This window comes from Acinetobacter sp. HA, assembly GCF_000264725.1.
Classification (GTDB): Bacteria; Pseudomonadota; Gammaproteobacteria; order Pseudomonadales; family Moraxellaceae; genus Acinetobacter; species Acinetobacter schindleri.
In genome coordinates this window covers 57,672-115,342 of record NZ_AJXD01000096.1, presented here as the reverse complement: position 1 = coordinate 115,342, position 57,671 = coordinate 57,672, and the positions used below count along the sequence as shown (strand labels likewise).

Sequence of the window (57,671 nt, the reverse complement as noted above, 5' to 3'; positions counted from 1 at the left end):
AATCGTTACTGCTACACTTTATGCTTATATCAATCAAAAGAGCGTTGTGACATGCTTGATCTCCAGTCCAAACTGCCCGACTTGGGCGTGACGATTTTCAGTACCATGTCTGCCCTTGCTCAGCAACTCGGGGCACTGAATCTTTCACAGGGTTTTCCCGATTTCCCTGCACCACCCGATTTGATTGAAGCTTTAGGACGAGCAAGCACATCCGGTTTTAACCAGTATGCACCTGGAGATGGTTTACCGTTATTACGCTCTTTGGTCGCTGATTTATATTTACAGCGTGATCAATTATCACTAGATCCCGCTCAGGAAATTACCATTACACCTGGCGCAACGATTGCAATCTTCTGCGCAATTCAGGCTGTAGTGCGTGCAGATGAAGAAGTCATTATTTTTGACCCGAGTTATGACAGTTATGCGCCGACGGTACAGGTTTTAGGGGCTAAACCGATTCATATCGCACTCGGGCATCCGGATTTTTCAGTGGACTGGAGCCAGGTTAAGGATGCGATTAATGATCGCACCCGCATGATTATTGTAAATACCCCGCATAATCCTACTGGAAGTGTCTGGTCTAAAGCGGATTGGCAACAGCTGATTGAACTGATCCGTGACCGCAATATTGTGGTGCTCTCTGATGAAGTTTATGAACATCTGGTCTTTGATGATGTAAAACATTATTCAGCACTTTCCTTCCCAGAACTGCGTGAACGCAGTTTTGTCATTGGCTCTTTTGGCAAGACCTTCCATGTCACCGGCTGGAAAACCGGCTTCTGTGTAGCTACCCCCGCCTTAATGAAATTGTTCCGTCAGGTATACCAATTTGCCAGCTTTTGTGGTGTAACACCTGTACAAGTGGCACTGGCCGAATATTTACAACAGCATCCTGAGCATATTCTCCAGCTGTCAGCCTTCTATCAGGCCAAACGGGATTTGTTTAATTCATCCATTCAGAATTCACGTTTTCAGTGGAGACCATCACAGGGGACTTACTTCCAGAATCTGGATTACAGCGAAATTCGACCAGATTTAGAGGATGTTGCTATGTGTCAGTATCTGGCCCATCAACATGGGATCGTGGCGATCCCGGTATCAGTATTTTATAAACAGCCACCAAAAGATTTACGTTTGCTGCGTTTCTGTTTTGCCAAAAAAGAACAAACCTTGCTGCAAGCGGGCGAAATTCTTTCCAAAGTTTGATTTAAATATTTAAAGACTTACATAGCTTCAGCCTTAGTTACCTAAAAGCTAAGGCTATTTTTCTGCAAATTTCCGATAATTATTTTTTCTCCCTTTCTAATAATCAAGAACAGGATGTCTTATGGCACAGCAAGCATTGGTTCAGCAGCAAAATCTATGGAAAACATTTTTTATTTTCCTGTTGCCGCTGGTTGTGACCAATATCCTGCAAAGTTTGTCCGGTACGATTAATACGATTTTTGTGGGGCAAATGCTGGGCGTACATGCCATTGCTGCAGTTGCGGTTTTTTTTCCAATTCTGTTCTGCTTGATGGCTTTTGTAATTGGCTTGTCCGCAGGTTCAACCGTTTTAGTAGGACAGGCTTGGGGAGCAAAAAATCTGGAAAAAGTCCGCTGTGTTATTGGTTCTACCCTGTTTATGACCCTAATTGGCGGTAGCCTGATTGCATTTTTTGGGGTGATTTTTGCAGAGAAGATCCTGCTGCTGCTTGGAACCGATCCCGATGTGATGCATCTGTCTCTACCTTATGTGCAATGGATGCTTGCTGGTAGCCCGCTGATTTTTATTTATATTATTTATACTTCAATTCTGCGTGGGGTGGGTGACAGCACTACGGCATTATTTGCCTCTGCCCTGACGATTGGAGTCGGTCTGGTGGTGACACCTGTTCTGATTGCCGGTTATTTCGGTTTCCCGAAAATGGGGATTATCTCGCCTGCTATTGCAACTATTCTTGGTAACATAGCAGTCCTGTTATTTTTAGCCCTATATTTAAATTATAAACAACATCCACTTAAACTAGATTGGGCTTTACTGAAGCATATCCGTCATCATCCTGGCTTAAGCAAAATTATTCTGCGCTTGGGCATTCCTACCGGTGTTCAGATGATTACTACTTCAGCTGCAGGTTTGGTGATTGTCGGTCTGGTCAACCGTTATGGTGCGGAAGCTACAGCAGCTTATGGTGCAGTAAATCAGGTACTGAATTATATCCAGTTCCCAGCACTTTCCATCGCGATTGCTGCTTCCGTTTTTGGTGCCCAAGCGATTGGTGCTGGTAAAAATGACTTACTCAATAAAGTGACGCGCACCGCCCTGAGTATGAATATCCTGTTTACCGGTAGTCTGGTGGTGTTGGCCTATCTGTTCTCGAAATATCTGATGGCTCTGTTTATTACTGATTCGCAAGTGGTGGTGTTGGGTCAACAGCTGCTATTTATCGTGCTTTGGTCAATTCTGTTCTTTGGCGCCAGTGCGATTTTTGCTTCGATTATGCGAGCCAGCGGTACAGTGACCGTACCGATGATTATCAATATTATCGCCATCATCGCAATTGAAGTTCCGGCAGCTTATCTATTCAGCCATTGGTGGGGGCTGCAAGGCATCTGGTATGGCTATGCCTTGGCTTTTGTCTGCCTGTGCATCATGCAAGGCTTGTATTACCAGTTTGTCTGGAAAAAGAAAACCATTGAAGCGCTAATTTAACAGTAGCTTAAGTATGTATAAATTTAAAACTTATCTATTTTTAAAGTAAATACATCTCGTCCTTATGCCTATTCCATATTCATTATAAGGATTTAATTTTATCGTATTTTTAAACTCGATTATTCCTTGTTATAAACCTGGTGAAATACAGGATAACAACAGGATTTCAGCATGTCTCAACGACAAATTAAACTGGGTGCCTTCATTCCAACGACGTCGCGACATGCAGCTGGTTGGCGGCATCCAGCGTCCCGGCCCCAAGATCATTTAAGCCTTGATTATGCAATTGAACTAGCAAAGACTGCTGAACGTGGCCTGTTTGATGCTTATTTTCTTGCCGATGGTTTGGCTGTTAATTGGAGTCATGGCGCTTCTAAGCATAATAAAAATGTAGGTTATAGTGACAAAGTTGTTGGGTTTGAACCCTTGACCTTATTTGCGGCTATTTCAGCAGTCACCAAAAATATTGGCTTTATTGCCACTGCATCGACCACCTATGAAGAACCCTATCTATTAGCACGTAAATATGCCTCTTTAGACCATATTAGTAGGGGTCGTGCTGCATGGAATGTGGTGACGACTATCTCTGCTGAAACTGCGCGTAACTTTGGTTTTAGTACACATCCAGATTCCAAAGAAAAATATGCTTTACTCAATAGTCTGATCCACCCGGATGTCGGCCTGGCTTACTTTCAGGTTTAGCCGGCGATATTGATCTTTCACACTATGATCTGGATGCCCCCTTCCCCATAGAAGATATTAAGATCAAGTCCAGTCGTCAGCAAATGATGCTTGAGATTACAGCGAAGCATCACTTTAGTATTCGTCAGTTATACGAATATATTGCTTCTGCCTGTGGTCACTGGACATTGATTGGTACACCTGAACAGGTGGTCGATCAGTTACAGGAATGGTTCGAAAATGAAGCTGCAGACCGCTTCAATGTGTTACCACCAACAACGCCTGCCGGCCTGGATGACTTCGTCAATTTCATTATACCGGAGCTGCAACGCCGTGGCCTGTTCCTGACTGAATATGAAGGCAGCACTATGCGTGAAAATCTGGGTCTGAAACGTCCAGTAAACCAGTATCTAGTGACTCAACCCAATACGGCTATAGCCTCTTAGATCAGCCTTTATAAAAAAGATTAGTTTGAATTACTATTTTATTTTCTGTGGAGGAGAGAAAGAAAAATTATTGCTAGTCTTTCATTTCTTAAATTTAAATATAAAAAGTCCGCAGAAGCGGACTTTAATTTAATAACTTTTAATAATTTAAGCTGATTTCTTAGATTTACCTAACTTAGTGGCAAAAGCTGTGACCTTCTGATACCCCGTTGGTAAAATACGTTGGATTAAATCGATCGCTTTGGCATCGTTACCAATCAATAAACGGCGTTTGTCTTTTTGAACGGCCTCCAAAATCTGACGCGCTGCTTCTTCAGGCGGACAACGCAATAATTTATTGAAGCTACGCGCAGACTTTTCAGGGCTCATCCCTAAAGCCCTGAGGCTGTCATTCATTTTTGCGGCATTGGCAATATTGGTACGAATTCCCCCCGGATGCACGCAGAGTGCGCTTACACCACAATTTTCAATATCCAGTTCTTGACGTAAAGACTCAGTAAAACCACGCACTGCAAACTTGGTGGCATTGTAGGCAGACTGGGTTGGCTGCGCAGTCAGTCCAAATAAACTCGAAATATTCACCACATGACCATCGCCGGTCTTTTTAATGCGTGGCAAGAATTCTTTAGTGCCATACACCACGCCCCAGAAGTTGATCCCCACGATCCACTCGAGTTCGTCATAAGATGCGCCTTCCACTGTTGACCCCAAAGCGACCCCAGCATTATTGAAGATCATGTTGATACTGCCATGATCCTGCTCGACTTTTTCCGCCCATGCACGGACTTCTTCCAAATCGGCAACGTTGACCTTGTCGAGGGTGGCACGCACGCCAGTGTCTTTAATCAGCTCAAGTGTTTTAAGTAAACCTTGTTCATTCACATCACTTAATGCCAGATGACAGCCCTGTTTCGCCAAAAGTACAGCTAACTGCTGACCAATGCCCGAACCTGCACCGGTAATCGCTGCAACTTTATTATTAAAATTTTTCATAAGTTTCCCTTATTGATGAAACTGCCTGCCCAGACAGCATTTCTTGTTCTGTCGTGCTTCATGCAGCAATTCTCTTCAATATAGTTTTGACAATACTCATTGTCAATCATGATGACTTATCTGTTCAGGACAATCTAGGTTGGTGATCAACAACATAGGTCTAAATGCAATTTATTGGTAAGATATTCAAAATTTCGGTGCTTATGAGCTTAATCATTCTATGACCAATTCGGCAATTCCTGTGGAAAAACAACAAAAAACGATGACAAAGGAACGTCAGTTTAAGGGACTGTCTATGGCTGAACGCCAGCAGGCACGCCGGGAAAAGCTGATTGAAGCGGGTATTCAAGCGTATGGCACGCATGGCTTTTTTTCTGTAACCGTCAAAGATATCTGTACTGAAGCCAAACTGACCGAACGCTATTTCTATGAATCATTTAAGAAAAGTGAGCATCTGTTTCAAACTATTTTTCTAAAACTGATCGATGAATTGCAGCAAAATGTCATGCAAGCCATGATGCAGGCTTCCTCTGATCCTAAAAAGATGATCGAAGCTGGTCTGACTGCCCTGCTCACTACATTGCGTGATAATCCACGTATGGCCCGGATTATTTATATCGATGCCATGCTGGTACAGGAACTGCATAATCAGGCTACCATTCACGAAACCATGGGCCGTTTTGACCGCATGATTCAGGCCTTTGTCATGCTGATGATGCCGAACCTGAGCCGTTCTGAACAGGAAATTTCTCTGGTATCCACGGGCTTAAATGGTTATGTCACCCAGATTGCCATTCGCTGGGTCATGAGCGGTTTTAAACAGTCCATGGAGGAGGTTCTGTCCTCATGCAGTATTGTATTTTTGGCACTTTTTGAATCTTTTTCAGATAAGAAATAATATTTAGCGCAATTATTTCTTAATTTATTTTCTATTTTTCAATCAATTGTTATTACAGATATTTTTCCTCTATCAAGTAACTTAAATTGTCACAAATCTTTGCGAAAGCAGGGCAAATATCCCTTTCTGCAATGATACTGTCATAATTAATCTTTGTAATAGGCTCGTCATAAATATAAAACGGTCCACCGTTGACTTATAGGAAATGCGCTGTGAAAGATGACTACATTTTAATCGTCGATGATGAGCTTCCAATTCGGGAAATGATCCATACGGCACTGGATATGGCTGGCTTCAATTGTTTAGAAGCAGAAGATGCCAAACAGGCCCATCAAATGATTGTGGATCAGCGTCCAGCCTTGATCCTGCTGGACTGGATGATGCCCGGTGGAGTGAACGGTGTAGACTTATGCCGTCGCCTGAAACGCGATGAAACCCTGTTAGAAATTCCAGTCATTATGCTCACTGCACGAGGCGAAGAAGATCATAAGGTTCAAGGTCTGGATGCCGGTGCAGATGACTACATGACCAAGCCATTTTCTACCCGTGAACTGGTATCCCGTATCAAAGCCGTACTGCGCCGTACCAATAGCCTGAATGGTGAAAAAAGTATTGAAGCCAATGGCCTGTTACTCGATCCTGCAAGCCAGCGTGTCAGCTTTAATGATACTATTCTGGATATGGGGCCGACTGAATACCGCCTGCTGGCCTTCTTCATGACCCATCCAGAACGTGCCTATACCCGTGCCCAGCTCCTGGATCAGGTGTGGGGTGGCAATGTGTATATTGAAGACCGAACCATTGACGTGCATATCCGACGCCTGCGCAAAGTGCTGGAGCCATATGGCGCCGACCGTTTTGTACAGACTGTACGCGGAACCGGCTATCGCTTTTCGACCCGTATTGATGTCGCACTCGGCTAATTTGACTTAGGTAAATCCTGCTTTATGTATAAACCCTACCCTGTTCCTGAAATGGCCCGTGGGCATAAACTGCCAAGCTCCAATAGCTTATGGGACTTTGCCAAGCAGGATTTACGCCTTCTGGCCTTCTTCCTGTTGATCGGCAGCCTGATTGGTTTCGGGATCGGGTATTTCTGGGTCTGTATCGTACTGGCTTTTGTAGCATTCTTTGTCACACAAATCCGTTCCCTATATTTGGTCAATGACTGGATTTCCAATCGTCCTTATGACGTACCACCCAAGATCAATGGCATCTGGGGTGCCCTGCTCTTTAATGTCTATCAGGCCCAGCGTCAGGAACGCATTGTACAGGCAGAAATGGTCGAGCTGATTGATCGTGCCCAGTCTTCTCTAGGCGCGCTACAGGAAGCCGTGGTACTGATCGATGAAAATCAGCAGATTGAATGGTGGAATCCCGCAGCTGAACGTCTGCTCGGCATCAGTGCTGAAGATAAAAGCCGTAATATTCTGAGTTTACTCTCTCAGCCAAATTTCGTTGATTATTATCATCATATTGATGATGCACCTGACGGTCTCAAGATGCAATCTTCGATCTTTGAAGACCATTATGTACAGATCAAGATGACCCGCTTTGGGGGTGAAAGCCGTCTCTTGGTCGCTTATGATGTGACCCGGATGCATAATCTGGAGCAGATGCGCAAAGACTTTGTCGATAACATCTCGCATGAGTTACGTACGCCTTTAACGGTGCTCAGCGGCTATATCGAAACCTTTACCGATCAGGAAGATATCAGTCCACGCTGGAAACGCGCCTTTGACCAGATGCAATCCCAGACCCGGCGTATGAATGCCTTGGTCAATGACTTGTTACTATTGTCTCGTCTGGAAAATGACGAAAATATTGCCAAGAATCAGATTATCGACATGCCCAATCTGATGAACCAGCTATTTGATGATGCTCAGGCCTATAACGTGGATTATGGTCATACGCTGAACCTGGATATTGACAGTCATTGTGATCTGATTGGTTCCGATATGGAAATTGCCAGTGCTTTCAGCAACCTGATCACCAATGCGATTAAATACACGCCAAAAGGCGGTACGGTCACCATGGGCTGGCATGATGATAGTGAATCGGCTTACTTTGTGGTAGAAGATACCGGGATCGGGATTGACCCGAAACACGTACCGCGTCTGACTGAACGGTTCTATCGCGTCGATTCTGACCGTAGCCGACGTACTGGCGGTACAGGTCTTGGACTTGCGATTGTAAAACATGTACTGATGCAGCATCAGGCACAGCTAAAAATTGATTCTCGTGAAAATCAGGGCTCTACTTTTAAAGTGATTTTCCCGAAGGAACGCTTGAGCTTCCCGGACTGATTGAAACCTTATCCCAATAAAAAGGTGCCTTTTGGCACCTTTATTTTTAATGGCTTGTTAACTCAATACTTCTTCTTTGGACATGGCCCGGAAATAGGCAGGACGATGAGATAAGCGTTCCAGATAGGCTTCAATCGCCGGATAACGTTTACCCGTACGGGTCTGAATGGCATCTAATGGGAAACTCATCTGAATATCAGCAAAACTAAATCGACCGGCAAAATATTCATGCTCGCTCAGGTAGTCTTCCAGATATTGAATATGATCTTTAAGACGCGGCTGTACAAATTTACTTTTAATTCCACTGGTAATCTGTCGCGCCATAGGACGCAGCAAAAATGGTGTGTGCTTCTCAACGGAATTAATGACCAGATGCATAACCAGTAACGGCATCAGTGAGCCTTCGGCATAATGCATCCAGTACCGGTACTGCTGTTTGGTAGTAGAATTGAGCGGCTGAAACTCCATACCCACATCATAAGTTTCCTGCAAATATTGTAAGATTACCGCAGATTCTACCAGCACCTGATCACCATCAATCAGGATCGGCGCCTTCCCCAATGGATGGATCATCTTCAACTCTGAAGGGGCAGAAAAGTTAGGCAGCCGTTTATGGAACTTGATTTCATAATCTAGCCCCAATTCTTCCAATGCCCATAAAATACGGAACGATCGGGACTGCTCAAGATGGTGTAGGATACGCATGTTAGACTCTTTTGTTATTGTCGTGTTATTGCCGCTTCAGCATAACAAAAAGTGTCTGGTTTCGGTGAAATGCTTTACGAATTATATTACATTTCAATCAGCCTTCTTTACATATAGCGAGATCAAAGTAATGTAGTTCGAATTTCCAGACTCCGTAGCAAAGTTTTGGTCACTGGCGTTTTTTGACAAATTTCCAGAATTTTTAGCCGCAATGTTTCATCTAACGGATTTTGAAAACTTAAACGTCGTTCAATCCATTCCTGCCCTTCCCAATTGGCAAAGAAATCGGCTTCAACCTGAAACTCCCCCAGCTCCAGATCTTTATGGCTGGCATACATACGCAAGCTAATCATGGTGCAGGAAATCAAGCCTGCCAGCAGAAAATCATAAGGTGCGGGACCACGATCCTGACCACCAAAAGCTTCCGGCTTATCCGTCAGATATTGGTGATTGCCATGACTGATTTGTCCCTGCCATGGTGTTTCCAAACTATGTACACGAGCACTTGCAAGCATGGCCATTTCTTCTTCCTTATTTTATTGATGATCCATTTATTTTGAAGGACGCATATGGCCCGGGAAAGCAGGGGCTTCAAGTCGTGGTCCCTCGTAGGCAGGAATCGAGCCAAATCGTTCATGCTCTGCAATCCATTGCTCACGTGCCATTTTCAATTCTTCAGTCGTGCGGCCAACAAAGTTCCACCATAGTAAAATCGGGCTTTCAAAAGGTTCGCCCCCCAGCAACAGTACACGGCTTCCGGCATGAATCTCGATATGTACCCGATCCAGCCCCGGTTCCAGAATCACCATATTATCTTCAGTCAGTTCATGTGCGTTGATACTGGCCGTCCCTTCCAGTGCCAGAAAACCATATTCAAATTTCGGATGAAGCGGTAATACTGCCTGGGTACTGTCTGCCGCATACAGATCCACCCCGAGCAGTTCACTATGTACCTTCACTGGTGATATTGCCTTAAGATATTCCCCGACCAGTACCGTGAACTCAATGCCTTGATCCTCAACCACAGGCAATTCCGGATAATGATCAAACGCGGGTGCCATATTGACCATATCATCTGGCAAAGCGATCCAGAGCTGTGCGGCATGCATTTTAGTTTCTGTTTCAGGTGCAACTTCAGAATGGGAAATGCCATAACCAGCCGTCATCAGATTGACCTGACGCGGACGTAGCAACTGCGCACTGCCCAGACTGTCACGATGCATCATGGTACCTTCGATCATCCAGGTAAAAGTCTGCAGACCAATATGTGGATGTGGTCCTACATCCAGGCCGTCTCCCTGCGGGAAATGAGCAGGTCCGGCATGATCCAGAAAACACCATGCCCCGATCATCCGTTTATGCCGGCTTGGTAACGCACGCTTGATCACTGTTCCCTGACCAATTTCAGCACGGCGTAATGGAAATTCTGCAATGAACTCATTGACGTATTTTGTGCAATCATCTGAATTGAAAAGTTCGATATCATTATTATTCGACATGTTCTGGCTCACTCGGCTGGGTCAAAAGATCATAGCAATTCAGATCGGTAAAAAGAGTGCTACTTTCAGGATTGTGCTTGTCATATTTGCAACAATCTTTAACTTCAACGGTCTGATCTGTACTTGATCTGATTTCTTGTTTTCATGGGTACTCCAAATCTTGAATCTATCCTTAAAATTCGAGGTCGCAATTAGGTAAAGATCACCCAAACCTTTTTTAGCATTTTTCATTTTAATAAGGTGAGGTTTACACATACTGCAACAAACAATTATCTCGGATTGTTTCACGTGAAACAGACTTATATTTAATTTTTTGTAAATTAAATCAAATAATTAATTCAATAATACCTAAGTTTTGGCTTTCTCCTTTCGCAGAAAAAATGTTTTGTTACTTTTTCCTTCTCCATGCGTCGCAATCTATCCGTTTGACCATAGATTCCTGACCCCAAAATTTGCTCATAATATGTGCGAATTTTTAATGGATTGAAAAATGACGATTGCCGATGGCAGGATGCATGCAAATATGCAGGCTTCCTTGCAGAGTCTTAATCGGCATTCTTCGGAACAACTGCAACCTTCCGAGAATGACCTGAAGAACCGTCAAGTGCTAGAAGATGCACTTGTGGATCGGCACGCCCGTATTCCTGTGCAATTTCTACCTCATTTTTACGACTATCTGTACCGGCATAACTACCATAGTCTGCGTCAGATCCACTTACTGGCACAGTTGGTGTTCCTGCTATATTTCTTTGCCGATATCTTTATCATCCCCGACCTGATGATGGTTTCTGGGTTTACTCGGGTGATTTTGGTCTTAGCTTTCTGGATCGTCTGTGAACTGTTATTTCAATACAGCCAGAACATTCGCTTGCTCGATCTGATCCTGCCGATAGGGACTACGCTTTGTGCTGGAGTATGGATCCTGCTCCTGCTCTCTTCTACCAGCCTACATGTAGAAAATTACTTGTATGCTGCATCCATTTTTATTCTGATTACCAATCTCTGCATCAAGGTTCAATTTAGGGCTGCACTATATTGTTCAATCCTGATCAGCCTGCTGGTCCTGATAGCAATGACGCAGCTAATGACGTTATCGGAAGCTTTTATCTTTATGGTCGTGTTCAGCCCAGTGTTGCTGTTTAGCCTGTATTTTAACTGGAATAATATCCTGCATACCCGTCGTGCATTTATCCGTACTTTGTTAGATGAATGGAACTACCATATGGTGCGTAATCTCGCCCATACTGATGAACTGACTCAGCTCTATAACCGCCGGCATTTTGTTAATCTGGCAGAAAACTGTATTCATGACTGGCCAAGATATTCAAGCACCTGTCTGCTGATGTTTGATGTGGACCATTTCAAGCAGATCAATGATAGTTATGGGCATGATGTCGGGGATCGGGTACTACAGTTAATTGCAGATACAGCGCGTAAGGAAATGCGCCATAGTGATGTACTGGCACGCTTTGGTGGTGAGGAATTTATTATTTTGCTGTCCGATACACAGTTGCAGGATGCTTTGGTGATTGCCGAGCGTATTCGTAATTCGATTCAGCAGCAGTATCTCTATGCCCGGCCTGAGCTGGTACTGAAATTTACAGTTTCGATTGGTATTGCTGAGTTAGAGTCCCATACTCAGGACCTGGATGATCTGATTAAAAAAGCGGATGTGGCGCTTTATGCTGCCAAGAAGAGTGGACGTAACCGGATTGAAGTGTATCGTCCAGATATGAGTTCACCGTTTCAATCTGATTTACAGAATTTTTATACTGAAAAATATATTAACTTATGAACAGTCATAGAGGTGACTTAAACGTATAGACAGTCAATCCAGCCTATCTCCTTTGTTGCTTTGTACTCACTCTCCCTTTTTTGTAACCGAAAATATTTATTCTAGATGACTACTTTTAAAGTGAATTTTTAAGGAATAGAATAAAATTTATACAAAACTTAATATATAAAAAATTTTATTTTTTATGGGGAAGGCTGAATGCCACAGGAATATCATAAGGAGTCACGCCTTCTGATTCAGCAGGCGCTTAAAGATCCTCTGGTGTGTATTCCTCAGCCATTAAAATCTGCCTATTATTCTCATCAGAAAAAGCTGCATCTGAGATATCTGCTTCAGGTGAATCTATGTGCACAGTTTGCTTATGCTTCCTATACCCTTGCGGATATTTATGTACTGCATGACATCCACACCCTGTTGCTTGTAACCAAACTGGGTTTTACCTCAGTCATGACCCTGATCACGGTCTGGATGTACCAGCATAGCCGGAATTTACCACTCTTTGATCTATTGCTACCCACTTCGATTATTGGTGCCAGTGCGGTCTGGTTTTTTAATTTAAATCAGTCAGAAAGTCCTTATAACCTGATCTATCAATATTCCTCTCTGGTCTTTATCGTTCTGGCAAATTTAAGTGTACATATCCGTTTCAGGCCTTCCCTGATCATCTCGGCCCTGATTACCTTCATGATCTATATGGGTGTGTATTTCAATGTTAAAGGCGATCTGCAACAGCTGGTTCTGTTTTCTCTGATTTATGTGCCGGTGCTAAGTTTTAGTATCTATATCAGCTGGAATTCAACGCTTAAATCTCGGATTGTATTTTTACAACATACCTTGAACGAATATAACCGTCAGGCTTTTGAGCATATGGCGCATACCGATTCCCTAACAGGATTAAATAATCGCCGCTTTTTTGAATATTTGGTTCAGCAACATCTAACACATAGGCTTGAAGAAGGAACACCGAGTCCTAGTTCATTAATCGTCTTTGACGTCGATCATTTTAAAAAGATTAATGATAACTATGGTCATGATATTGGCGACCAAGTACTGCAAATCATTGCGAAAACAGCTCAAAGTGAAATGCGAAATACTGATATTCTGGCGCGCTACGGCGGGGAAGAGTTTATTGCCCTGCTTCCTGAAACGCATCTGGATGATGCTCTAAAAATTGCCGAGTGTTTAAGGCAGCGCATTGAACAGACCGAAGTGTTTCTTGATCAAGGTCAGTCCTTAAAATTCACCATTTCAGTGGGTGCGGCGATCTTGGAAACTTGTGAAACGGACCTGTATACCGTAATTAAACAGGCGGATATTGCGCTGTATCAGGCCAAGGCCAACGGACGGAACCGAGTAGAGCAGTATGACCCTTTAACCAGTCCTACTGTCGTACTGCTGTCACAAGGCTCGTGGAATAAGGATCGGGCAATTAAAATCGTTGGAACCTAGTTAAAAGATATCTTCATCGAAACGGTCTTGGTCGATTTTATAAATATGAAAGCTCCGTTCAATTTGTATCTCTAAAAGAAACTCTATTTCTAAAAATATTCTTTTCACTTGGAAGTGTTTGATTGAGTATCTCTTTTGACAGATTTGAGCATTCAGCTCATATATTTGCCGCATCTGAAATTTTTATAGGCTCATGTAACTTAAACAATAGCTCCATGAAAGGCAGCATCAATTGATGACAGCTAGGCAATGACATATTTTTCTGTATAAAGTTTTATTTTTATTCATTATAAACACAAAAAAGGACGCCTAGGCGTCCTTTTTTATTGGATATATCATTTTTCAGATACTGCCGCGCGTATCTTGCGCAAAGTTAAAAGCAGTGCTTTTAACCTTGCTCATGGCGTAATTTAGGCAAGAGGCTTCGCTTCTTGAAACCCCTAAATTACTCCCATTCAATCGTCGCAGGTGGTTTAGACGATACGTCATAAACCACACGAGAAACTTCAGCAATTTCATTCATGATACGAGTCGAGATTTTATCTACCAGCTCGTATGGAAGGTGAGCAAAACGAGCTGTCATGAAGTCAACAGTTTCAACTGCACGAAGTGCAATGACCCATGCATAACGACGACCATCACCTACAACACCAACAGATTTAACAGGTTGGAATACTGCGAATGCTTGCGCAGTTTTGTCATACCAACCGCTAGCACGAAGTTCTTGCATGAAAATGTCATCTGCTAAACGGAGAATGTCAGCATATTCTTTTTTCACTTCACCCAAAATACGAACACCTAGACCCGGACCCGGGAATGGGTGACGATAAAGCATTTCAAATGGAAGACCTAAAGTGGTACCCAATTTACGTACTTCATCTTTAAACAGGTCACGAATTGGTTCAACCAGTTCAAATGCTAGATCTTCTGGTAAACCACCCACGTTGTGGTGTGATTTAATCACATGTGCTTTGCCTTGTTTGCTTGCAGCAGATTCGATCACGTCAGGGTAAATCGTACCTTGAGCCAGGAAGTTTACACCATCAAGCTTACGTGCTTCTTCAGCAAATACTTCAATGAACTCACGGCCGATGATTTTACGTTTTTTCTCTGGATCAACTTCACCCGCAAGTGCAGTCAAGAAACGCTCTTCAGCATCAGCACGAATGACACGGATACCCATGTTTTTCGCAAACATGTCCATAACCTGGTCGCCTTCATTCAGACGAAGTAAACCATTGTCCACGAATACACATGTCAATTGATCGCCAATTGCACGGTGTAAAAGTGCCGCAACAACTGATGAATCTACACCGCCTGAAAGACCGAGCAGTACTTTTTGATCACCAATCTGTTCACGAAGCTGTTCAACACGAAGGTCGATAATGTTTTCAGAGTTCCACAGGCTACGGCAACCACAGATATTGTGAACGAAGTTAGACAGTAACTCTTTACCTTTGGCAGTATGAGTGACTTCCGGGTGGAACTGAATACCATAGAAACGGCGTTTTTCATCAGACACCATTGCGACCGGACAGCTTGGTGTGCTGGCAGTAATCTGGAAGCCTTCTGGAATTTGAGTCACTTTGTCACCGTGGCTCATCCAGACTTTTAATTTGTCTGCTGAATCTTCAAGATCGCCAATAAGACCATCACGGATTTGAATGTCTACTTCTGCATAGCCAAATTCATGTACTGTACCTGGCTCAACCTTACCGCCAAGTTGTGCAGACATGGTTTGCAGACCGTAGCAAATACCCAATACAGGAATGCCCAAGTTGAACACAACTTCTGGCGCACGCGGGCTGCCTTCTTCGTGAACGCTCTCAGGACCACCTGACAAGATGATACCGTTTGGATTAAATGCACGAATGTCTTCTTCAGACATGTCATAGGCAAACATTTCAGAATATACGCCAGACTCACGTACGCGACGTGCAATCAATTGGCTATATTGAGAACCGAAATCCAAAATCAGGATACGATCTTCAGTGATTTGAGTATTGGTAGTCATGACAAACAACTATAGAAAGGCAAACGAAAGATAAGCGCCGTATTCTATCATTTTTCGCTGCATTAAGCACACTGTTTCAAGGCGCTTGAAATATATACATATTTAGCACTGTATCTTGATCAGACTGAATTTTTTGTCAGATCTGCTTCAATCCTGGATTCCAGATTGAATGAGATTGAAGCAGAACTTTAAATGTGGTTATTTCACTTTTTCGATACTAATCACATCAATATCGGTAGGTTTCTGACGATGAGTATCTACCTCGCCAAGCACACGAACGTTATCGCCCGCTTTTAACTTCAACGGTTTCCACAGGTCATCATCAACATCAATAATAATCGTGCCACTACTGTCTCGAAGTTCAAAATCATCACTCTGCGGTGCAACTTGACGCACAATTTTACCTGTTAAGGTTACACCAGTTTCATCCGGCATTTTTTGTGCTTGAGCAATGCTGACTTTATTTTTTTGAGCTTCAGCAAGGAGGGCCTGATCTGACTTTGCCCATGCACCGCCACTAACAACGAGTCCCGTCATTAATACAGCTAAAATTTGCTTTTGCATTCAATATACTCCTTAAACAACAGGTCTAAATTCCTGATTCTATCTAAGCAGAGTGAATGCACTGAACGAAGCTTAATTCGGTAAAGCTAGTTTAATGTTATGTATCCACAAAAAAAGCGGTCTTAGACCGCTCGATTGGAGCGTTGCTTTGTTATTGGTGCTCAATCAGATGATCAAGACTGAAGCGACCTGCACCCTGTAATACCAATAGCAATAAGCCACCTGCCATCGCAAAGTTTTTCATAAAGTTCACTGCATCCTCAGGCGTACCATGAAATAAAAATGCAGTCACTAAGCTAAAGCCAGCCAAGAGTGCTGCCACTACACGGGTCTGCAAGCCAAATAAAATCGCTAAACCACCACCCAATTCCAGCAAAATCGTCACAGGTAATAATTCAGCAGGAACACCCATAGCTTGCATATAACCAACCGTTGCTTCATAACCAGCGATTTTGCCCCAACCTGCCACAATAAAAATATAAGCCATTAAGGCACGTGCAGACACGAATGTTACGGATTCAAGTACAGGATGAGCAACAAGATTGGCGATAATACGATTTGGATTCAACATGATAAAAACTCGAAAATGATTGCTAAAATATGAGCACATCTTATAAGTTTCATTTTTAATTATTAATAACCAAAATAAGATTCATCGTTTTATTTTTAGAATGATGAGGCTGGAAATAGACCACTTTTGATGCTGACTTTAAGCCTAATCACTGTTAGGATTTGGGCACACTTTTGCTTGTACTGGCGCCATGGAACTGCTTGATTTTATCCTACATGTAGATGACCATCTGCTTGAATTCATCACCAATTATGGGGTGTGGATTTATGCTATTCTTTTCCTGATTATCTTTGTAGAAACGGGACTGGTAGTCATGCCTTTCCTGCCGGGTGACAGCTTGCTGTTTGCTGCGGGGGCACTTGCAGCATCTACTGGGGCCATGGATCCGTGGGTACTGATTCCGCTCCTATTTGTGGCAGCAGTACTGGGCGATACGCTGAACTATCATATTGGCAAGTTCATTGGGCCGCGTGTGTTTGAAGTTGAATCGCGCTTTATCAATAAAAAACACCTACTAGCAACCCAGCAATTTTTTGCCAGACATGGTGGCAAGACGATTATCTTTGCCCGTTTCGTGCCTTTCGCCCGCACCTTTGCTCCTTTTGTGGCCGGTGCTGGCAGCATGAATTATAAATATTTCCTGAGCTATAACGTGATTGGTGGTTTTTTGTGGATCAGCTCTTTTGTGATTTTGGGTTATCTGTTTGGAAATATGCCAATCGTTAAAGATAACTTTACCTATCTGATCTTCGGCATCATTATTATTAGTGTATTGCCAGGCATCTTCGGTTTTGTTCAACAGAAGCTGAAAAAGAACAAAATGGCTTAAATCCTGATCGCTGAATTCAGTTAAACAAACTGATGATCAGCGGAATCAGGCAAAGCAGCAAAAACAGGACCGACCCTTTATACATGAGGTCGGTTTTTATTTTCTCCGACTCCCTTGCCAGAATTGCCTGACCGAACGCCATCCAGAAGACAAACACCGGTAATGTCACCAGACTAAATATCGCGAAGACCAGTACGAAATTAGTTGGATTTTCCCAGGTCGCCATGGGAAAAATACCGGAAGCAAACAAAGCCGCTTTAGGATTTTTTAAAGTCGCAGTAAACATCTGCCAAGGCCGGATCATCGGGTGCTTATGATTATGCTGCTCTAGCTGCCTGGCTTTAAACAGTCTGAAGGTCATCCAGCCTACAGTAATTGTGCTCAGTATATGCAGCATACTCTGGAAATTCGGCCAGATCGGGACAGCAAGATGTATCAGCAAAGCCCAGACATTAATGGCATAGAAGTAACCCAGCAGAATAGCAGGTATATATAAACTGGTTCTGGCCTGACCATGTTGATGTGCCGCACTGGCAACCAGTGCATTGCCTGGGCCCGGAATCATCAATACTGTAATTACAGCCAGAATAAATAGCCAGTTTTCGATCATACGCAAACTTACCGCAAAGAATGGCGCAACATTAACGAATCTGCTCAATATATAACAAGATGAAAATTCTTATAAATTTGTTCCGAGCAGTCATTCCAGCTAGTTTTATATGCATAATAACGCCCCTTTCCGGACTGCGATGCTAAAAAAATGCCGACCTCAGTCAGCATTTTTATTTTCTATCTTCATCATTATGTTTTTGGTACAGCCTGGCGAATGATCAGTGGGCAGCTCTTATAGCGTGCTGCCTGAACAATCGCTTCCTGCTCACCTAAAACACGTGCCAGTTCGGTCTTCTTGGTATTAGAAGACTGACCCATATTCACTGAAATGCTCGGCCCAATGCCCCAACCACTATGGCTACCCCAGCCACCACCTACACCGACGCCTACGCCAACACCCGTTCGTTTCGGCGCTTGTACACCATTGTCGATATACTGCTGAATACGGTTATATTCGCCTTGCAGCTGACCGCAGTCATAGGACTGGTATTGGGTTGGCGACACATAGGTCGGCTTGACGGTCGTAGCACAGGCACTTAACAAAGCCAGGCCCACGATGCCAAGACTGAATTTCATGAGTTTCATGCTGGAATCATCAATCTTATTTTTGCTCAATCTCATTGAACAACGATTGATAGGCCTGAGTCAATTTATGATCAGTAGCCAGATGAATTAAGGGCTGATTTTTCTGATGGGATTCTTTCATGATCACCGATGGCGGCAACATATTTTTCAATACCGGCAAGCCCTCATCTTTCAGCTGTTGCACCACCTCACGCGGCAGTTTGGCCTGAGCCTGAAACTGATTGACCACAATTCCTTCAATTTCCAGACGGTCATTATGGTCGTCCTGGGTTTCGATGACATTTTCAATCAGGGTATGCAGGGCACGTTTGGAAAATACATCACAGTCAAAGGGAATCAGTACCCGATCTGCCGCAATTAAAGCTGATAAGGTAAAGAAATTAAAAGCCGGCGGCGTATCAATAAACACCCGCTCATACTGACCCGTTAACTGTTGTAAGGCATCACGTAGTTTATAGATCTTATGTTTGGATTCCAGTGCATGTCCCAGTGTGCCGAGACTTGGGCTGGCTGGAATCACATCCAGATGTTTAAACGGTGACTGGTGCACATAGCTTTCCAGGCCTTTAGTGCGGGTTTTTAGAATTGAGCCGATGGCATTGCCAATCAGACCCTTGTTCTGCTGGCTGCCCAGCACTTCATCAAAATAGTTTTCAATATTGGGTTCTAATGCAGGCTTGTCTCCTGAATAGGTCGCATCATCACCAAGCAGATACTGGCTGGAATTGGCCTGTGGATCGAGGTCAATGAGTAAGGTTTTGTGCCCCTGATGTGCACTGATTGCTGCCAGATTCACTGCAATACTCGACTTCCCCACGCCACCTTTTTGGTTAAACACCACACGTGTACGCATTAAAAACCCCCTATTATTTTTATCAATCTATTTAAAATTTAGCCAAACAAAATGATGTTATTTTCTAGCCAGAAGTTGGCTTGATAATCACCAGTGCCATAATTGCAGCTAATGAAATAATTGCAATAACCAGGCCAGCACGACGTTGAACCAACAGGACAGAGTCATCTTTTTTATAGGCTTTCATCAAAGATGAAACCAGTACCAGAAATAAAATGACCTTGGCATAGAACCAGGGTTGTACTTCAAAGTTTTTTATCACTAGCGAAATGACGCCCGTCAAAGCAATTACGGCAAGTGCCAGATGCTGCAAGGCAACAAATAGCTTGCGTGCAACCGGATTAGGTAAATTGCCCTGTGTACCAACAAACAAGGTAAATGCACGTGCCAGAATCGCGATAATTGCCAGACTGGCCGCTGACATATGGATAATTTTGACTAATAATTGGGTTTCCATATGTTCCTCTTAGTTTTTTGGGGCATGTGCACATTCAGGACTGGTCGTATCCTGACCGCTCCACTCTTCTGGAACAAAAGCATGGATTGCTAATGCATGGATTTTTTCCGGGCTCAGTAAATCGCCTACTGCGGCATAGACTTTCTGATGACGCTGTACCTGACGCAGGCCTGCAAAAGCTTCACTCACAATTACCGCTTTAAAGTGTGATTCCTTACCCGGATAATAGCCACCGTGACCAGAAGACTCATTTACCACCTCAAGATGAGATGGAGACAGGGTAGCCAGACGCTCTCTTAAGACTTGTTCAATACTCATGGCCTTCTCCGCAATTACAAATGATCCAAATTCTATTCAGTATACCCTGTTCTGTCATGAGTTTTACTGTGCTCAAGGAGAGTTAAAGGTTGCCAAGGCCCTGTTTTAACAAAATTTTGCATAAATTTTATCGATTTATAGCGCTGAATTGGCTGAATTGATTTTATTTTATGCAAACGGTGCAAGATTTTTCATAAAGTTATTGACCCTGTTTTTGCATGCTGTATTATACACGGCATGCGGGAATAGCTCAGTTGGTAGAGCACAACCTTGCCAAGGTTGGGGTCGCGAGTTCGAGTCTCGTTTCCCGCTCCATATTCTTTTTTGTTAGTTTTTTAATAGTAAAAAATTATTCGACCCTGCGGGAATAGCTCAGTTGGTAGAGCACAACCTTGCCAAGGTTGGGGTCGCGAGTTCGAGTCTCGTTTCCCGCTCCAAATTCTAAAAGCCCTGATCGAAAATTGGGGCTTTTTTTATTTTCAGCTTTTGGCCAGGTTAAAGTTAGATGCCTAGTTGAATATCTATTTCTCTGGGTATTTCCACAATCCCCTACTTCAATTAATTTATTGATTTAAAAAATAAAAATTTTTCTTCAATCTGCATCCATAATTTTAGCTTCGCTATACAAAATTACATGTATTAGGAAGGTGCGTATCATACATGGCGCCTTTCTACACTCCAATGTGGTCTGAGCACAAGCGCATTCTACTGATTAGATCATACTCTTTTTCTGTTTTTCTAGCCTTATATTTACCAGCAAAATAACAAACAAGGAACTTATAGATATCTTTTTCAGTATAGAGAAACCTTGTCTCGCATTTATTCCATCCCGATGAGCTGTTTATCTTTAATTTCAGGTGATCAGTTCCTCATTAGAAAATACTGTTTTTTTATTTGACGCTAGTGTAGAAATATCTAAATATAAAATCTGAACAAGAAGTTAAGAGAAAATAATGACAACAAAGATAGAGGTAGATTATCAACCCGATATTTTAGGGGCTGGCTATGAACAGGCCACCTTAGATCTTCCGAATGATTATGAAGGTCAGGTGGTGGCGACCCTCGTTCGCAAGAAAGCCGCTAAACCGACTAAAAAGGCGGTGCTATATATCCACGGTTTTATCGACTATTTTTTCCAGACTGAAATGGCAGAGCGTTTCAATGAGCAGGGTTTTGACTTTTATGCGCTGGACCTACGTAAATATGGCCGCTCCTATTTGCCGCATCAGAAGTACTATAACGTTCATAGCCTGTCAGAATATGATGCAGAAATTACTCAGGCACTGGATATTATCGGTCAGGAAAGTCATGACGCCGTGCTGCTTTGCGGACATTCAACGGGGGGCTTAACCACAACCTTGTATGCAGCACATCATCCTGATCATCCCCTGATTAAAGCGCTCTGGGCAAACAGTCCCTTTTATGATTTCAATATGAGTCGTCTGGAAAAGAAATTTGCCATTCCTCGAATGGCAGCAATGGGCAAACGTTTTCCAAACTTGCTGTTCCCAAGTCGTCTTAATAAGTGGTATGTCCCGAGTTTGCACGCCAGCCATCATGGTGAATGGAACTTTAACCTCGAATGGAAAAAAGTCCGTTATCCCATGGTGCGTTTGAGCTTTGTACATGCCATTCATGAGGCGCAAAAAGAACTGCATCAAGGTCTTCAGTTAAGCATTCCTGTCCTGATCATGCATTCGCATCAGACGACTTATCCACGAAAATTTAATCGTCATGCACAAAGCAGCGATGTGATCCTGGAAGTGCAGGATATGATTCAGCATGCCAGCAAAATATCGGGCGATGTCACCTTGTGCGAAATTCATAATGGCTTGCATGACCTGGTACTGTCAGAAAAAGCGGTACGGGAACAGGTCTATCAACAGCTGTTTGAGTGGTTACATACCAAAGGACTTTAACCAGTTCAGAACGATCATGATTTGAAAGATTTTGGGAAGGAAAATAAAAACTGCCTTCCCAAAAAATTTATCTGAGAGATTGTATTCTAAAACGGGTCAATTGTTATCTCGCAGCAGTCTGATCTGTGAGAAATATCATGTTTTAACAGTGCCAAAATTTAATTACTTTAAAATAAATAATTGATTATTAATAACAATATTGAAATCCTATTAGGTTCGCTTTGTTGCCTTTTGTAGCACGCTTGTAAACCCTCGACATAGCGTCAGATTTGCTCTTTATATTAGCTATAACTATTCATTCCAAGATGAGTCTTCGTCTCTCACCCTTATTTCTCTCACAGCTATAACAATCAATGAAAGGACAAAAATATGCGCTATGCAGATCCAAATACTGACGGTTCAAAAATTCAATTTAAAGCACAATACGAAAACTTTATTGGCGGTAAATGGGTGCCGCCGGTCAAAGGTGAATACTTTGATAATATTTCCCCAGTCGATGGCAAAGTTTTTACCAGAGCACCACGCTCCAGTGTAGAAGATATTGAACTCGCACTCGATGCCGCCCATGCCGCCAAAGCCCAGTGGAATAGCTCATCACCGACCACACGTTCAAATATCCTGCTCAAGATTGCCGATCGTCTAGAGGAAAACCTGGAATTGCTCGCGGTGGCAGAGACCTGGGACAACGGTAAACCGATTCGTGAAACCCTAAATGCGGATATTCCATTATGTATCGACCACTTCCGTTATTTTGCTGGTTGTATTCGCGCGCAAGAAGGCGGCATTTCAGAAATTGACGAAGACACCATCGCCTATCATTTCCATGAACCCCTCGGCGTTGTCGGTCAAATCATTCCGTGGAATTTCCCAATTCTCATGGCCGCATGGAAACTGGCTCCGGCTTTAGCTGCCGGTAACTGTATTGTGCTGAAACCAGCAGAACAAACCCCTGTCAGTATTTTAGTGTTGGTTGAACTGATTCAGGATCTTTTACCACCTGGTGTACTGAATATTGTTAATGGCTATGGGGTCGAAGTCGGCCGTCCACTGGCGACCAACCCTCGTATCGCAAAAATTGCTTTTACCGGTTCAACCGCAGTCGGCCAATTGATTATGCAATATGCGACTGAAAATATTATTCCTGTGACCTTAGAGCTGGGTGGTAAATCACCAAACCTGTTCTTTGCAGATGTGATGGATCAAGAGGATGAATACCTAGATAAAGCCTTAGAAGGTTTTACCATGTTTGCCCTCAACCAAGGAGAAATCTGTACCTGCCCTTCACGTGCACTGGTACAGGAAAGTATTGCCGACAAATTCCTGGAACGTGCAGTTGAGCGTGTCAAGCGCATTAAAACCGGTCATCCGCTGGATACCGACACCATGATTGGCGCACAGGCATCGCAAGAACAGCAGGATAAGATCTTGGGTTGTATCGCCACAGGTCGTGAAGAAGGTGCTCAGGTCTTAACAGGTGGTGAAGCACGCCATGAAGTAGGTCAAGGCTTCTATATTGAACCGACCATTTTTAAAGGCACCAATGACATGAAAACCTTCCAGGAAGAAATTTTTGGACCTGTACTTGCCGTGACCACTTTTAAGGACTTTGATGATGCCATTAAAATTGCCAATGACACCATTTATGGCTTAGGTGCTGGTGTCTGGTCGCGTTCAGCCCATACCTCTTATCGTGCCGGCCGTGCGATTCAGGCAGGTCGCGTCTGGACCAACTGTTATCACATTTACCCTGCCCATGCGGCATTTGGTGGTTATAAAAAATCAGGGATTGGACGCGAGAACCACAAAATGATGCTCGATCATTATCAACAAACCAAAAACTTGCTTGTCAGCTACTCGACCAAACCCGCAGGTTTCTTCTAATTCCTGTCTAAGCAAAAGCGAACTTCAGTTCGCTTTTTTATTGGCTTGGTAATTTTATCTTAAACAAAAAATAACCGTCCCTCTATCCCAATAAAATCATAAAGCTATCCAAAACAAGTATATATCCCTCTATGATAAGTATTGATTTTTTTAATATTTTCAATTGGATAAAAAAATACAAAAATTAAAAACTTCCATATAAAGTCGGCTTTCTTTGCCGAAAAAGACTGTGTATAACAATGTTCAGTTTAGGGAAATCAATAAGCATAGGCAAAATTGCTCAAAAAGCGTTAGACTATGCAACCAATAATGTCATGATTCGGTCTGAACAAGATCAAAAAAGAAGGTGAAGGTTGATGCCGCTCAATACAGTTGAAGAGCTTGTAGCAGATATCCGTGCAGGAAAAATGGTCATCCTGATGGATGATGAAGATCGTGAAAATGAAGGCGATTTAGTCATTGCTGCCACGCACGTGCGTCCTGAAGACATCAACTTTATGATCACCCATGCTCGTGGTTTAGTGTGTCTGACTTTAAGTAAAGAACGTTGCCAACAGTTGAATCTTCCATTGATGGTAGATGCTAATGGTGCTCAACACGGGACCAACTTCACGTTATCGATTGAAGCAGCTGAAGGTATTTCTACCGGTATTTCACCTGCAGAGCGTGCGCATACCATTCAAACCGCTGTGGCGGCTCATGCTAAACCTACGGACATCGTACAGCCTGGTCATATCTTCCCATTGATGGCACAGCCAGGTGGTGTCCTGCACCGTGCAGGTCATACCGAAGCAGGCTGTGACTTATCGCGTCTTGCAGGTTTAGAGCCAGCATCGGTCATTTGTGAAATCATCAATGAAGATGGCACCATGGCACGTCGTCCAGACCTTGAAGTCTTTGCCGAAAAGCATGGCTTGAAAATTGGTACGATTGCTGACCTGATTCATTATCGCATGACCAATGAGCAGACGGTTGAACGTTTAGATCAGCAAACAATTGATACCGAATACGGTACCTTTGATCTGTATCGTTACCGTGAATTAGGTAACCCGGATATTCATGTGGCACTAGTCAAAGGCGAGCCGAAAGAAGGCGTAACGACTGTACGTGTCCACGGCTTTAACCCGACACGGGACCTCTTAAAACTGAATAAACAGGACGGCGAACCGGCTTGGAATTTAGACAAGGCACTTAAAGAAATTGCAAGCAGTGATCGTGGTGTTTTGGTCTGGATTGGTCAACGTCATTTACAAGATCTAGGTCCTGCGCTTGATACTTTAAAAGCACCCAAAAATGTGAAATCCAATGCTGCACTGTCGCAGCAGTATCAAACGATTGGTGTCGGTGCACAAATTTTGCGTGATCTAGGCGTAGAAAAAATGAAGCTGCTGAGTTCACCATTACGCTTTAATGCATTGTCAGGTTTTAATTTAGAAGTGGTGGAATACATCACTGCACAACACACATCTTAAGATAAGAATCGAGGTTATTATGGCTGTTCGCCGTATTGAAGGTATGTTACATCTCGCGAACGAAGACCGTTATGCGATTTTAGTTGGTCGTTTTAACAGCTTTGTTGTTGAACATCTGTTAGAAGGTGCCGTTGATACATTGAAACGCCATGGTGTATCAGAGGATAATATCACGGTCGTTCATGCACCTGGTGCCTGGGAACTTCCAATCGTTGCAAAAAAATTAGCAGCGACTGGCAAGTTCGATGCCATCATTGCCTTGGGCGCTGTGATTCGTGGTAGCACACCGCACTTCGATTTCGTGGCAGGTGAATGTGCCAAAGGTTTAGGCGTAGTTGGTCTGGACGCTGGTCTTCCTGTCATTAATGGCGTACTCACTACGGATAGTATTGAACAAGCGATTGAACGCTCTGGAACAAAAGCAGGCAATAAAGGTAGTGAAGCTGCCTTGACTGCGATTGAAATGGTTAACTTGTTAAAGGCTATTTAAGGCTATGTCGCAAACACTTCAAGCAACTTATGCTGCAAAACGTAAAGCACGTCGTTTTGCCGTACAAGGAATTTATGAATGGCAAATGAGCCACAACCCTGTGCATGAGATTGAAGCACGTACACGTGTGGACAATGCCATGCACAAAGTGGATCTTGGCTATTATCATGAATTGTTGACTCAAGTGGTTGCCAATCATGAAGCATTGGATGCTTTGCTTATCCCTGTGCTGGATCGCGAACTTTCTGCACTTGACGGTGTAGAACTCGCAACACTTCGTTTAGGTGCGTATGAGCTCAAAGAACATCTTGAGATTCCATATCGTGTCGTTTTAGACGAAGCAATTGAGTTAGCTAAACATTTTGGCGGTGCAGACAGCCATAAATACATCAATGGTGTATTAGATCGTTTAGCGACAACTTTACGTGCAGCAGAAAAACAACAAGCAAACTAAGTTTTAAGTAGATTTGTTGTATGGCTGAGTTTTCGATTATCGACACCTATTTCAATCGTAAGAATCAAGATTCTGTCGATTTAGGGGTCGGTGACGACTCAGCCTTGCTCACCCCCCCTCCTCACCAGCAATTGGTGATTTGTGCCGACACCTTAGTTGCGGGTCGACATTTTCCTTTAGATACAAACCCACATGCCATTGGCTGGAAATCTGTTGCAGTCAATTTATCTGATATTGCCGCGATGGGCGCCACACCGCATAGTATTTTATTGGCATTGAGCTTACCCCAAATTGATCATGCTTGGCTCAAAGGCTTTAGCCAAGGGCTATACGACTGCTGCGATCAATTTGGTGTACGTTTAATTGGTGGTGATACCACGCAAAGTCCACATCTGACTCTATCTGTCACAGCACTGGGCTGGGTCGATACAGGCCTTGCTGTACCACGTTCAGGTGCCCAAATCGGTGATCTGATTTGTGTTTCAGGTACGGTTGGCGATGCGGCATTTGGCTTAAAGCATTTAGGTCATGATCTACAAAAACGTCTGGATTATCCAACGCCACGTTGTGCTTTAGGTGCTGCGCTTAAAGGCCTGGCCAATAGCATGATTGATGTCTCAGATGGTCTTGCACAAGATTTGGGACACATCCTTAAAGCATCAAATGTCGGCGCAAAGCTGCAACTTGAAAACTTACCACTAAGTACTGCCCTGCACGCCTTAAATGATGAACAAAAATGGCAGTATGCATTGGCGGGTGGCGACGATTATGAATTATGTTTTACAATAAGCCCGCAAAATTATGAAAAATTATTGCAAAAACAACTTGATGATTCGATTAGTATAATCGGCACAATTCAGCAACAGCGCGGCTTAACTTTTGAAAAAGATGGCGTAGATCATTTGCTTCAATTTAATGGGTATCAACATTTTGCATAAACCTTCAATCAATTTTAAAGCCATGTCATGGACCGACCGTTTTATTGTGTTCTGTGGTGTTGGTTTTGGTTCTGGCTTATTACCGAAAGCGCCGGGTACGTTTGGTTCAGCTTTTGCCTTATTGTTTATTCCGCTATGGCTTGCAATTGGTCTATCGAGCACCATATTAGCCATTATTCTAATGTCGCTCATTGGCATCTATATTTGCGGGCATACGGCTAAAGTCATGGGTGTACATGATGATGGTCGCATTGTCTGGGATGAATTTGCAGGTCAATCCATTACCTTTTTGCCTTTGCTCTATCTAAATGAAATGAGCTGGATGTGGGCATTGGTCGGTTTTGCTCTGTTCCGTTTATTCGATGTCTGGAAGCCCTGGCCGATTCGTGTCATTGACCGTCAAATTGACGGCGGTTTCGGCATCATGCTGGATGACATTATTGCTGGCCTGTGGGCGGCCCTTTGTATTTTGCTTTATTTTTACTTCACTGTGGCATAAGCCATATTTAGGATTAGAACATGTCAACGACTGTGATTATTCTTGCTGCAGGTAAAGGAACCCGTATGCGTTCCAGCTTACCGAAAGTATTACAACCCCTTGCAGGACGTCCTTTACTGGGTCATGTCATTGAAACGGCAAAAAAATTAAACGCAGATAATATTATTACGATTTATGGTCACGGTGGTGACCGGGTTCAGGCTGCTTTTGCAGAGCAAGAGATTAAATGGGTAGAACAGGCTGAACAGCTGGGTACCGGCCATGCAGTGCAAATGACCTTGCCTGTCCTGCCACAAGATGGCGTTTCGCTGATTCTTTCCGGCGATGTGCCGTGCATTAATCCTGTAACCTTGCAAAAATTACTCGATGCTACTGCAGAAACCGGTATTGGTCTGGTGACGCTTACCCTGCCGGATGCCAATGGTTATGGCCGTATCGTACGTGAACAAGGTCAGATCCAGGCCATTGTTGAGCACAAGGATGCTTCTGAAGAACAACGTCAAATCAAGGAAATCAATACCGGTATTTATGCCGTCAGCAATGCCAAGTTGCATCAATGGCTACCACGTTTAAGCAATGACAATGCGCAAGGTGAATATTACCTGACTGATATTGTGGCGATGGCTTTGGCAGATGGTATGCAAGTTGCATCTGTAGAACCTGAGCAGGCTTTTGAAGTTGAAGGGGTAAATGACCGGGTGCAGCTGGCTGCTTTAGAGCGTCAGTTCCAGGCATTTCAGGCCAAACAGCTCATGCAGCAAGGCGTACATCTGATTGATCCAAGCCGTTTTGACTTGCGTGGCAATTTAACCGTCGGTCAGGATGTCCGCATTGATATCAACGTGATTATCGAAGGTGATTGCGAGTTAGGTAACAATGTTGAAATTGGCGCTGGCTGTATCATCAAGAACACCAAGATTGCAGCGGGTACCAAGGTGCAGCCATATAGCATTTTCGATAGCGCCATCGTTGGGGAAGATACCCAAATTGGACCTTTTGCACGTTTACGTCCAGGGGCAAAACTTGCCAATGAAGTTCACATTGGTAACTTTGTTGAAGTTAAAAATACCACGATTGGTCTAGGCTCTAAAGCCAACCACTTTACCTACCTGGGTGATGCTGAAGTTGGTGCAGGCTCAAACATCGGTGCAGGGACCATTACCTGTAATTATGATGGTGCCAACAAATTTAAAACAATTATTGGTGATCAAGCCTTTATTGGCTCGAACAGTTCATTAGTGGCACCTGTGAGAATTGGTAACGGTGCTACAGTCGGTGCAGGCTCGACGATTACCCGTGATGTGGAAGACAACAGTTTGGCAGTAGAGCGCTCTAAGCAATTTGCCAAAGAAAACTATCCACGTCCGCAAAAAATCAAGAAATAAGGGGAACAAATATGTGTGGTATCGTCGGTGGCATTGCGGAACGCAGCATTACCAATATTTTGATTGAAGGCTTAAAACGCCTGGAATACCGTGGCTATGATTCAGCAGGTTTAGCCCTGATCAACAATCATCAGGTCCTGCGTGAGCGCCGTGTCGGCAAGGTTTCCAACCTTGAACAGGCGGTGAATGAATCACAGATTAGTGGTTCACTCGGTATTGCACATACACGCTGGGCAACCCATGGTAAACCGACTGAAGAAAATGCCCATCCGCATATTTCTGAAAATGTGGCAGTGGTTCATAATGGTATTATTGAGAACTATCAAGAACTTAAAGATGATCTTGAAGCTTTGGGCTATGTGTTTACCTCACAGACGGATACTGAAGTCGTTGCCCATCTGATCAATGATGCGCTGAAATCTACCCCAAGCCTGTTAGAAGCTGTACGTCAGGTGGTGCCGCAACTAAAAGGTGCCTATGCACTGGGCATTGTACATACGGATCATCCAGATGAACTGATTACCGTACGTGAAGGCTCTCCACTGGTAATTGGCGTAGGCATTGGCGAGAATTTTATCAGTTCTGACCAACTGGCTCTGTTGCCGATTACCAACCGTTTTATCTACCTGGAAGAAGGTGATATTGCCCGTTTGACCCGCACCACCATTGAAGTCTTTGTCGATGGTCAACTGGTCGATCGTCCGGTCAAAGAACTGGATGCTGCGGTCAGCAATGCTTCTAAAGGTGAGTACAAGCATTACATGCTCAAAGAAATTTATGAGCAGCCTGAAGCGATCAAACAGACCATTTCCCAAGCCTTGAATGGTAATGACCTGCGCGAAGACTTCCTTGCCAGTGCGGAACAGGACTTCTCCAAAATTCAGCAAGTCCAGATTATTGCCTGCGGTACCAGCTATCATGCTGGCATGATTGCCAAATACTGGTTTGAACAGCTGATTGATCTGCCTTGCCAGATCGAGATTGCCAGCGAATTCCGTTATCGTACGCCAGTGATTGTAAATCATACGCTGTATGTGTGTATTTCCCAATCTGGTGAAACTGCCGATACCTTGGCTGCATTACGTGACACACAGAAACGTGCGGCTACCAAAGGACTAGACATCACCACCATGACGATCTGTAACGTGGCAACATCATCCATGGTACGTGAAACCAATCACAGTCTGCTGACTTTGGCAGGCCCTGAGATTGGTGTCGCATCGACTAAAGCCTTTACCACACAGCTAGCTGCACTGATGCTGTTGGTACTAAAACTGGGTACAGTCAAAAATACAATTTCAGCAGAACAGGTCACAGCTATTAGCACCGACTTATGGCATATGCCAAAAGTGATTCTGGATACCTTGCATCATAACGATGAAATTTTACGCCTTTCTGAACTGTTTGTAGAAAAGCAGCACTGTCTGTTCCTGGGCCGCGGTACACATTTTCCGATTGCGCTAGAAGGTGCCTTGAAGCTGAAGGAAATTTCCTATATTCATGCTGAAGGTTATGCGGCAGGTGAACTGAAGCATGGTCCATTGGCCTTGGTCGACAACGACATGCCAGTAGTGATTCTGGCGCCACAGGATGACATGCTGGATAAACTCAAATCCAATATGGAAGAAGTGCAGGCACGTGGTGGTGAGCTGTTCGTCTTTGCTGATGAAAACAGTGGTATTAAAGCCAAAGACCGTCAACATGTGGTCCATATTCCTGCAGTCAATGCAGTACTGGCCCCGATTGTGTATAGCATTCCGGTGCAGTTATTGTCCTATCATGTGGCTGTACTTCGTGGTACGGATGTCGATCAGCCGCGTAACCTGGCAAAATCGGTCACTGTAGAATAATTAGAATTGAATCAAGGCTGGGGAACTGGCCTTTTTCTTCTGAATAGAGAGCCTATAAATGACAAAACTGACGTGCTTTAAAGCCTATGATATTCGCGGCAAACTCGGTACTGAACTCAACGAAGAGATTGCCTATAAAATTGGTCGCGCCTATGGACAAATTTACCAGCCCAAAACCGTTGTGGTCGGTTGTGATATTCGCCTTAGCAGTGAAGATTTAAAACAGGCCACCATCCGTGGTTTAAATGATGCGGGCGTGAATGTTCTAGATTTAGGGATGACCGGGACTGAAGAAGTTTATTTTGGTGCCTTCCATTTAGATGTGCAAGGTGGGATTGAAGTCACTGCCAGTCATAACCCGATGGATTATAACGGCATGAAACTGGTACGTGAAAATGCCCGCCCGATCAGTGCAGATACCGGCCTTAAAGAGATTCAGGCCTTGGCAGAATCTGGTCAGTTCATTGAAGTTAGCCAAAAAGGTCATACTGAAAAATATAATATCCTGCCCGAATTTGTCGATCACCTAATGACATATATCGACCCTGCAAAAGTTCGCCCGTTAAAACTGGTGGTGAATGCCGGTAATGGTGCTGCAGGTCATGTGATTGATGCGATTGAGGCAAAGTTTAAGGAACTGAATATTCCTGTCGAATTTATTAAAATTCATCATGAAGCAGATGGTACATTCCCGAATGGCATTCCAAATCCAATTCTGGTTGAAAACCGTGACAGTACCCGTGATGCGGTCATTCAGCATGGTGCGGATATGGGGATTGCCTGGGATGGCGACTTTGACCGCTGTTTCCTGTTCGATGAAAAAGGCCAGTTTATTGAAGGTTATTATATTGTCGGTCTGCTGGCGCAGGCCTTCTTGCTAAAACAATCTGGTGAAAAAATTGTGCATGACCCGCGTCTGGTCTGGAACACTTTTGATATTGTTGAGCAGTTTAAAGGTGAAGCCATCCAGTCCAAGTCTGGTCACTCTTTTATTAAAGAAAAAATGCGTGAGCACAATGCCGTATATGGCGGTGAAATGAGTGCGCATCATTATTTCCGTGACTTTGCCTACTGTGATAGCGGCATGATTCCATGGTTACTGGCGATTGCGGTACTGTCTGAAACACAGCAATCTCTATCTTCGCTGGTTGAAGAAATGATTGCCAAGTTCCCATGTTCAGGTGAAATTAATTTTAAAGTGGCCGATACCCAGGCAACCATCCAAAAACTTTTCGATCATTATGCCGATCAGAAACCTGAAATTGATCAGACTGATGGCGTCAGCCTGAATTTTGGTAGCTGGCGTTTTAATGTGCGAGCATCCAATACCGAACCATTATTGCGTTTGAATATTGAAAGCCGTCGTGACCAGAATCCACGACCAATGCAAGACTATGTGGATGAGCTGACCCAGCTGATTCAAGGCAGCTGAAGTCAGAAAAAAAGAGCCAGATCAAAATGGCTCTTTTTTTATGCTTGATACTTATCTGAAAAAATTAATCGCGATAGCCTTGTGGATTCTGCTTCTGCCAGTTCCAGCTGTCTGCCAGCATATCTTCCAGACCATATTTTGGTTGCCAACCCAGCTCTTTTACTGCACGGGTATTATCGGCAAAAGACGTCGCCACATCGCCTTCACGACGCGGAGCGATTTCAAATGGAATCTGCACCTCGTTGACCTGCTCAAAGGTATTTTTGATTTGCAAGACTGAACAGCCCTGTCCCGTACCAATGTTCCAGGCACGGCAACCTTGTGCTTGCAGACGGTTAGTCAATGCACATAAATGCGCATTGGCCAGATCCACCACATGGATATAATCCCGTACGCCTGTCCCATCTACCGTATCGTAATCATCACCAAAAATAGACAGCTTTTCACGACGGCCTACAGCCACCTGAGTCACATACGGCATCAGGTTATTGGGAATCCCTTGCGGGTCTTCACCAATCTGACCACTTTTATGCGCTCCAACCGGATTAAAATAACGCAACAAGGCAATTGACCAGCGATCATCGGATGCCGATAGCTTTTGTAATAGCTGCTCTACAATCAGCTTGGTATAACCATAGTTATTGCTCGGCATACCGGTCGGCATATCTTCATTTAAAGGCGAGATATTGGCTTCATCATAGACTGTAGCCGAGGAACTGAAGACCAGACGGAATACACCAGCGCGCTGCATGGCCTGTACCAGGCTGATGGAACCTGAAATATTATTTTCAAAATACGTCAGCGGAATTTGCTGGCTTTCTCCTACGGCTTTTAGACCGGCGAAATGGATCACGGCATCAATTTGATAGGTACTAAAAATCTGATTCAAAATATTCTGATCTAGAATATCACCCTGAATAAAATCCAAAGATTTCGAAGCCAAAGCCTGCACACGATTCAGAGATTCTTTAGAACTATTAGAAAGATTATCTAATACCACGACTTCATGTCCGGCATTTAATAATTCCAGACAGGTATGTGAGCCGATATAACCAGCACCACCTGTTACCAGTACTTTAGCCACGCTGTTTCCCCATTAATATTGCAATTAAACCTTGTGTCGAGGCATCCAGCGCGGACACATCCGCCTGTTCTCCATTTAAAATCGGCAAGAGCTGGTTAGCAATTTCCTTGCCTTTTTCGACGCCCCACTGGTCAAAAGGATTGATATTCCACAGCACTGACTGCACAAACACCTTATGTTCATACATGGCGATCAACATCCCCAGACTATAAGGATTGAGCTCTTGCATTAAAATAGTTGAACTCGGCTGGTTCCCTGCATACTGCTTATAGGTCGGTAGGTCGGCCAGTTCACTGGCATCAAGCGCCTGATTACCAAAGGCCAGTAGCCGCGACTGTGCCAGACAGTTGGACAGGGCCAAATGATGCTGTTCAATCAGCGCATCGGCATTATCGGCATAGGTGAACTGGTTCGCATTATAGCGCTGAACCGGCGCAATAAAATCACTGCTGACCGATTGGGTGCCCTGATGCAATAGCTGATAGAAGGCATGCTGGGCATTCGGTCCGACTTCTCCCCAGATAATCGGACAGGTATCCCATTCTACTTTCTCGCTATTACGCTGAATGGATTTACCATTGGATTCCATTTCCAGCTGCTGCAAATAAGAAGCAAAATATTTTAACCGGCCATCATAAGGCAATACGGCATGGGTTTGTATATCCAGGAAGTTGTTGTTCCAGACCCCTAACAGTCCCATCAACACCGGAATATTCTGTTCAAATGGAGCCGTCTGGAAATGCTCATCTACCGCATGGGCACCCGCTAAAAAGTGCTGAAAACCCTGTACCCCAATCGTCAATGCAATAGGCAAGCCAATACAGGACCAGAGCGAATAACGGCCACCAACCCAATCCCAAAGCAGGAACTGATTTTCCGGTGCAATTCCCCAAGCTGTCATTTTCTCCGGCTTGGTCGAAACCCCAATAAAATGATGCTGGATCGTGCGCAGGTCTTGTCCCAGGGTTTTTTCCAACCACAGGCGTACCGTTTGTGCATTAGAGAGGGTGTCAATGGTACCGAAAGATTTGGAGGAGATAATAAACAGTGTTGTTTCAGGTCGCAGCTTATGCAGCAGATCAGACAGCTGGCTGCCATCCATGGTCGATACGAAATGTACATTGAGGGGACGCTGAGTCGGCTGTTTAAAGTCAGACAGGGCTTGACTGACCATCAGCGGTCCCAAATCCGAACCGCCGACCCCGATATTGACTACATCCTGAATCACTTCACCGGTAGCACCGCGGTACTGTCCAGCATGGATTTTTTCTACCAAGGTGAACATGCGCTGTAACTGGGTATGCACCTCGGCAGCCAGTTCAGGATGCTGTTCATTCTGCTCAGGCAAACGTAAGGCCCAATGCATTGCAGCACGCTGCTCGGTGTAGTTAACCTGTTCTTGGGAAAACAGCCGTTTGATCCACTGTTTCAGATCTTGTACCTGTGCCAGTTGCACTAGTGCCTGTAGCACGTCCTGATCAATGCGGTGCTTGCTAAAATCAAAGGTCACCGGCTCCAGATTGACCGAGAAATGCTGAAAACGCTGCGGATCTTGCTGAAACAGCTCTTGCAGATGCTTATGTTCAAATTGCTGTTTTAAAGCATTTAACCGGCTTAAAACAGTCTCTTTCTCTTCGAGGGGATAAGGTTGCTGAATTACACTCATTAACGTCCTACTCCCTTATAGGCAAAGCCTTGTGCTTTCATATAATCCGGATTATAAATATTACGTCCATCCAGGATCAATGGATGCTGCATTTGATTCAACAGGCTGCGGTAATTGGGACTCCAGTACTGTTTCCAGGCTGTGAGCACGCATAGGGCATGTGCTCCATTTACAGCCTCGTACTGATCTGTGCAATACACCAGATCATCGCGTTGTCCATAGACTTTTTCAATTTCCGCCAGGGCTTGAGGATCATGCAGCTTGACGGTCACCCCTTGAGCCCAGAGTGCAGTCAACATGGCATGAATCGGAGATTGCTGGATACGCGAGGTATTTTCCTTAAAGGATGCTCCCCAGATCGCCACAGTTTTTCCAGCCAGATCACCATGGTAATAATTCCACAGCTTGCGAAATAGCAGTTCTTTTTGCTGCTCATTAATTTCCCAGACCTGGGCCATTAGCTGGCTTTTCGCGCCGGTACCTGACACAGTACTGGCCAGGATCTGAATATCATGCGAGAAGTTTTCGCCGCCGAACCCTGCTCCCGGATACAGATAAGATGAACCAATCCGGCTATCCGCTGCCAGCCCCTGGCGTACATGCTCAATATCAATACCAAGTTTTTCAGCCACTAGAGCCAGATCATTAATATAGCTGATGCGCGTGGCCAGCATGCCGGACACACTCAGTTTGGTAAATTCGGCATCCAGAACCGGCATAAACAGGTATTGCTGTTCACGCGGAAATAACGGCCTGAGCAATTCCTTCAAAAGTGTTTTCGCCGTTTCATTGCTATAGCCGACAATGAGCTGGCTGGCTTCGGTCAGGCTGCGTAAGGCATTACCTTCCTGAATCACATCTGGCAAATAGATCCAGTAATCTTCTGAAAGAATTTGCTGGAATTTTTCGGTACCGTGAAGGCCCAAGGTAGAAGCATTGATCATCAGTTTTGGATGAATAATTGGACGCTGCTTGAGCTCACGCAGGATTTCCAGACCCTGACTTTCTTCAGTCGGACTTAAGCTAAACAGATAGACATCAATATCTAAAGGAATCGCCTCGAACTTGCAGTATTGTAAAAAGCCCTTGGCATGCTGCTTGTTCAGTAACTGCTGTACGGCTTCATCCTGTGCATAAACCTGCTCGGAAGACGGTTTTTTCAGCAAATCACACCAGTAGACCTGATGACCACATTCTGCCAGTAGGGCTGCCATGACACCGGCATATAAGGTCTGACCAAATACTGCTATGTTCATAAGGATCCTTATTATTGTTAAAGTCTATATTTAGAGCTTCAGTTCTTGAATCAGGGCTTTAAAGGACTCACCCAGTACCGGATGATCCACACCATAGTGCAATACAGCTTTGAGATAACCCAGTTTACTGCCACAGTCAAAGGTCTGGCCTTTCATGCGATAGGCCTCTACCGTATCAGTCTGCTGTAACATGGCAATCGCATCGGTCAGCTGGATTTCATTGCCTGCACCACGTGGGGTCTGTTCCAGTAACTGCATGATTTTTGCCGGCAGGATATAACGGCCCACTACCGATAAATTTGAAGGCGCCGTTCCCACCGCCGGCTTTTCTACAATGCCTTGCATCACGATGCTTTGTCCTTCAGCAGGTGATTCTGCGACATCTACAATGCCGTATTGATCGACCAGATGATCCGGCACAGCTTCCACCATAATCTGTGCAGCTTGAGATGCATTAAAATGTTGAATCATCAAGCTTAGGTCATTGACCGGATCAGAATCTTTCACCAATACATCAGGCAGTAAAACGGCAAAGTCATCTTCTCCAATCACTGCTTTTGCACACAAAACAGCGTGTCCTAAACCTAGGGGCTGAGGTTGACGTACACTAATCACGCTGACATGTGAAGGGAGAATCTCGGTAATTTCTTTCAGCAAATCAAATTTCTTTTTGTTTTCAAGCGTCGTTTCCAGCTCAAAACTACGATCAAAATAGTTTTCGATCGAGGCCTTGGAGCTATGGGTGACCAGGATAATCTGCTCAATTCCCGCAGCGACCGCTTCTTTCACCACATATTCAATCGCTGGACGATCCACCACCGTCACCATTTCCTTAGGAATAGATTTGCTGGCTGGGAGAAACCGGGTACCCAAACCTGCGACTGGCAAAATGGCTTTCTTAATCATAAATAAACTTCACTTAATTAACTTTAATTTCTTTACCACGTTGATAGCCATCAACATAATACTCAAGCTGTGACAAGGCCCAGTCAATATCTGCCTGCATGGCAGAAAGTTCCTGCATTTTATCAAATACTTGTGTAATTTCCTGTAACGGAACGTGTTTTTCAAATGATCTTAGAATACGACTGTGTGACGTAAGCTCAGTATTTTCCTGATCAATCAGCAATTCTTCATACAGTTTTTCACCTGGACGCAAACCGGCATATTGAATTGCAATATCCCCCTCTGGATGCTGCTCATCACGAACTTTCAACCCACTCAAGGCAATCATTTGACGGGCCAGATCCTGAATACGCACCGGCTCCCCCATATCCAGCAGGAACACATCGCCACCCACGCCCAAGGCACCGGCCTGAATCACCAGCTGTGAAGCCTCCGGAATAGTCATAAAGTAGCGGGTGACATCTGGATGGGTCACAGTAATCGGGCCGCCTTTGGCAATCTGCTGTTTAAATAATGGCACCACAGAACCCGAAGAACCGAGCACATTACCAAAACGGACGATACTGATCTGGGTCTGCTGTTGTGCCTCTGCCATCGCCTGACAGTAAAGTTCTGCCATACGTTTACTGGCACCCATGACATTGGTCGGACGTACCGCTTTATCAGTTGAGATCAGCACAAAGGTTTCTACACCTTTTTTCACCGCAGCATTCACGCTGAAGGCCGTTCCTACTGCATTGTTTTTCAGGCCCGCTAGCGGATTACACTCGACCAGCGGTACATGCTTATACGCTGCCGCATGATAGACGGTTTGTACTGCATACTGCTCAATCACACGTTCCAGTTTTTGCTGATCCAGCACCGAGCCCAGAATCGGAATAATCTCACACTGAGACATTAAACGTAGTTCTTTATCAATGTTATACAGGGCAAACTCGGTTAATTCAAAAATAACGATTTTTGCCGGCTGGTTTTTCACAATCTGTCGGCACAGCTCTGAACCAATCGAGCCGCCTGCACCGGTGACCATCACTACTTTATCTTGAATATTCCTGGCCAGAAGCTCCGGCACTGGGGGCACCGGATCACGTCCTAGCAAGTCAATAATATCAACCTCCTGAATATCGGAAACGCGGATTTCACCATCCACCAGTTTGGTCAGGCCCGGAATTTCAGTAATTTTTAAATGGGCAGGTTCCAGAAATTTAACAATTTCACTTTTGCGGCTACGCCCCACAGAAGGCAGCGCAATCAGGATTTCATCAATCCGCAATTTGGCAAAACATTTAAGTGCTGTTTCCGGCAAATAGACATCAATACCGCCAATATTCTGTCCGCTTAAAGATGGATTATCATCAATAAAGAAAATGGGTAAATGTTCATTGGAACGGGTTAAAGTCGCAGCGACCTGCTGACCAGCATTGCCTGCCCCATAAATCGCGATACGTTTTTTCGGGATACCCGCCTGTACATAAGAACGGACAATAAAACGGATGAACCCACGGCTAAACCACACCCAGGCGAACATCATAAAGCCGAACATCAGTGGAATAGAAGTTGGAATAAAAGCATCTGTTAAATAGGCCAAGGCATAGAGTCCCGCCACCGCCAGGAAAGTTGCCAGGCCCAGTTTGACCATAAACACTTCATTGTAAGTACGCACAATAAAGCGGTACACCCCAAACACAAACAACAGGATAACCGCAATTGCACTGACCCACAGTGAACCAAACGGAATATTCGGCACCACCTCTGCACCAAGGTCAAACTGACGAATGGCATAACACAGCCAGATCAGGACTGGAAATACACAGAAATCCAGAATGACCAGAAAAGCCAATTTGGCAGCACGGGGGGATTCGACGAGAGGAATAACGATGGATTTCATATAGTTTTCAATAAGTCATATCTTAATTTAAAGAATTTGTTATTAAGATTTATGTCCAATACGGGTTCCCACCTCTAAAAAAGAGCCAGACGGAATTCTCTGTCCGCCTGCGATGTTTACGCCAACACTTAAATGACTAAAGTGTTCGATCACCACATCATGATCTAGCAAGGTCCCAATATTAAGAAGCACACCATCTTGAATAATCGTATTCGTGCCAATTATACACCCTGCCATAATACTTACCCCCTGACCAATTTGAGCAGAAGGTGAAATTACAGCCTGTGGATGTATGATAGTGGCGAGTGGTATTGATAAATCAAGCAGTAATTGTTGCCATTTTTGTCGTATTTGGTTATTTCCGACCGCAACAATTGCCTCCATATTCTCTTGCTGAAGCTGAGACAAGTTTTGAATATTTGAGATGATTGAATATTGGCCTACTTGTTTTTGCTCAGGCCAGCGGTCATCCACAAAGTAAATTTGCTGCCATTGTGCAGATAACGCTGCTACTTCAGCAATGGATTGACCAAAGCCCCCTGCCCCCAGAATCAGCAGATTTTTTTTAGGCATCTGGATGTCCTGCTTTTAATTTCATTGCAATTAATACAAGCGGTAAATAGGCCACCAATACCATAAATTCCGGATAAGCCAATGGCTGGGTAACGGTATAATAGGCTAGTGGCAATAACCACAATAGGTTAATCGCTGCTACAGCCAATGTCACAGGCGTATGACTACCCCATTTACGCGACAAGATTTGATAACTATGGCTACGATGGGCATCATACATTTTATAGCCGCTCAGCACGCGATTAATAAGCGTATAGGTAGCATCCACCACAAACATTCCTAAACAAATAATCCATGCACAAAACAGAGCTAAATTTTCTTTGAGGGCGATGAGCGCCAAAATACCTAAGGTGAGCCCTAAGAACCCACTACAGGCATCACCCATAAAAATTTTAGCTTTGGGAAAGTTCCATAATAGAAAACCAAATACACAGGCTGCCAATAACCACAGGATATCTAAATTAAGCGAGGTATTTAGTATAGCGTATAAAATTGCCATACTGACTGTGGTGGTGATGGCCTCAACACTGGCAATACCGTTAATGCCATCCATAAAGTTATATAGATTCAGCAACCATACCAAAAACAGTACAGCAATAATATTGGCACTAAACCCAAGTGCTAGACCATTAAAAGCTGTAACTTCGCTAAAGCCTCCTAAGCTGATCACCACGCCAATGGCCACCAAAAAATGTACGGCTAAACGCAGCATGGAGTTAATATGCCCATGGTCATCTAAAAAACCAAGTAAAGCGATGACAAAGCCCGCTGCCATAAGAGTTAAGCCAATATGTAGCGTCAATTGTTGGCTATAGATCAACACCGCCAGCGCCAACAAGTAGCTACACACCACCGCAACACCACCTCCACGTGGCGTAGGTACACTGTGGGAACTACGTTCATTGGGGTTGTCTATGATATTTTTCTTGAGGGCGTAGGCGCGCATGAAATAGGTCATCGCAAACGCGAGTAAAAAGAAAATAAAAAGGGATAGCATGGACATATTTTTGACTAGGCTCAGTTTTTATGCGCTGTGTTAAACATTTTTTCTAGGCTTGTATCAACATTATACGGTGCTGTCCAACCTAAAAGTTGTGTATTTTTAGTGGTATCTACCACCAGTTCTGAACATAAACGTGAGGCAACCGCTTTTTTTCCCACCAAACTTGCCATAAAACTGATCAAGCTTTTTGGTACAGGTAGCATTAGCAATTGATTATTTTGATATTTTGCTAATTTTTCAAATAATTGTTTGACTGAAATGTCATCCTGATCACTGGCTAAAAATACTTCACGGTTGGCATTTGGATGCGTCATACACGTATGAATCAGGTCAGCCAAGTTATAGACACTCACCATACTGCGTTTATTGTCTAAACAACCAATCGGTAAAGGGAGTTTTTTAGTTGCCAAGTTCACCATACTTTTAAAGTTGGCTTTTACATTAGGCCCATAAATGAGGACGGGACGAATAATAACCACTTCTAAACCTGTACGTTGAGAGAGCGCAAGTAAGGCTTGTTCTGCTTCATATTTAGATAAGCCATACGGGTCATCTGTATGGACATCATCATTGGGGTGAAAGGCTTGTGTCGTAGTTTGTTCACCATTAACTTTAATACTGCTTAAGTAGATAAAGCGTTTAACGCCACTTTTTACCGCTTTTTGTGCAAGATTTAGAGTACCTTGCACGTTAGTGTGACGATATGCTTCAAGTGGCGATGCAGCAGTTTCATGCATGACATGCGCACGGCCTGCACAATGAATAATAACTTCAACCTGATTCAGATCAATGTTGTCTAAGTTATCATTCAGATCAAAATTGATATTGTGAATATTCGAATGGTCAAAAGTTTGGGCTTTACGGGTATGCGCTAAAACAGAATAGCCTTTTTCAGCCAAAAATTGCGATAAGTATTGACCGAGGAAACCGTTACTGCCTGTAAGTAAGACCTTCATATTTTTAAATTCCCAATATTTCTAATAAGCGCTGGTTTACTTTTTCTGCATCAAACTTTTCAATCGCAATTTTATGGCTTTGATCACCCATCATACGAACTTGCTCTGGGTGCTCAATGAAATAAATCATTTTTTCTGCCAATGCTTGTGGGTTCCATTTGGGCACTAAAAAACCATTTACACCGTCTATAACCGTATCTCGGCAACCAGGGACATCTGTTGTAATGACTGGGCGTCCTATTGCCATTGCTTCTTGTGTGCTTCTCGGGACACCTTCGCGATAATAAGAAGGTAAAACAAACACTGCACTTTTTTTTATGTAGTCATCCACATTTGTAACAAAACCTGAATATTCAATCGTGTTACTCTCAATTAATTCATCTAATTGATTTTGAGTTAAGCCGTAAGGATTTTCTAAATCAAGCCCTCCTATTACTCTAAAAATAATATGCGGATATTTCTTTTTGACTATTTTAGCTGCTTCCACATATTCGAAAATTCCTTTTTCTGCTAAGAGCCTTGCTATAAAAATAAAAGAAATTTCATTCGATATATTCCAAGGAGTATAAGAGTAATCCTTTAAGTTTAGCCCTATAGGTCCTAACACAACAGAAGAGTTTGCTTTATGCTTAATTTTATTATTTTCAATAAGATCAACTGGATCATCCTTATTCAAAAAAACAATCTTGTCAATAAAAGGAAAAACAATCCTATATAAAGAAACTTGTATAAATCGAATAAGTTTAATTTTTAAACTTTGTCCATGCCGGTGAACAGTAAATGGTGAGCCTAGTCCTTCTAGCATAGCAGTAATTTTTTTTACTTTAGAAAGCTTTGCAGCTAAAGAACCATAAATCACAGGTTTAGTAAAATATGAGAATACTAAATCTGGCTCTAACTCTTTAATTTGTTTATATAGTTTATACGTAGCGTATAAATCTGATAAAGGGTTTAGGCTACTACGGCTAAGTGAATAAACTACAGGTATAGCACCTAGCTTTTCTATTTTCTCTAACTCGGAAACCTGATGATCTGTAGTAAAGGCATATACTTTTACATTTTTTTCAACTAATTCTTTAATAAGATGAGCCCGAAAACCGTAAAAACATGCAGCAGTAGTGCCAATCATAATTAGTCTTTTCATTATATTAACCCTGCTTAGTATTAGATGACACTATGTTATCGGAAAATCCTCTAAACGATAATTTAAGTCGTAGAATATAGAAAAAACATATATAAATAACTAAATAATTATATAACCTCAAACGAACAGCCGTTCCGAGATTATCATTTCCAATTAACCATACACTCGCATATAAAACAAAAAAAATGATTAAAAAGCGTATAAAACTATCTGCATAATTAATATTTTTTAATATATAGGTCATCATAAATAAAGCAGGTAATGTTTCAATTACAAACAATAAAACAGCAAAAGGATTAACTAAATATAATCCAAAAAGTTGACCTAAAGTACTTAAAACAAAGTTAGGAATGAACAACACAGGATTAGAGAAATCCAACCCTAAGTTACTCCCACCCTGCATATCTTCTTCAAATATTTCACGGTAATCCGTAATACGTTCAAACAAACCAAGATAGTTTGCTACAAACAATGCAAAAAAATATAAAATAGCAAATAAAAAAATACGTTTTTTTGTCAGCTTAATTTTCCATAAAAATAAAGCCAGTAAAAATGCGTAACCTAAATAAGGGCGCAAAGCCAACAAAAACAATCCTATTAAAATTGCTAATATATAAAAAAATGAAAAAACAATAAGGTTATTACTATTTAAAGAATTTTTAACAATTAAGCAACCTACCAAAAAAGAGAACACCATAAATACGTCACGATAAATATCGAATGTATAGAAAAAAAGTGTAGGATAGATAAGACACAGTAAAAAGCTGTATAAATAATATTTCTGATCTTTTTTAAAATTGAGTCCAGACAACTTAGCCACTAAAATAGGAATTATAAATAAGTTTAAAAATAAAAATAAATAAGACATTCCCTCTCGAGAATACAAGCCTAAGTCATTAAAAAACCTTAAAATGACAGGCCAAATATTTACAGCAAAGTCATCATAGCCCAAAGCATAGGCATCATAATAATCTGAGTCGTTACCACCACCCAAACCAAGAGATATAAATTTATTTTTTATTAAGAAATAAAAACAAAGCTTTAAAAAAACCAAGCAAACAATACAGGAAAATAAAGCTTTATTTGATATTCTTTTTAAAATATTATTTATCATATAGATATACCCATTTTTCAACTATTTTTTCTAATGAAAAATTTTTCTCTATATGACATAAATTTTTTATAATATTTTTATTTTTTTCTTCTTGAGAGAGGCTTAAGGCATAATACATTTTTTCTGCTAATATATTTAAATTTGATGAGGGTACTAAGAATTGATTATTATTTAAAACTTCAGCAACCCCTCCACAATCTGTAGCAACAACTAAAGTCTTACATGCCATGGCCTCAGCAACAACCAAACCAAATCCTTCATACTTAGATGATAATACAAATAAATCTGCAGCACTCATTAAATCTGGGATATCACTGCGTCTTCCTAATAAATAAATATCTTGCTTTAAATCCAACTCATCAATAATTATTTCAATTTCTGAACGTAGTTCCCCATCCCCGGCAATAATCAATTTAATATCTCTAATACTCTTATTTTTTAAAGTTTTAAAAGCATGGAATAAATTTGGGTAATCCTTCGCCTCACTAAAACGTCCTACTGCTAGAATCAAATAAGAGTTTTTATTTATATTAAGTTCATTCAGAATTTTATTTTTGGCTTCTGAGTTATAAAAAAACCTACTCAGATCTATTCCATTATATGTTGTGATGATATCCGAGTCTGGCACCGCTTTTTTTTCGATAAATGCCTGTACTGCTTCGTTACTAACATTAGTAGTTAAATCAGCTAGATTATGTGTAAATCTGTACGCAAGCATTCTCGATCCCCCACCTTCATCACTACTATGCGCAGTACAAATAAGTTTCTTTATAGGGGTAGTGATTCGAACGAGGCGCGTAAAAATATTAGCATGTACCATATGTGAATGAACAACATCCGGTTCAAAATTTTTAATTATTTTAGAAAGTTTAGTATAAGCAAGAGGAAATAACAGCAAACTATTTAAATTAATTTTAATTAATTCAATTTCTTGGTAACGAGGCTTTGTTAAAATATCTCCAGTTAGATAAGCAATTTTAACATCATTCCCTTTTTCATGCATTTTGTCTGCCAAATCACAAACAACTCGCTCTGCGCCACCTTGACCCAGTCCAGTAATCACATATAAAAATTTTCATTAAAATACCTTGAAATAATTTCAACTGTCTTTAGAAAAAAAAATTTTCCATTTTTCTATGATATTACTTATGAAAAAATTTTCACTTTTTTCATAAGCATTTAATGCTAAATCCCTAGACCTATTTTCCTCTAAGATTGCTTTTTCTAAAAAATTGGAAAATAATTCTATATTGTCATTTTCAATTAAATATCCACAATTATTATCAATAATATTTCTAGGTCCTGTTGGACAGTCAAAAGCTATAACTAATGATCCTACAGACATCGCCTCAAGAAGCACCATTGGAAAACATTCAAAATGTGAAGTCATTGCATAAATCTTAGAGTTATTTAATATTTCTAAAATATCAGAAGTTGCAGGTTTAATAAAAAAAGTATCTTGCACATGATTTTTAACAATTAAACTATTAAGCTGATGTAATACATTTACATCAGGCTCTCCATAAATTTCTACTGTCCACTCAGGAAATTTTTTATGAATATTACTCCATATTTTTATTAATCGGTCGAATCCCTTAACATGTACAATTCTACCAGCAGCAACAATACGATTTTTTTTTGAAAAATATTCTATGGAATTAATTGCATAATTTTGAATAGGGTTTGGAATAACAATTTTATACTTTATAAAGCTTGCTAGTTTCAGCTCTTCTTCCGTTAAGAAGATATGTTTATCAAATCTTCTCATAATGTATCTTTTTAATCTATTAGGCGGTGATTGGTGTAAACTTGCATGATGCTCTAAAACTAGGTTTCCAGTAAAAAATAAGAACGATAATAGATAGAAGCTATGTGTACCTATTACATTAATTGTAAATTCAGGTTTAATTTTACGTAAAAAAAATTGCATCTTAATAATAAAGAAAATTGTCTTAAGAATATTCTTAAGATTTAATTTCAAACTATTATCTTCTTTTCTCTCAAACGATAAATTAAGATCAATATGATTAACACCTTCTAGATCACCATAATAGAATGGATTATCTCCATTTTCTAAAGTAATTAAGTAAATTTCATAAGATTTACTTAATTCAATTAATCTATGATAAATTGTTCTCTCAATGCCACCAGCTTTATACATTTGATTTAAGACAAATACCAGCTTCATAAAACTACTCTACACTTATTAAATTTAACTTAGAATTGAAATCAAATAGCTCATATAAACCACTTTAATTCTCTTTTAAAAAATCATTTATTAAACAATAAATTTTAACATTAGGAGTTTCATCTACATTAGACCTCTTGCGAAAGTATCGTTTACCTAATTTTTGAACTGGCTAAAACCTTATAAAATGTAGCTTTAGGCTGTTTAAATTTTGACTAACGCAAGAAGTCTATTTATTGCTGCCGTGCTAAAAAAAGTGTATATGTTAATTTTTTCATACTCCAAAAAAAAGGTTAACAACATAATCCTCAAAGACGTAGTCACTATTTATGATTTCCACTTCCTTGTCTAGATTGTAGTTCTCTCTAAGATGCGGAAAATACACATCAATGTTAAACTTTTTCAAAATAGCAACAATATAATCTTTATTATAATTGTTATTTAAGTCATACATTTGAAGAGTAACATCTGTGACTTCTTCTTCAATCAACTTTTTGCTCAGTAATTTTATGCGGATAACTTTTATATGAAGTTTACTAGGATAGATAAGCTTAGGTTTTTCATGCGTTTTTTTAAACTATCTCATATCCAATAAATTTAATTTCTTTAACCAGCCTCTAAGGAATAACCAATCTATATAATAACCTTGCAAAATATATCTGTGCAGATTTGCTAAAAAGTATTCTCTTATAATTCATCAAACTAACCTGAAAGGCTTTTAAAGAACGAACTTTATTTTCTCTCAATACATCATGTGCATACATTAGATAACTTAATGAAACTGATTCGTTATAATTATCCAATTCCATGTAACTTCGTAATACCTTTAATCTTTCATTATGCATCAAGTAGAAATTTTTACTTGAATTAGTCTCATGATCTCTATACTTAACGAAACAATCTTCTAAACTATCTAAATAAAACTCATTTGAGAAAGTGAGTTTAAGCCACATATAATAATCTTCTATTTTTACATCTTCATCGTAATAACCAACTTTCCTAATTAAATTTAATCTCAGAAGTTGAGTTGGAGCAAGAATAGTATAATCCTGAAGAAAGATATCTTTAAATTTATTACGTTTAAATAAAAGTCTAGATTCTCTAAGGTGATGTGATTTATTGTCTATATAAATAACATTACCAAATACGCCTGCACACTTTACATTGCTAGGGCTTTCCAAATATTCTACTTGTATACCTATTTTACTTGTTAATAAAATATCATCCGATGCAATTGCTGAATAATACGATCCTTGACACCATCCTAACGCTTCATTAAGAGTCGCACTTAGTCCTTTATTAGCACGAGTGCGGAATTCAAATCTTGTAAATCTTTCTTTGCAAGCAGATATCATTTCCTGAATTTTCGCTACCGAATTATCTTTCGAACCATCATCTATAATAATTAATTCAATATTTTGATAAGTTTGTTCAATAACACTTTGAATGCATTCTTGCACAAAGTTTTCATGGTTATAACAAGGAATAACTACTGAAACCAATGGCTGATTACTCTGATTCAATTTAACCTCTTTGTCTCTCTAAAGTCCCAAATATAAAATAGCCCATTACCAGCCAATACAAAGCATAATTTACTAAATGAGCAATCGAAACACCTTCAAAACCGAAAAGCTTACTACATACATAGGTCAATCCCATAGAAGATAAAGCAAATAATATTTCTGTGGTGACAAACAACTTTGTCATCGCCTTACTTAGCATCAAATAAGCCAATATCCAGCTTCCAATTTTAAGCGAATCACCTATCATTTGCCATAAAAATAAATTACGCATTGGCATAAATTCATGACTAAATAACAGGGTAATAATCCAGTCACGTAAAATATAGACCACCAACCCACCAACTAAAGCTAAAGGGAAGATAAACTTATAAGCTAAATATACTTCTTTCTTAATTTCATCTAAATGCGTCAATTCAGCTAGTCTAGGTAAGTAATAAACGCCTAATGTTGTCGTGACCAACATCAAATATGCTGCACTTAAGCGAATCATCGCTTCCCAATAACCTGCGTAATTTAAACCAAACTCTTGTGACAAATAAGAACGGATTACCATTTGTGACAAAGGCACACAAATTGCACTCACTAGTGCCATAAGCGCAAAAGCCGCAAAATTTTTAGCAATTTGTGGCTCAATTCGTCCAAATAAATATGAAATTTTGAACCAATTGACTTTATAACATAAAAATAACGTTACAAAAAAAGCAATAGATTGATAAATTGATAACGCGATTAAAGCACCATACAAATGATATTGAACAGCTAAAAACCCTGTTACTAATAAAGAAAGTATGCTTCCAGCAATATTTGCAACAACTAGTTTTAAAACCTCCTTCTTGCCATTTAAAATAGCTAAAAAGAGCGCATTTAAATTAAATAAAACCAAAAAAGCGGAAAACCACGCAAAAACAGACTGATACGCTGTAGTCTGAAAAATATACAACGACAATTGTTTTTGGAAAATAAGAATAATGAACGAAAAAATAAAACTAAAAATAAGCACTAAACTGCCAGCTGCTCGCCAAACCGAAATTTGTTTATGCTCGTTCTCATGATATTCAGCAGTATATTTTATCACTGCTGTATTAATCGCGCTTCCTGCAAAAGTTGTGACCATTTGTATAAAGTTTTGAAACTGCCCAATTGCGGCATAGCCTGCAGGACCAACATATACAGCTAAAATTTTATTCAAAATAAACATTGTGGCTGTTTTAATTAAAACAGCCACCCCGTTTAATGCGCTCGTCTTTAGCAGATTCATTACTTTTAATCTTGAAATTGATTACATAAAGTGATGACTCTCTCAGCATCAGCTACAGACAGAGTTGGTCCCATTGGTAAGCTCAATACTTCTCTATGTATCTGTTCAGAAATTGGATAATTCAAATTATTCCATTCTTTATATGCTTGTTGTTTATGTGGTGGAATTGGATAATGGATTAATGTTTGAACACCATGATTTAATAGATACTGTTGTAAAGCTTCACGCTGATTGCTACGAATTACAAATAAATGCCAAACATGCTGCTCATAAGATTCAGCATTAATTCCATTCAATGGGAGCTGAATTAAAGGATTTTTGATTCCATTTACATATAAGTTCGCAATATGACGTCTATGCTGAGTTTCTTGATCCAAGTAATTGAGCTTGACATCTAGCATTGCTGCCTGAATTTCATCTAATCGACTATTTACACCTGGAACTAAATTTTTATACTTTTCATGCGAGCCATAGTTACGCAACGCTTTTAACATGGTCGCTAACTCTGCATCATTGGTCGTGACTGCTCCTGCATCACCTAATGCACCTAAATTTTTTCCAGGATAAAAACTAAAACCTGAAGCATCGCCCCAGTTTCCTGCTTTTTTACCTTGTATTTGTGCCCCGTGGCTTTGTGCAGAGTCTTCTAAAACCAATAAATTGTGTTGTTTAGCAATTTGCATAATTTCTGGCATTGCAGCCAATTGACCATATAAATGGACAGGTAAAATCACTTTGGTTTTAGCCGTTATTGCTTCTTTTATTTTTATAGGATCAATATTGTAGGTAGAAATATTTGGCTCAACTAAAACTGGCGTCAAGTTATTTGCTGTAATGGCAAGAATGCTAGCAATATACGTATTAGATGGAACAATAACTTCATCTCCATCTTTAAGTTTGCCAAGCTCTTTCCAAGCACGTAAAGTTAAAATTAATGCATCCAGACCATTAGCCACGCCAATTGCAAATTTTGTACCGCAATAGTGTGCAAAATTTTGTTCAAATTTTTCTAATTCTTTTCCACCAATATACCAACCCGAATCAATAACGCGTGTACAGGCTTCAATCAACTCATTTCTGTATTGTTGATTAATATTTTTTAAATCTAAAAAATTGATCACTTAATTAACAACCTTTATATATTCAAATACTGTATTCAGATCAGAGAAAATATTTTCTACACCACATTTTTTCAGGAACAACTCATCTCTCATACCTGTGTCTAAACCAATAAATTCAACATCAGAAGATAAGGCTGCCTTAAAATCACTCTCAGTATCACCGATAAAGAATGATGGTTTAAGTTTTTTTAAAATCTTACTTTTTTCTTCTGAAGCAAATTTTGGATCAACAACATAGTAATTCTGAAAAAAACCATTAATACCAAACCGGTTTAGTTGTTGCTCTAAAGTAATACGGTTACTCCTTGCAGTAATCAAATACAAGTTATAATTTTTTGAGGATTTATGCAAAAAATCCAGTGATTGTTCGTAAAGCTTATCATAATCAGACCAATATTTAGTCTCTACTAACTCCACCCATGTTCTACAGACTCTGACTAAGATGTCCTCAGCAACATGGAGTTTTCTCAAAGCATGGGCATTGTTTGAACCTGAACGCTTTTCATCCCACAAGTAATTTATCTGCTCATTACTTAAATATATTCCGTGGCTTTTACATATTGCGATCATCAATTGTATATGCTTATTTCGAGGAGAGATTAACGTGCCATCAAAATCTAGTGCTATAGCGTGCATTAAATTATCTTCATCACATATTCTGAATACTGTCTAGTCAAATATATTTCTTGACCATGTGGCATCTGTTTAAGAAACAGATTATAATCCAAACCTTTTCTGCATGCATATGCAGCTAATAAAACATCATAACCCGCTGCACAAGTGAGTGCAGTTCCTGCTCCATGTCTTAAGTTGAGGTCTGTAACTACCCAATTGGGCCCCGATTTCATTACTTGGAAACAAATAGTGCCTTTTTGCTCCAACGCTTCACCAATTTTTTTGGCGATGCCATCTAAAACTTCATCAAAAAATAATTTTGCTTTAGTACAAACACCTGATTTAACTTCTATTCTTTCTCTACAATAGGAATAACCTATTTTCTTATCAAAATCGTAAAAACTGTCGACCGTGACTTCTGGCCCAGAACAGATTTCTTGAAAAATAAAATCTTCTGCTTCCAAATTAAGTAAATTGAATTCTGAGTAACTCGTAGCTTTTGCACCTATACTTCCGAAACCTTTTCTCGGTTTAATGAAGAATTTTTTTATTTCGGGTAAGTTCTCAATTTCGTATTTTTGAGGGACTTTAATTCCCTTAGAATTTAAAAAATAATCAGCTTGATCTTTATCAATGCAAACGGCAAATTTCTCATTTACCCACATATCTAAGTTAACAAATTCTTTTTTCAATTTAGAAGCAAGCAAAATTTCATCATTTAAAACAGGTATAAAAGTATCTATGTTATGCAATCTGATGATTTTTCTCACAGAGTCTTCAAATTCAGGATGATTTGATTTTGGAACTTGATAGAAATGATCGAGTAATAAAGAAGATGTGACTAGTTCTTTCGAATTTATATCAATACCTACTAAATTTATTTGATCGCCAAAATATGCTTTTAGTCTACTAATCATAGCGAAATTAGTACCTGTACCAACTGCACCAAGCAATATATTATTCATAAAATTAACCGTTAGCCTTCTCTAAAAAGTCACCGTAACAGCGAATATAATCATCTTCATTAAAATGATCACTCGCTAATACAAGAAGAATACAATCTTTAGAAAAATCATACATTTCTCGCCATATTAAACCCTCGATAATTAAACCTTGAGTCGGAGAATTTAAAACAACGTCTTCTCTACTATTTCCGTCATCCAAAATAAAACGACAACTTCCGTTTAAACATATAGCAACTTGTTTTAAGTCAATGTGAGCATGGAAACCACGAGACTGATTGGTTGTATTAAAAATATAATACAAACGCTTAATCTCAAAAGGAATGGATTGATTAGACTCTATTGCAACCAATCCCCCTCGCTGATCTCCCAAACTCGGCAAATCAATTAGTTTTATTAAACTCATATTAATTCATTCACCAATGAAATTAGATATTGACCATAGTCATTTTTACTCATGCTCTGACCAATGTCTAAAACCTGTTCTTTACTCAGCCAGCCATTATTCAGGGCAATTTCTTCTAAACACGCCACTTTATAGCCTTGACGTTTTTCAATAGTCTCTACAAACTGGGCTGCCTCAAGTAAGCTCGCATGTGTACCTGTATCTAACCATGCAAAACCACGTCCGAGCAATTCCACATTTAGATCACCGCGCTCTAAATACATCTGATTAACTGTGGTAATTTCTAATTCTCCACGCTCAGATGGCTTCACTTGTTTCGCAATTTCAATTACATCATTGTCATAAAAATACAAACCAGTGACTGCAAAATGAGACTTCGGTTGTTTAGGTTTTTCTTCTAGAGAAATTGCACGTTTCTGCTCATCAAATTCAACCACGCCAAAACGCTCAGGGTCTTTCACCTGATAGCCAAATACCGTCGCACCTTTTTGACGTGACACAGCCTGACGTAACATTGGGGTAAAACCTTGACCATAAAAAATATTGTCGCCAAGCACTAAGCAAACATTACTGTCCCCAATAAAGTTTTCACCAATAATAAATGCTTGTGCCAAACCATCAGGGCTAGGTTGGACGGCATATTCAAGCTGAATACCAAATTGAGCACCATCACCCAATAAACGCTTAAATCCATCAATATCTTCAGGAGTACTAATAATGAGTACTTCACGAATACCAGCAAGCATCAGCACTGAAAGCGGGTAATACACCATTGGCTTGTCATAAATAGGCAATAATTGCTTAGATACACCCTTAGTAATGGGATATAAACGTGTACCTGAACCGCCAGCTAAAATAATACCTTTTGTTGTATTTGACATTATGAATTTACACCTAATCTTTCGCGTTGGTAACTACCATCTTGCACTCGATGACACCAATCTAAATTATTTAAATACCACTCTACCGTTTTACGAATTCCAGTTTCAAAAGTTTCCGAAGGTGTCCAACCTAATTCATTTTGAATTTTTGTGGCATCAATTGCATAGCGTAAGTCATGCCCAGGGCGGTCTTTTACAAATGTAATCAGTGACTCATACGCTTGACCGTTGGTTTGTGGTTTTAATTCATCCAAAATTTTACAAATGGTTTTAACCACTTCTATATTCCGCTTTTCATTATGACCACCAATATTGTAGGTTTCACCCACTACACCTTCGGTCACTACTTTATATAAAGCACGTGCATGATCTTCTACAAATAACCAATCCCGAATTTGCTGACCATTCCCATATACAGGTAAAGGTTTGGCATCTAACGCATTTAAGATGACTAATGGAATCAACTTTTCTGGGAAGTGATACGGCCCATAATTATTTGAGCAGTTGGTGACTATAACAGGTAGGCCATAAGTTCTGTGCCAAGCACGGACTAAATGATCTGAACTGGCTTTAGAGGCAGAATATGGAGAGCTTGGCGCGTATGAAGTTGTTTCAGTAAATAAATCGGTCGTACCTTCTAGATCACCATAAACTTCATCAGTTGAAATATGATGAAAACGAAAGTTTTGTTGAGCTTCGGCGTCAAGTCCCATCCAATACTTTCGAGCAGCTTCTAATAAAGTATACGTTCCCACAATATTGGTTTGAATAAATGCTGCCGGGCCATCAATTGAGCGGTCTACATGTGACTCCGCAGCTAAATGCATAATTGCATTAGGCTGAAATGCATCTATTGCAGCTGTTATTTGCTCTGTATCGCAAATATCAATTTGTTTGAACTCATAGTTCGAGTGTTGATCAATTTCTTTTAACGATTCTAGATTACCTGCATAAGTCAGTTTATCTATATTCAGGACTTGGTTATTGGTATTTTGAATAATATGACGGATAACAGCTGAACCAATAAATCCCGCACCGCCAGTAATTAAAATTTTCATAGTAGACTTTTACTTCTTACGATTACCATAAAAAACTGTAAAGTAAAAAATTCCCAATATTTAAATAAATAGGGAAGAAACTGAACCGCTCGAATCATAACAGAGTTATATGTATATTCTGTTATGATTTTTAGCCAAAAAATCTAAAATACTTCCTTTTGTGTCGGTTTTTTGCAAATATTTTTTCTTTAATTTTGCGGTGTCTCACAATTTAGATACTTTTTGCCTCAATTTTCAGGTCATGCTTGCGTATACTTTCGCAATCTACTTACAATTTGTTATATACCCTTAAAATAACTTCGGTAAACTATTTTTTATTTTTTATGATTTTAGAAAAATCGAGAACGGGAATACGTGTGAGACAATTTAAATCTATAATTCTACTGTCTTTTCTGGTGACAGCAAGCGGGTGTGCGGTTACCTCCGGCTTACAGACCTATAACTTACCGGCAGAAGGTGTCTATCAAACAGACTTGGGGACTTCGGTGAATGTGGTCCGGCTTACTCAAGATACTGTACTCGGTTTGCAACCGGCAGTACAAAATATTCAGCAAGATTATGCTCACCTGTTTACCCAGTCACACCGTAACTATAGCCTTAGTCCAGGCGATATCCTGTCGATCTACTTATGGGCTTATCCTGAAATCACACCTGCTTCCACGAGTGTGAGTAGTGATGAGTCTGCACGCGCGAATGGTTATCAAATTGACCAAAGTGGCTATATTCAATTCCCGATTATTGGCCGTTATAAAGCTGCAGGCAAATCTTTAAGTCAGGTGAATCGTGAGCTGCGCAGTCAGCTATCGCGTTATTTAAAAACGCCAGATGTGGTAGCGCGGGTTCTGTCTTATCAGGGGCAGCGTTACTCGGTACAGGGCAATGTAATGAAAGGCGGCCAGTTCTATTTAAGTGACCAACCGACCAGTGTCTATACCGCTTTAGGTCTGGCCGGTGGTGTCAATGCCCAGCAAGGCAACAATGCTTCCATTACCTTGGTACGTCAGGGACAAACCTATCACTTAAACAGTATTGAACTGGAACAAGCTGGTTTCTCTTTACATAATCTGCTGATTCAACCCAATGACACCCTATATGTGAACAGCCGCGAAAACCAGAAAATCTATGTCATGGGTGAGTCGGGTAAAAACCAGTCTTTACCACTGCGTGATCAGGGCATGAGCCTGAGTGATGTACTCGGCGAAAGCGAAGGTCTCAATCCACTGTCGGCCAGCCGTAGCAAAATTTATGTGCTACGCAGTCAACCAAGTGGTGCGCAAACTGAAGTCTATCATCTGGATTTAAGCAGTATTGCCGACTTTGGTCTGGCCAATCAGTTTAAAATGCGCAGTAATGATATTGTCTATGTCGATGCATCGGGCCTTGCGCGCTGGCAACGTGTGGTGAATCAGCTTATTCCCTTCTCTAGCGTTGTTTATCAACTAGATAATTTGGGTAAATAATGAAAATTAACAATATTCTGGTGGTCTGTATTGGCAATATTTGCCGTAGCCCCATGGCGGAATACTTTTTAAAACAGGAATTTCCGCATTTACAAATTGAATCTGCCGGTATTTCCGGGCTGGTCGGTCATGCAGCCGATGACAAAGCCAGCCTGTGCATGCAGCGTTTAGGGATTGATATGAGCCCGCATGTGGCCCGAAAGCTGAATGCCGAGCTGGTCAAGAAAGCCGACCTGATTTTAGTGATGAGTCAGAATCAGCAAAAACATGTGGAACAGACCTGGCCCTTTGCCAAAGGTAAAACCTTTAGACTCGGCCACTGGCAAAGTAAAAATGTGGCCGATCCTTACCAGCATGATCAGGCGGTATTTGATGAAACCTGCCAGCTGATTCAGGCCTGCATTGCAGACTGGAAAAAATATATTTAACTTTCGAACAAAAGACTATGAGCCAAAATACCAATACAGAAGATACCATTGACCTGAAGGAATTATTTTTCTCCTTAATTGCCCAGTGGAAACTGATTGCTCTCTGTGTCATTTTAAGTTTGGTCTGTGCCTTACTTTATTTAAGAACCACACCAGACACCTATCAGGTCGATGCACTGGTTCAGGTCGAAGAAAATAAAGGGGCATCTGCAGCCTTACTCGGTGATTTGTCCGAGATGATTGAGCAGAAATCACCGGCTCAGGCCGAAATTGAGATTTTAAAATCACGTCTGGTCTTGGGTGACGTGATTGATCGCTTAAATCTAGACATTCAAGTTGCAGGAACAAAGAACTCCCTGCTTGACCGCCTGCTGAATCCGCATGATTATCGGACCGAATATTCAACCCGATCGGTTTTATTCAGAGATGGTGATCAAGCGTTTGATATCCGCCAGTTTGATATTCCACAGGCCTATTATGACAAGACTTTAGAACTACAATTTAAAGAACAACAGTTTAGTCTGATCGATCCAAGAACAGGCCAAGTGGTTTTTTCTGGTTTGTTAAACCGCAATAATCAGGCGACTCATGCGAGTGGAACCTGGAAGGTGGCGATTTTCAGCCAGGACCAGTTCCAGGACCGTTATCTCATCAGTAAACAGTCTCTGCCTGCTGCAGCAAATCGTTTACTGGCCAATTACTCGGTCGCAGAAAAAGGTAAAATGACCGGGATTCTGGGCTTAAATTATGAAGGCCAAGATAAAGCACATATTACCCAGGTACTGAATGCCATTCTGCAAGCATACAGTCAGCAGAACGTGGAACGTCGTTCAGCAGAAACGGCTCAAACGCTTAAGTTTCTGGAAGATCAGTTGCCTGAACTGCGTCAGCAGCTGGATGTGGCGGAACGTGAATTTAACCAGTTCCGTCAGCAGTCCAATACTGTCGATGTGACCAAAGAATCCGAGTTGTATTTAACTCAAAGTATTGCACTGGAAACCCAAAAGGCCCAGCTGGAACAGTCAGTTGCTGAGGCTTCAGCGAAGTATACCAGCGAACATCCGGTCATGCAGCAGATGGAAGCCCAACTGGCTGCGATCAATAGCAGAATTGCCGAGCTGAATGGAACCTTAAAACAGCTACCAGATTTACAGCGCCGTTACTTACAGCTGTATCGCGAAGTCGAAGTCAAACAGCAGCTATATACGGCCCTGCTCAACTCTTATCAGCAGTTAAGAATTGCCAAAGCGGGTGAAATCGGTAATGTGCGTATTGTCGATACCGCTGTTGAACCACTTAAGCCCATTGCGCCAAAAAAACTGCAGATTCTGATTCTGTCAATTTTCCTCGGTGGCTTCCTCGGCACCTTAATCGCACTGTTACGTAATATGATGCGCAGTGGTATTAAAGATGCAGCACAGATTGAGAATGAACTGGATATTCCTGTGTATGCCACAGTACCGCGCTCAGCAGTTCAAGAAAGCCGTGCCAAGCTGCTGAAAAAGAAAAAAGCAATTCCTATTCTTGCAGTTAAAGATAGTGACGATATTGCGGTAGAAAGCATTCGCAGTATCCGGACGACTATTCATTTCTC

56 protein-coding genes and 2 tRNA genes (1 of these 58 only partly in view) are annotated in these 57,671 nt (G+C 41.4%); 25 read left to right on the top strand and 33 right to left on the bottom strand.

The genetic code is table 11. From position 1 onward, the window contains the following. Positions 1 to 51: 51 nt before the first annotated feature. From HADU_RS13480 to HADU_RS16120, 4 genes are all read left to right on the top strand, one after another. A complete protein-coding gene (locus HADU_RS13480) occupies positions 52 to 1,206 on the top strand; it encodes a methionine aminotransferase (RefSeq protein ID WP_008307135.1) in 1,155 nt (384 codons plus the stop codon). Positions 1,207 to 1,327: 121 nt separating this feature from the next. After that, the gene (locus HADU_RS13475) at positions 1,328 to 2,692 is read left to right on the top strand and encodes an MATE family efflux transporter (protein ID WP_008307133.1); all 1,365 of its coding nucleotides are present in this window, start codon (positions 1,328 to 1,330) and stop codon (positions 2,690 to 2,692) included. A gap of 171 nt (positions 2,693 to 2,863) precedes the next feature. Next, positions 2,864 to 3,394: an LLM class flavin-dependent oxidoreductase gene (locus HADU_RS16125; protein WP_008307131.1), complete on the top strand. Its 531-nt coding sequence runs from the start codon at positions 2,864 to 2,866 to the stop codon at positions 3,392 to 3,394. A gap of 86 nt (positions 3,395 to 3,480) precedes the next feature. Beyond that, positions 3,481 to 3,819, top strand: a complete 339-nt coding sequence (locus HADU_RS16120; protein WP_008307128.1) for a putative nitrilotriacetate monooxygenase component A protein — start codon at positions 3,481 to 3,483, stop codon at positions 3,817 to 3,819. A 147-nt stretch (positions 3,820 to 3,966) separates the two neighbouring features. On the opposite strand, the gene HADU_RS13465 is transcribed toward HADU_RS16120, so the two are convergent. Then, positions 3,967 to 4,812, bottom strand: a complete 846-nt coding sequence (locus HADU_RS13465; RefSeq protein WP_004814214.1) for an SDR family NAD(P)-dependent oxidoreductase — start codon at positions 4,810 to 4,812, stop codon at positions 3,967 to 3,969. A 220-nt stretch (positions 4,813 to 5,032) separates the two neighbouring features. Here HADU_RS13465 and HADU_RS13460 point away from each other — a divergent pair, with 220 nt between their 5' ends. From HADU_RS13460 to phoR, 3 genes are all read left to right on the top strand, one after another. Further along, positions 5,033 to 5,710 carry a TetR/AcrR family transcriptional regulator gene (locus HADU_RS13460; RefSeq protein ID WP_004814212.1) on the top strand — a complete coding sequence of 226 codons (678 nt, stop codon included), beginning with the start codon at positions 5,033 to 5,035 and terminating at the stop codon, positions 5,708 to 5,710. Positions 5,711 to 5,922: 212 nt separating this feature from the next. Beyond that, positions 5,923 to 6,633, top strand: coding sequence for a phosphate regulon transcriptional regulator PhoB (gene phoB, locus HADU_RS13455; RefSeq protein ID WP_004814209.1), 711 nt, complete (start codon positions 5,923 to 5,925; stop codon positions 6,631 to 6,633). Positions 6,634 to 6,657: 24 nt separating this feature from the next. Then, entirely contained in the window at positions 6,658 to 8,016 is a 1,359-nt protein-coding gene (gene phoR, locus HADU_RS13450; protein ID WP_008307124.1) for a phosphate regulon sensor histidine kinase PhoR, read from the top strand. Positions 8,017 to 8,073: 57 nt separating this feature from the next. On the opposite strand, the gene HADU_RS13445 is transcribed toward phoR, so the two are convergent. The 3 genes from HADU_RS13445 to HADU_RS13435 form a co-directional block, all read right to left on the bottom strand. Next, entirely contained in the window at positions 8,074 to 8,721 is a 648-nt protein-coding gene (locus HADU_RS13445; protein ID WP_005220314.1) for a glutathione S-transferase, read from the bottom strand. Positions 8,722 to 8,843: 122 nt separating this feature from the next. After that, complete coding sequence (locus HADU_RS13440) at positions 8,844 to 9,242, bottom strand: OsmC family protein (RefSeq protein ID WP_008307120.1); 399 nt, start codon at positions 9,240 to 9,242, stop codon at positions 8,844 to 8,846. Positions 9,243 to 9,272: 30 nt separating this feature from the next. Further along, entirely contained in the window at positions 9,273 to 10,220 is a 948-nt protein-coding gene (locus HADU_RS13435; protein ID WP_008307118.1) for a pirin family protein, read from the bottom strand. Between the two features lie 490 nt (positions 10,221 to 10,710). Between HADU_RS13435 and HADU_RS13425 the strand changes: the two genes are divergently transcribed. Both HADU_RS13425 and HADU_RS13420 read left to right on the top strand, forming a co-directional pair. Next, a complete protein-coding gene (locus tag HADU_RS13425; protein WP_008307116.1) occupies positions 10,711 to 12,015 on the top strand; it encodes a sensor domain-containing diguanylate cyclase in 1,305 nt (434 codons plus the stop codon). Between the two features lie 198 nt (positions 12,016 to 12,213). Further along, the gene (locus HADU_RS13420; RefSeq protein WP_008307115.1) at positions 12,214 to 13,464 is read left to right on the top strand and encodes a GGDEF domain-containing protein; all 1,251 of its coding nucleotides are present in this window, start codon (positions 12,214 to 12,216) and stop codon (positions 13,462 to 13,464) included. A 445-nt stretch (positions 13,465 to 13,909) separates the two neighbouring features. Here the strand turns inward: HADU_RS13420 and guaA are convergent, their stop codons facing one another. From guaA to HADU_RS13405, 3 genes are all read right to left on the bottom strand, one after another. After that, entirely contained in the window at positions 13,910 to 15,478 is a 1,569-nt protein-coding gene (gene guaA, locus HADU_RS13415; RefSeq protein ID WP_004895334.1) for a glutamine-hydrolyzing GMP synthase, read from the bottom strand. Between the two features lie 198 nt (positions 15,479 to 15,676). Next, complete coding sequence (locus tag HADU_RS13410) at positions 15,677 to 16,042, bottom strand: NirD/YgiW/YdeI family stress tolerance protein (protein ID WP_004895336.1); 366 nt, start codon at positions 16,040 to 16,042, stop codon at positions 15,677 to 15,679. A 151-nt stretch (positions 16,043 to 16,193) separates the two neighbouring features. Continuing rightward, the gene (locus HADU_RS13405; protein WP_004814196.1) at positions 16,194 to 16,613 is read right to left on the bottom strand and encodes a DoxX family protein; all 420 of its coding nucleotides are present in this window, start codon (positions 16,611 to 16,613) and stop codon (positions 16,194 to 16,196) included. Positions 16,614 to 16,803: 190 nt separating this feature from the next. On the opposite strand from HADU_RS13405, the gene HADU_RS13400 reads away from it, so the two are divergent. Beyond that, complete coding sequence (locus tag HADU_RS13400; RefSeq protein WP_004814195.1) at positions 16,804 to 17,442, top strand: DedA family protein; 639 nt, start codon at positions 16,804 to 16,806, stop codon at positions 17,440 to 17,442. Between the two features lie 16 nt (positions 17,443 to 17,458). Here HADU_RS13400 and HADU_RS13395 read toward each other — a convergent pair whose 3' ends face one another. From HADU_RS13395 to HADU_RS13375, 5 genes are all read right to left on the bottom strand, one after another. Continuing rightward, positions 17,459 to 18,052, bottom strand: coding sequence for a LysE family translocator (locus HADU_RS13395; protein ID WP_008307073.1), 594 nt, complete (start codon positions 18,050 to 18,052; stop codon positions 17,459 to 17,461). Between the two features lie 191 nt (positions 18,053 to 18,243). Beyond that, positions 18,244 to 18,639 carry a hypothetical protein gene (locus HADU_RS13390; protein WP_004814192.1) on the bottom strand — a complete coding sequence of 132 codons (396 nt, stop codon included), beginning with the start codon at positions 18,637 to 18,639 and terminating at the stop codon, positions 18,244 to 18,246. A gap of 16 nt (positions 18,640 to 18,655) precedes the next feature. Continuing rightward, entirely contained in the window at positions 18,656 to 19,492 is an 837-nt protein-coding gene (locus HADU_RS13385) for a ParA family protein (protein ID WP_008307070.1), read from the bottom strand. Between the two features lie 64 nt (positions 19,493 to 19,556). Then, complete coding sequence (locus HADU_RS13380; protein ID WP_008307068.1) at positions 19,557 to 19,949, bottom strand: SirB2 family protein; 393 nt, start codon at positions 19,947 to 19,949, stop codon at positions 19,557 to 19,559. A gap of 9 nt (positions 19,950 to 19,958) precedes the next feature. Further along, positions 19,959 to 20,267, bottom strand: a complete 309-nt coding sequence (locus tag HADU_RS13375; protein WP_004814186.1) for a BolA family protein — start codon at positions 20,265 to 20,267, stop codon at positions 19,959 to 19,961. Positions 20,268 to 20,506: 239 nt separating this feature from the next. Between HADU_RS13375 and HADU_RS13370 the strand changes: the two genes are divergently transcribed. The 12 genes from HADU_RS13370 to HADU_RS13315 all read left to right on the top strand — a co-directional run bounded on the left by HADU_RS13370 (position 20,507) and on the right by HADU_RS13315 (position 32,587). Continuing rightward, positions 20,507 to 20,582 (top strand) — tRNA-Gly (locus tag HADU_RS13370). 46 nt (positions 20,583 to 20,628) lie between these two features. Continuing rightward, a tRNA-Gly gene (locus tag HADU_RS13365) sits at positions 20,629 to 20,704 on the top strand. 516 nt (positions 20,705 to 21,220) lie between these two features. Beyond that, entirely contained in the window at positions 21,221 to 22,186 is a 966-nt protein-coding gene (locus HADU_RS13360) for an alpha/beta hydrolase (RefSeq protein WP_008307066.1), read from the top strand. A 369-nt stretch (positions 22,187 to 22,555) separates the two neighbouring features. Next, the gene (locus HADU_RS13355; RefSeq protein WP_004814181.1) at positions 22,556 to 24,067 is read left to right on the top strand and encodes an aldehyde dehydrogenase family protein; all 1,512 of its coding nucleotides are present in this window, start codon (positions 22,556 to 22,558) and stop codon (positions 24,065 to 24,067) included. Between the two features lie 356 nt (positions 24,068 to 24,423). Beyond that, on the top strand, positions 24,424 to 25,539 hold the full coding sequence (ribBA, locus tag HADU_RS13350) for a bifunctional 3,4-dihydroxy-2-butanone-4-phosphate synthase/GTP cyclohydrolase II (RefSeq protein WP_004895820.1): 1,116 nt from the start codon (positions 24,424 to 24,426) through the stop codon (positions 25,537 to 25,539). 19 nt (positions 25,540 to 25,558) lie between these two features. Continuing rightward, positions 25,559 to 26,029, top strand: coding sequence for a 6,7-dimethyl-8-ribityllumazine synthase (gene ribE / locus HADU_RS13345; protein ID WP_004814177.1), 471 nt, complete (start codon positions 25,559 to 25,561; stop codon positions 26,027 to 26,029). Between the two features lie 4 nt (positions 26,030 to 26,033). Next, entirely contained in the window at positions 26,034 to 26,483 is a 450-nt protein-coding gene (gene nusB / locus HADU_RS13340; RefSeq protein ID WP_004814175.1) for a transcription antitermination factor NusB, read from the top strand. A 20-nt stretch (positions 26,484 to 26,503) separates the two neighbouring features. After that, complete coding sequence (gene thiL, locus HADU_RS13335; protein WP_005220336.1) at positions 26,504 to 27,421, top strand: thiamine-phosphate kinase; 918 nt, start codon at positions 26,504 to 26,506, stop codon at positions 27,419 to 27,421. Next, positions 27,399 to 27,920, top strand: coding sequence for a phosphatidylglycerophosphatase A (locus HADU_RS13330; RefSeq protein WP_005220337.1), 522 nt, complete (start codon positions 27,399 to 27,401; stop codon positions 27,918 to 27,920). Before thiL ends, HADU_RS13330 begins: the two co-directional genes overlap by 23 nt. Before the next feature lie 20 nt (positions 27,921 to 27,940). After that, positions 27,941 to 29,305, top strand: a complete 1,365-nt coding sequence (glmU, locus tag HADU_RS13325) for a bifunctional UDP-N-acetylglucosamine diphosphorylase/glucosamine-1-phosphate N-acetyltransferase GlmU (protein ID WP_005220339.1) — start codon at positions 27,941 to 27,943, stop codon at positions 29,303 to 29,305. Positions 29,306 to 29,316: 11 nt separating this feature from the next. Beyond that, positions 29,317 to 31,155 (top strand): glutamine--fructose-6-phosphate transaminase (isomerizing), encoded by a 1,839-nt coding sequence (gene glmS, locus HADU_RS13320; RefSeq protein WP_008307060.1) that lies wholly within the window; start codon positions 29,317 to 29,319, stop codon positions 31,153 to 31,155. A gap of 58 nt (positions 31,156 to 31,213) precedes the next feature. Then, positions 31,214 to 32,587, top strand: a complete 1,374-nt coding sequence (locus HADU_RS13315) for a phosphomannomutase/phosphoglucomutase (protein ID WP_008307059.1) — start codon at positions 31,214 to 31,216, stop codon at positions 32,585 to 32,587. A 64-nt stretch (positions 32,588 to 32,651) separates the two neighbouring features. Here the strand turns inward: HADU_RS13315 and galE are convergent, their stop codons facing one another. The 21 genes from galE to rfbB form a co-directional block, all read right to left on the bottom strand. Further along, the gene (galE, locus tag HADU_RS13310; protein WP_008307058.1) at positions 32,652 to 33,671 is read right to left on the bottom strand and encodes a UDP-glucose 4-epimerase GalE; all 1,020 of its coding nucleotides are present in this window, start codon (positions 33,669 to 33,671) and stop codon (positions 32,652 to 32,654) included. Further along, complete coding sequence (gene pgi / locus HADU_RS13305) at positions 33,664 to 35,337, bottom strand: glucose-6-phosphate isomerase (protein ID WP_008307057.1); 1,674 nt, start codon at positions 35,335 to 35,337, stop codon at positions 33,664 to 33,666. The genes galE and pgi overlap by 8 nt, the downstream gene beginning before the upstream one ends. Beyond that, entirely contained in the window at positions 35,337 to 36,593 is a 1,257-nt protein-coding gene (locus HADU_RS13300) for a nucleotide sugar dehydrogenase (protein WP_008307056.1), read from the bottom strand. Before HADU_RS13300 ends, pgi begins: the two co-directional genes overlap by 1 nt. Before the next feature lie 30 nt (positions 36,594 to 36,623). After that, the gene (gene galU, locus HADU_RS13295) at positions 36,624 to 37,499 is read right to left on the bottom strand and encodes a UTP--glucose-1-phosphate uridylyltransferase GalU (RefSeq protein ID WP_005220361.1); all 876 of its coding nucleotides are present in this window, start codon (positions 37,497 to 37,499) and stop codon (positions 36,624 to 36,626) included. A 13-nt stretch (positions 37,500 to 37,512) separates the two neighbouring features. Beyond that, positions 37,513 to 39,387 carry a polysaccharide biosynthesis protein gene (locus tag HADU_RS13290; RefSeq protein ID WP_008307055.1) on the bottom strand — a complete coding sequence of 625 codons (1,875 nt, stop codon included), beginning with the start codon at positions 39,385 to 39,387 and terminating at the stop codon, positions 37,513 to 37,515. A 42-nt stretch (positions 39,388 to 39,429) separates the two neighbouring features. Then, positions 39,430 to 39,960 (bottom strand): acetyltransferase, encoded by a 531-nt coding sequence (locus HADU_RS13285; RefSeq protein WP_005181251.1) that lies wholly within the window; start codon positions 39,958 to 39,960, stop codon positions 39,430 to 39,432. After that, positions 39,953 to 40,963 (bottom strand): MraY family glycosyltransferase, encoded by a 1,011-nt coding sequence (locus HADU_RS13280; protein WP_034592983.1) that lies wholly within the window; start codon positions 40,961 to 40,963, stop codon positions 39,953 to 39,955. Before HADU_RS13280 ends, HADU_RS13285 begins: the two co-directional genes overlap by 8 nt. 14 nt (positions 40,964 to 40,977) lie before the next feature. Then, positions 40,978 to 41,919, bottom strand: coding sequence for an NAD-dependent epimerase/dehydratase family protein (locus HADU_RS13275; protein WP_008307047.1), 942 nt, complete (start codon positions 41,917 to 41,919; stop codon positions 40,978 to 40,980). A 4-nt stretch (positions 41,920 to 41,923) separates the two neighbouring features. Next, on the bottom strand, positions 41,924 to 43,063 hold the full coding sequence (locus HADU_RS13270; RefSeq protein WP_008307046.1) for a glycosyltransferase family 4 protein: 1,140 nt from the start codon (positions 43,061 to 43,063) through the stop codon (positions 41,924 to 41,926). A 4-nt stretch (positions 43,064 to 43,067) separates the two neighbouring features. Continuing rightward, the gene (locus tag HADU_RS13265) at positions 43,068 to 44,177 is read right to left on the bottom strand and encodes a hypothetical protein (protein WP_008307045.1); all 1,110 of its coding nucleotides are present in this window, start codon (positions 44,175 to 44,177) and stop codon (positions 43,068 to 43,070) included. Next, complete coding sequence (locus HADU_RS13260; protein ID WP_008307044.1) at positions 44,167 to 45,240, bottom strand: glycosyltransferase; 1,074 nt, start codon at positions 45,238 to 45,240, stop codon at positions 44,167 to 44,169. Before HADU_RS13260 ends, HADU_RS13265 begins: the two co-directional genes overlap by 11 nt. 36 nt (positions 45,241 to 45,276) lie before the next feature. Then, positions 45,277 to 46,365: a glycosyltransferase gene (locus HADU_RS13255; RefSeq protein WP_008307043.1), complete on the bottom strand. Its 1,089-nt coding sequence runs from the start codon at positions 46,363 to 46,365 to the stop codon at positions 45,277 to 45,279. A gap of 274 nt (positions 46,366 to 46,639) precedes the next feature. Then, complete coding sequence (locus HADU_RS16115) at positions 46,640 to 46,855, bottom strand: glycosyltransferase family 52 (RefSeq protein WP_008307041.1); 216 nt, start codon at positions 46,853 to 46,855, stop codon at positions 46,640 to 46,642. Between the two features lie 127 nt (positions 46,856 to 46,982). Then, positions 46,983 to 47,888, bottom strand: coding sequence for a glycosyltransferase (locus HADU_RS13245; RefSeq protein WP_081399014.1), 906 nt, complete (start codon positions 47,886 to 47,888; stop codon positions 46,983 to 46,985). Position 47,889: 1 nt separating this feature from the next. Continuing rightward, complete coding sequence (locus tag HADU_RS13240) at positions 47,890 to 49,146, bottom strand: O-antigen translocase (protein WP_008307036.1); 1,257 nt, start codon at positions 49,144 to 49,146, stop codon at positions 47,890 to 47,892. Positions 49,147 to 49,151: 5 nt separating this feature from the next. Continuing rightward, positions 49,152 to 50,267: a DegT/DnrJ/EryC1/StrS family aminotransferase gene (locus tag HADU_RS13235; RefSeq protein ID WP_008307034.1), complete on the bottom strand. Its 1,116-nt coding sequence runs from the start codon at positions 50,265 to 50,267 to the stop codon at positions 49,152 to 49,154. Further along, entirely contained in the window at positions 50,268 to 50,903 is a 636-nt protein-coding gene (locus HADU_RS13230; RefSeq protein WP_008307032.1) for an HAD family hydrolase, read from the bottom strand. It abuts the gene before it with no gap. Continuing rightward, positions 50,903 to 51,847 (bottom strand): ATP-grasp domain-containing protein, encoded by a 945-nt coding sequence (locus HADU_RS13225; RefSeq protein ID WP_008307030.1) that lies wholly within the window; start codon positions 51,845 to 51,847, stop codon positions 50,903 to 50,905. Before HADU_RS13225 ends, HADU_RS13230 begins: the two co-directional genes overlap by 1 nt. Before the next feature lie 4 nt (positions 51,848 to 51,851). Next, positions 51,852 to 52,250: a sugar 3,4-ketoisomerase gene (locus HADU_RS13220; RefSeq protein ID WP_008307028.1), complete on the bottom strand. Its 399-nt coding sequence runs from the start codon at positions 52,248 to 52,250 to the stop codon at positions 51,852 to 51,854. Next, entirely contained in the window at positions 52,247 to 53,131 is an 885-nt protein-coding gene (gene rfbA, locus HADU_RS13215) for a glucose-1-phosphate thymidylyltransferase RfbA (protein WP_008307026.1), read from the bottom strand. The genes HADU_RS13220 and rfbA overlap by 4 nt, the downstream gene beginning before the upstream one ends. Next, positions 53,131 to 54,189, bottom strand: coding sequence for a dTDP-glucose 4,6-dehydratase (gene rfbB / locus HADU_RS13210; protein WP_008307025.1), 1,059 nt, complete (start codon positions 54,187 to 54,189; stop codon positions 53,131 to 53,133). The genes rfbA and rfbB overlap by 1 nt, the downstream gene beginning before the upstream one ends. Positions 54,190 to 54,545: 356 nt before the next feature. On the opposite strand from rfbB, the gene HADU_RS13205 reads away from it, so the two are divergent. The 3 genes in view from HADU_RS13205 to HADU_RS13195 are tightly spaced (at most 17 nt apart) and all read left to right on the top strand, a layout consistent with a single transcriptional unit that may run on beyond the window. Further along, positions 54,546 to 55,649, top strand: coding sequence for a polysaccharide biosynthesis/export family protein (locus tag HADU_RS13205; protein WP_004814139.1), 1,104 nt, complete (start codon positions 54,546 to 54,548; stop codon positions 55,647 to 55,649). Next, positions 55,649 to 56,077 carry a low molecular weight protein-tyrosine-phosphatase gene (locus HADU_RS13200; protein WP_004814137.1) on the top strand — a complete coding sequence of 143 codons (429 nt, stop codon included), beginning with the start codon at positions 55,649 to 55,651 and terminating at the stop codon, positions 56,075 to 56,077. The genes HADU_RS13205 and HADU_RS13200 overlap by 1 nt, the downstream gene beginning before the upstream one ends. 17 nt (positions 56,078 to 56,094) lie before the next feature. Continuing rightward, positions 56,095 to 57,671, top strand: the 5' portion of a protein-coding gene (locus tag HADU_RS13195; protein ID WP_008307024.1) for a polysaccharide biosynthesis tyrosine autokinase. 607 nt of this gene lie beyond the right edge of the window; the window shows 1,577 of its 2,184 coding nt (coding positions 1–1,577); it begins with the start codon at positions 56,095 to 56,097; the stop codon falls past the right edge of the window.

Excerpts from the sequence above, each read along its gene's own strand:
- HADU_RS13480 (WP_008307135.1), top strand. The coding sequence starts at position 52 with ATGCTTGATCTCCAGTCCAAACTGCCCGACTTGGGCGTGACGATTTTC.
- HADU_RS13475 (WP_008307133.1), top strand. The coding sequence starts at position 1,328 with ATGGCACAGCAAGCATTGGTTCAGCAGCAAAATCTATGGAAAACATTT.
- HADU_RS16125 (WP_008307131.1), top strand. The coding sequence starts at position 2,864 with ATGTCTCAACGACAAATTAAACTGGGTGCCTTCATTCCAACGACGTCG.
- HADU_RS16120 (WP_008307128.1), top strand. The coding sequence starts at position 3,481 with ATGCTTGAGATTACAGCGAAGCATCACTTTAGTATTCGTCAGTTATAC.
- HADU_RS13465 (WP_004814214.1), bottom strand. The coding sequence starts at position 4,812 with ATGAAAAATTTTAATAATAAAGTTGCAGCGATTACCGGTGCAGGTTCG.
- HADU_RS13460 (WP_004814212.1), top strand. The coding sequence starts at position 5,033 with ATGACCAATTCGGCAATTCCTGTGGAAAAACAACAAAAAACGATGACA.
- phoR (WP_008307124.1), top strand. The coding sequence starts at position 6,658 with ATGTATAAACCCTACCCTGTTCCTGAAATGGCCCGTGGGCATAAACTG.
- HADU_RS13445 (WP_005220314.1), bottom strand. The coding sequence starts at position 8,721 with ATGCGTATCCTACACCATCTTGAGCAGTCCCGATCGTTCCGTATTTTA.
- HADU_RS13440 (WP_008307120.1), bottom strand. The coding sequence starts at position 9,242 with ATGGCCATGCTTGCAAGTGCTCGTGTACATAGTTTGGAAACACCATGG.
- HADU_RS13435 (WP_008307118.1), bottom strand. The coding sequence starts at position 10,220 with ATGTCGAATAATAATGATATCGAACTTTTCAATTCAGATGATTGCACA.
- HADU_RS13425 (WP_008307116.1), top strand. The coding sequence starts at position 10,711 with ATGACGATTGCCGATGGCAGGATGCATGCAAATATGCAGGCTTCCTTG.
- HADU_RS13420 (WP_008307115.1), top strand. The coding sequence starts at position 12,214 with ATGCCACAGGAATATCATAAGGAGTCACGCCTTCTGATTCAGCAGGCG.
- guaA (WP_004895334.1), bottom strand. The coding sequence starts at position 15,478 with ATGACTACCAATACTCAAATCACTGAAGATCGTATCCTGATTTTGGAT.
- HADU_RS13410 (WP_004895336.1), bottom strand. The coding sequence starts at position 16,042 with ATGCAAAAGCAAATTTTAGCTGTATTAATGACGGGACTCGTTGTTAGT.
- HADU_RS13405 (WP_004814196.1), bottom strand. The coding sequence starts at position 16,613 with ATGTTGAATCCAAATCGTATTATCGCCAATCTTGTTGCTCATCCTGTA.
- HADU_RS13400 (WP_004814195.1), top strand. The coding sequence starts at position 16,804 with ATGGAACTGCTTGATTTTATCCTACATGTAGATGACCATCTGCTTGAA.
- HADU_RS13395 (WP_008307073.1), bottom strand. The coding sequence starts at position 18,052 with ATGATCGAAAACTGGCTATTTATTCTGGCTGTAATTACAGTATTGATG.
- HADU_RS13390 (WP_004814192.1), bottom strand. The coding sequence starts at position 18,639 with ATGAAACTCATGAAATTCAGTCTTGGCATCGTGGGCCTGGCTTTGTTA.
- HADU_RS13385 (WP_008307070.1), bottom strand. The coding sequence starts at position 19,492 with ATGCGTACACGTGTGGTGTTTAACCAAAAAGGTGGCGTGGGGAAGTCG.
- HADU_RS13380 (WP_008307068.1), bottom strand. The coding sequence starts at position 19,949 with ATGGAAACCCAATTATTAGTCAAAATTATCCATATGTCAGCGGCCAGT.
- HADU_RS13375 (WP_004814186.1), bottom strand. The coding sequence starts at position 20,267 with ATGAGTATTGAACAAGTCTTAAGAGAGCGTCTGGCTACCCTGTCTCCA.
- HADU_RS13360 (WP_008307066.1), top strand. The coding sequence starts at position 21,221 with ATGACAACAAAGATAGAGGTAGATTATCAACCCGATATTTTAGGGGCT.
- HADU_RS13355 (WP_004814181.1), top strand. The coding sequence starts at position 22,556 with ATGCGCTATGCAGATCCAAATACTGACGGTTCAAAAATTCAATTTAAA.
- ribBA (WP_004895820.1), top strand. The coding sequence starts at position 24,424 with ATGCCGCTCAATACAGTTGAAGAGCTTGTAGCAGATATCCGTGCAGGA.
- ribE (WP_004814177.1), top strand. The coding sequence starts at position 25,559 with ATGGCTGTTCGCCGTATTGAAGGTATGTTACATCTCGCGAACGAAGAC.
- nusB (WP_004814175.1), top strand. The coding sequence starts at position 26,034 with ATGTCGCAAACACTTCAAGCAACTTATGCTGCAAAACGTAAAGCACGT.
- thiL (WP_005220336.1), top strand. The coding sequence starts at position 26,504 with ATGGCTGAGTTTTCGATTATCGACACCTATTTCAATCGTAAGAATCAA.
- HADU_RS13330 (WP_005220337.1), top strand. The coding sequence starts at position 27,399 with ATGGGTATCAACATTTTGCATAAACCTTCAATCAATTTTAAAGCCATG.
- glmU (WP_005220339.1), top strand. The coding sequence starts at position 27,941 with ATGTCAACGACTGTGATTATTCTTGCTGCAGGTAAAGGAACCCGTATG.
- glmS (WP_008307060.1), top strand. The coding sequence starts at position 29,317 with ATGTGTGGTATCGTCGGTGGCATTGCGGAACGCAGCATTACCAATATT.
- HADU_RS13315 (WP_008307059.1), top strand. The coding sequence starts at position 31,214 with ATGACAAAACTGACGTGCTTTAAAGCCTATGATATTCGCGGCAAACTC.
- pgi (WP_008307057.1), bottom strand. The coding sequence starts at position 35,337 with ATGAGTGTAATTCAGCAACCTTATCCCCTCGAAGAGAAAGAGACTGTT.
- HADU_RS13300 (WP_008307056.1), bottom strand. The coding sequence starts at position 36,593 with ATGAACATAGCAGTATTTGGTCAGACCTTATATGCCGGTGTCATGGCA.
- galU (WP_005220361.1), bottom strand. The coding sequence starts at position 37,499 with ATGATTAAGAAAGCCATTTTGCCAGTCGCAGGTTTGGGTACCCGGTTT.
- HADU_RS13290 (WP_008307055.1), bottom strand. The coding sequence starts at position 39,387 with ATGAAATCCATCGTTATTCCTCTCGTCGAATCCCCCCGTGCTGCCAAA.
- HADU_RS13285 (WP_005181251.1), bottom strand. The coding sequence starts at position 39,960 with ATGCCTAAAAAAAATCTGCTGATTCTGGGGGCAGGGGGCTTTGGTCAA.
- HADU_RS13280 (WP_034592983.1), bottom strand. The coding sequence starts at position 40,963 with ATGTCCATGCTATCCCTTTTTATTTTCTTTTTACTCGCGTTTGCGATG.
- HADU_RS13275 (WP_008307047.1), bottom strand. The coding sequence starts at position 41,919 with ATGAAGGTCTTACTTACAGGCAGTAACGGTTTCCTCGGTCAATACTTA.
- HADU_RS13270 (WP_008307046.1), bottom strand. The coding sequence starts at position 43,063 with ATGAAAAGACTAATTATGATTGGCACTACTGCTGCATGTTTTTACGGT.
- HADU_RS13265 (WP_008307045.1), bottom strand. The coding sequence starts at position 44,177 with ATGATAAATAATATTTTAAAAAGAATATCAAATAAAGCTTTATTTTCC.
- HADU_RS13255 (WP_008307043.1), bottom strand. The coding sequence starts at position 46,365 with ATGAAGCTGGTATTTGTCTTAAATCAAATGTATAAAGCTGGTGGCATT.
- HADU_RS13240 (WP_008307036.1), bottom strand. The coding sequence starts at position 49,146 with ATGAATCTGCTAAAGACGAGCGCATTAAACGGGGTGGCTGTTTTAATT.
- HADU_RS13230 (WP_008307032.1), bottom strand. The coding sequence starts at position 50,903 with ATGCACGCTATAGCACTAGATTTTGATGGCACGTTAATCTCTCCTCGA.
- HADU_RS13225 (WP_008307030.1), bottom strand. The coding sequence starts at position 51,847 with ATGAATAATATATTGCTTGGTGCAGTTGGTACAGGTACTAATTTCGCT.
- HADU_RS13220 (WP_008307028.1), bottom strand. The coding sequence starts at position 52,250 with ATGAGTTTAATAAAACTAATTGATTTGCCGAGTTTGGGAGATCAGCGA.
- rfbA (WP_008307026.1), bottom strand. The coding sequence starts at position 53,131 with ATGTCAAATACAACAAAAGGTATTATTTTAGCTGGCGGTTCAGGTACA.
- rfbB (WP_008307025.1), bottom strand. The coding sequence starts at position 54,189 with ATGAAAATTTTAATTACTGGCGGTGCGGGATTTATTGGTTCAGCTGTT.
- HADU_RS13200 (WP_004814137.1), top strand. The coding sequence starts at position 55,649 with ATGAAAATTAACAATATTCTGGTGGTCTGTATTGGCAATATTTGCCGT.